The organism is Rhizobium sp. BK181 (assembly GCF_014193305.1).
Classification (GTDB): Bacteria; Pseudomonadota; Alphaproteobacteria; order Rhizobiales; family Rhizobiaceae; genus Rhizobium.
The window spans coordinates 1-56,477 of the sequence record NZ_JACHZA010000013.1 but is presented as its reverse complement, the minus strand read 5'-3'; the positions used below and the strand labels follow the sequence as shown (position 1 = coordinate 56,477).

Below are 56,477 nucleotides of genomic sequence, written 5' to 3'. Positions count from 1 at the left end.
GTGGCGCGTCCGGAGACCATGAGATCGCCTCGGCCAGCGCCAGCCTCACCTTGGGGGACGGGTCGTCAAGCAGGAAAGTCATCGCCATCTCGGCCGCGGCGCGCTCTTCGGCGGCCATCTCGGACTGCAGGTAGGCCCTGCCGAGGGCATTTGCCGCGCGGGCCCTGTCTCCGGCTTTGGCGGTTTCCACCCAACGAAGAAATGCTTCTACGATCACCCGTGTGCCCCATGCCCGAATGCGATTCGATCGCACTCCAATCAGTAGGACTACGGTATGCTCAAAAAGTTTATGATTGGTTCACTATGTTCGTTAAGGTCTGGGCTGTGGCCGGAGCATTTCGAACACGTCGCTGCCTTCGCTGTAGTCCATATAGCCCATGCGCGCGACCGGCCTAGCGAGCGCCATGTCGAGGCGGCCGTCGCGGATGATCGTTTCATCGACGTGTATGCCCAGGACTTGACCAAAGACCACCACGTTCTCGGATTCTTCGCCGGCGAGTGATTTTGGCACGAGGATTTCGGTAACCTTGCATTCCAGTACGGCAAAGGCTTCCGCGACGTAGGGTGCGTCGACAAGCTCGCCCTTCCTTGCCGTCAGGCCGGCCAGCGCAAACTCGTCGACTTCGTACTCCACGGCCGCTGATGAAACATTCATCTTCTCCAGCAAGCTTCGGCTGACAAAGTTGCAGGTGAACTCGCCGGTTTCGGCAGCATTGCGCTGGCTGTGCTTGCGACCGGCAGAGGAGAACATCACAAGCTTTGGGCGGTCGGAAACCGCGTTGAAAAAGGAATACGGCGCGAGGTTGATCGAGCCATCCCTTCCCTTGCTGCCGATCCAGCCGATGGGGCGAGGTGCGACGATCGCCTTGAACGGGTCGTGCGCCAAGCCGTGCCGGTTGGTATCGGTGGTATAGAACATCAGGCCTCTCCGCCGACCCAGGTGACCGTCTCTGTTAGTTCCGGGCGCGGACGCTCGACGGCGGGAAATGTCGTCGATCCCATGTGAATGAAGCCGGCGATCTTTTCGCCGGAGTTTACGCCAAGCAATCCATAGGCACGCTCGTCGTAGGCGAACCACTCGGTCAGCCAGTTGGCGACCCATCCATGGGCGTTCGCGGCGAAGATGATGTTGAGGCAGACTGCGCCGGCAGACATCAGCTGCTCCCACTCCGGAATCTTGATATGCGGCCCGGCCTTGCTGACGACAGCGACGACCACGGGCGCACGGGTGAAACGGGTACGCTCCACCTGAATCATTTCCTCTGAAAGGTCAGGCTTGGCCGCAAGAGCGAGCTTCAGCAGTTCCTGGCCGATCCGGGCACGCTCTTCGCCGCGATAGACGATGAAACGCCAAGGTGCCAGCTTGCCGTGATCGGGCACGCGCGAGGCCAGACGCAAAATCTCCTCTATCTCGGTCTTGTCAGGTCCGGGCTCGGACATCTGGAACGCAGGGATAGAACGGCGCACGCCGAGATAGTCGATCAGCTTGATATCCGATTTCATGCGGGAGAGACTTCCATTTTCATGACAGCATTGGGGATGGGTCTTGAATTTGCCATCGCGTTGGTCTTGAAGTGGCCTCTGTGATTTCAGATGTCAATTGGTTCGCACGACACATGGTTGGCATTTCGCCATTTGCACGCACAAGCCTCGCCTTCGTTTTCGCTGCCCTGCTGCCGTTGAGCGGCCAGGCGCAGGAGGCCTTCCAGACCTTCAAGCAACTCGACACGACGGCAAAGATGCCGAAGCTGAACGCCTTCATTGCTCCGGGCACGGCGCCGCAGGGCTCGAAGCTGCGCGAGGTCGCCCTTGAGGCAAAGCTGACGGCCAATGGTGATGCGGTCCAAGACGGTCTGTCCTGGTACGTGTTCAGCCCCATGGCCGGCTCCGACGGCAAACTCCCCCTGATCGCATCGTCGCAGGGCGGCTCCGCGGACTTCCAGCTCGCGCCGGGAGACTATTTCGTCAACGTCTCCTTCGGCCGCGCCGGCGTCACCCGCAAACTCACGGTTCCCGAAGACGGGACGGTCGGCAAGCAGACGATGGTGCTGGAGGCAGGCGGATTGCTTCTGAACGCGGTGTCGGGCTCCGATGTCCGCATCCGACCGGATCAACTCAGTTTCTCCATCTATTCTGCCGAGGTGCGTGAAGACGGCGAGCGGGGCCTCGTCATGGCCGACGTGCCCCCCAACACCGTGGTTCGCCTGAATGCGGGCACGTACCACATTATTTCAGAATACGGTGAAACGAACGCCTCGATCCGAGCCGACATTCAGGTGGAGGCGGGCAAGCTCACCGAAGCCACGATCCAGCATAAGGCGGCGCAGATCACCTTCAAGCTGGTGTCGGAAGCGGGAGGCGAGGCGATCGCCGATACCGCCTGGTCGATCCTGACGGCCGCCGGCGACAGCGTCGGTGAAAGTGTCAGCGCCTTCCCGACCATGGTGCTTGCCGAAGGTGAATACTCCGCCGTTGCGCGAAACAAGGATAAGATCTACCAGCGCGATTTCAAGGTCGAGGCCGGCAAGAATACTGACATCGAAGTGCTCATGAAGGATGTCCAGCCTGAAGCACCCACCGCAGCCGCAAGAACGGTCCAACTCCAGGCTGACCCGCAGCCGGGACAAGCCTCTTCCGGGCCCCAGCCCCTTCCCTCCTACGACCAGTTGCAGGGCGCAACCGGCGGCGCTGATGCCGACTGATTGATCGGTCGGATGACCGTCAGGTGATCTTTCGCATCTTCGCGGGGCGCCAATACGGCGATCCCGTCACCGATGCCGAAGGGATGGTTGGCAACGATCACGATCGGGTCTTTAGGAATGTCGTTGATCGGCCAGTTGCCGCTGATGTTGAGTTGGACGTCGATGAAATCCAGCATCTTTCCGAACACGCGATCGCTCTTGCCGACGATGTCGGTACGCCAGAGGTTGTACAGCCTGACGTCGCGATCATTCCCGCAGGATAGTTGTTCAAAGCGCAAATCCGCGTCGGGAATATCCCCTCCTCATCAATGCGATGGCTATATCGCGGATACGTGACATACTTCTGACGGCGCCTGTGGGCGCCGTCAGATGCGTATCAACTAGGCCGCCTTCGCCTTTTTGGCTTCGGCCTTGCGACGGATATCCGGCGGTGTTGCTTCGAGCCCCAGGCTTGCGATCGCTTCGTCAAGCGACATCGAGGTTTGCTCCTGGCTGCCGAGGCGACGAATGTTGACCGTGCGCTCTTCCGCTTCCTTCTTGCCGCAGACGATGATGACGGGAACTTTCGTAACGGAATGCTCGCGGATCTTGTAGTTGATCTTCTCGTTACGGAAGTCGGTTTCGACCGCCAGCCCGGCGTCGCGCAGGGCTGCCGCAACTTCGGCGCCGTAGCCATCTGCCTCCGACGTGATCGTTGCGACGACGACCTGTTGCGGCGATACCCACAGCGGCAGGTGTCCTGCGAAATTCTCGATCAGGATGCCGAGAAAGCGTTCCATCGAGCCGCAGATGGCGCGGTGGATCATCACCGGCTGCGTCTTTTCGGAGTTGCTGTCGATGTAGAAGGCGCCGAAGCGTTCCGGTAGGTTGAAATCGACCTGCGTCGTGCCGCATTGCCATTCACGGCCGATGGCGTCCTTCAGTGTATATTCGAACTTCGGACCGTAGAATGCGCCCTCACCCGGCAGGATGCCGGTCTTGATGTTGTTCGACTGCTGCTGGATCGTCTCCAGCACCTCGGTCATCACGCTTTCGGCGCGATCCCAAAGGTCGTCTGAGCCGACGCGCTTTTCCGGGCGCGTTGAAAGCTTGATGGTGATCTCGTCGAAGCCGAAGTCCTTGTAGACCGAGAGGATCAGGTCGTTGATCTTCAGGCACTCGGCCGCCATCTGCTCGTCGGTGCAGAAGATGTGCGCATCGTCCTGCGTGAAGCCGCGCACGCGCATCAACCCGTGGAGCGCGCCTGACGGCTCGTAGCGATGCACGGTGCCGAATTCCGCAAGGCGGATCGGCAGTTCACGGTAGGATTTCAAGCCATGCTTGAAGATCTGCACGTGGCCGGGGCAGTTCATCGGCTTCAGCGCGAAGACACGGTCGTCATCGGTGTCGTCGCCGGCAACCGTGACCTTGAACATGTTGTCGCGGTACCAGCCCCAGTGGCCGGAGGTTTCCCACAGCGACTTGTCGAGCACCTGCGGCGCGTTGACCTCTTGGTAGTCTTCGGCGAGGCGGCGGCGCATATAGGCAACCAGCGTCTGGAACATGCGCCAGCCCTTGCCGTGCCAAAAGACAACGCCCGGACCTTCTTCCTGGAAGTGGAAGAGATCCATTTCGCGGCCGAGGCGACGATGATCGCGCTTTTCGGCTTCCGCAAGCACGTGCAGGTAATTGTCGAGATCAACCTGCTCGGCGAATGCCGTGCCGTAGATGCGGGTCAACATCGGATTGTTACTGTCGCCACGCCAATAGGCGCCGGCGACCTTCATCAGCTTGAACGCCGTGCCGATCTGACCGGTGGACGCCATATGCGGTCCGCGGCAAAGGTCGAACCAGTCGCCCTGGTAATAGATCTTCAGATCCTGGCCGGCGGGAATCGCGTCTACGAGTTCGACCTTGTAGCTTTCGCCCTTGGCTGCGAAAACTTCCTTGGCCTTCTCGCGCGACCAGACTTGCTTGGTGAACGGCGCGTTGCGAGCGATGATTTCCTTCATCTTCTTTTCGATCTTGGGCAGATCGTCCGGCGTGAAGGGCTCGTTCTTGGCGAAGTCGTAGTAGAAACCGTTCTCGATAACAGGACCGATCGTGACCTGCGTGCCGGGCCAGAGTTCCTGTACGGCTTCCGCCATCACGTGGGCTGCGTCATGCCGGATCAATTCCAGCGCGCGGCCGTCGGTGCGGGTGATGATTTCAATTGTGCCTGCCGTCACCGGGTCGGAAAGATCGCGGACCTGACCATCGATGGCGATCGCGACGGCCTTCTTGGCAAGGGACTTGGAAATGGATTCGGCGACATCCTTGCCGGTTGCGCCAGCATCGTAGCTGCGCACGGAACAGTCGGGAAATGTCAGGGAAACGGATTGGGACATTTAGAATTCTCCTTGTCCAGTCCCGCCAACGAATGCGGGTGGTTGCAATGAAGCGCTTCGTCCGTACGAATGCGCCGCCGCCTGATACCGAGATTTGCTGCTTGAGTAAAGAAAAAGCCGGCTTAGCCGATCATTTCAGCCAGGCCACGAACCGTATTCCAGTTTCGCAACGTGCCGACGCCCATGCGCTTGGTCGTCAACGCCGAAAGCAACTTCCATTGGCTCGGCTTGTCGGCAAAATCGATCCAAAGATCGCCGCCAGTGAGCGCCATACGTTGCGTCGGATCGGCATAAGGGCGAAGCGTCGCCATGGCAGCCGCTGGTAGTGGCTTGCGCATCACGCGCACGATCACTTGGCTGCCCTCACCGTCCAGGAACGGATTGGACTTCGCGAGCTTCTGCCAGTCGGTGCCCTTGCGCACGATGATATCGACCGGTTTGCCGAACCGTGCTCTGAAGGCTGCCTCGAGAGTGGCCTCCATATCGACGAGCGCCACGGCTTCGGCCTCGAAGACGATGTTGCCGGTGGAGACCAGGGTCCGCGGATTTCGGTATCCGATGTCCGTTGCCATGTCGCGAAGGTCTGACATCACGACGCGTCTTCCGGGCGCAAGCACGATGCTGTGCAATAGCGCCACGTAAATCATGCCTTCCGGAACTCCCTGCCGTCCTCGGGAAGATCGTCAAGAATATCCTTGAGGGTGACATCGTGGCCGTGACGAAAGGCCCAAAATACGCGTTGCCTCATCCCTCGGCCGCCTTACGGCCAAGCGCGAGATAGCGCCAGGGCGTCCACCAATGGAAGCGCTCGCCGAGCTGCTCGGGAACCGGGTCGAGCCCGCTCGTGCCACCCGGCCCGCAACGGGCGACACGAAACAGCGTCATCCAGCCGCCACTCCACAGTCCATGGCGCGCTACCGCCTCATAGCCGTATTCAGAGCAGGTCGGGATGTGGCGGCATGAATTGCCGATAAAACCGGACAGGGTCAGTTGATAAGCGCGAATGAAACCCATCCCGAGCACCCTGCCTGGGGTCTTGTGAAACGGGCCGGCGTAATTGCGGGAATAGGAACGCGAGGCTGTGCGGGGAGCAGCAGCGCCCCCCTCGTCTTCATCATCGCGATTGATCGAACAGAATTCACACATCGGTGGTGTTGCTCACGCTTCGATGGTTTCAGCGCGCTTGGCCTCAATCTGGCCGATCGCATCGACGACGGCGTCGAAGGTCAGCATCGTCGAGGCATGTCGCGCCTTGTAATCCTTCACCGGGCGGAGATAGCGCATGTCCTCGAACCGGCCTTCCGGCCCCTCGCCGTCCGCCTTCAGCATCGCCAGCATGTCCGCGCGCGCCTTGCGTAGTTCCGTCGTATTGGCGCCGATGACATGGCGGGCCATGATTGAGGAGGACGCTTGGCCGAGTGCGCAGGCTTTGACGTCGTGGGCAAAACCGCTCACGGTATCGCCATCCATCTTCAGCCAAATCTTGACCTTGGAACCGCAAAGCTTGGAGTGCGCCTGGGCGCTGGCGTCGGCATCCGGTAGATTGCCGATCAGCGGAATATTGCCCGCAAATTCGAGAATTTTGCTGTTGTAGATGTCGTCCATCGTGGATTCCGCTCCAGAATTCATGCGGATCGGCGCCTCAAAGCTCATTGTAGCACAAAAGAAAAACACAGCGTGTCGTGCCGGGAGACTTACATACAGATGCCGTTTTCCTATATGTATGTCGGTCGAAGGCCAGAAAAATGCAATGGCCTCGGCTAAGTTTGATTGGGAAACCGTGCCGGAAGGGCCGCAAACCAAGCCCTGAAAGCCCCGGAGCCTGCCAAAGGTGCATGAATTCCCTTGAGTGGAATTGCCAGTGGCTAGTCCGAAAGACGATCCGTAAAGCGGATCAGGAGACTGTTACATATGGACGCCATCATCAAGAATTTTCCGCAGACCCCCGCCGATCTCGATGCCGATCGGCCCAGCCAGAAAGAGGCTGAGGACGCCGTTCGCACGCTCCTGCGTTGGGCAGGTGACGATCCATCGCGTGAAGGTTTGCTCGACACACCGTCGCGTGTGGCCAAAGCCTATCGTGAGCTGTTTGCCGGCTATGATATGGACCCTGAAGACGTGCTTGGCCGCACCTTCGAAGAAGTTGCCGGCTACGACGACATGGTTCTGGTGAAGGACATTCCGTTCTTCTCGCACTGCGAACACCATATGGTGCCCATCATTGGCAAGGCGCATGTCGCCTACATGCCGGACGGCAAGGTGCTCGGCCTTTCGAAGATCGCCCGTGTCGTTGAGATCTACGGCCGTCGCCTGCAAACGCAGGAAACCATGACCGCCCAAATCGCAAAAGCGATCGATGAAACGCTCGCTCCGCGCGGTGTTGCAGTGATGATCGAAGCAGAACATATGTGCATGGCCATGCGCGGTGTGCAAAAGCAGGGCTCCACCACATTGACGACAACATTTACCGGAACGTTTAAAACTGAGCCGGCTGATCAAGCCCGATTCATGTCTATGGTCCGGAGCCGCTGAATACGGCTTCATCTAAGAAAGCCGCGATGATGCCCTTTGCGTTCAATGCACCGTCCGACGATAAATCAGAACTCGAGGACGCCGGCGACTTCACGCCGCGGTTCGATGATCGCGGCCTGATCACCGCGATCGTCACCGACGCCACCGATGGCGAGTTGCTGATGGTGGCGCATATGAATGCGCAGGCCCTCGCCCTGACCATCCAGACCGGCAAAGCGCATTACTTCAGCCGCTCGCGTGGCAAGCTCTGGATCAAGGGCGAGACGTCTGGGAACACCCAGATGGTCAAGGAAATCCGTACGGATTGCGATCAGGATGCCATCTGGCTGAAGGTTGAGGTCGCTGGCCATGACGCGACCTGTCACACTGGCCGGCGGTCGTGTTTCTATAGGACCGTGAACCTCGAAGACGGAAAGCCGATGCTCGAAATCGTCGACGACGAGCTCCAGTTCGACCCGACCGAAGTCTATGGAAAAGAGACATAAAAGCAGGCAATTGCCTCTTATTGGGCCAAAATCTACGCCTATATACGAATTGGAAAGGGACGCGGGACACTAATATAGTTCGTTTTTAATTGTTTGCCGGGAGGGAGACGAGCAATGCTGAATTGGGGTTTGTACCGCCAAAGCTCCGAAGCGGGCGCGTCCAATGCCAGCAGCCCGACCGCGCCAGACATGAATACTCCTCTCGCTCCTGCTCCCGCACCTGCCCCAAAGAGAACAAAGCTTGCCCTTGCATTGGGCGGAGGCGCCGCGCGCGGCTGGGCCCATATAGGTGTCCTGCGCGCCCTCGATGAGGAAGGTATCGAGATCGGCATGGTTGCCGGAACGTCCATCGGTGCCCTGGTTGGCGGCTGCTATCTCGCCGGCAAACTCGATGAGCTGGAAGCGTTCGCCCGTTCGCTGACGATGCGCCGGATTGCCAGCCTGCTTGACCTGACCATCGGCGGCAGCGGCTTGTTCGGCGGCATGAGGCTGACGAAGCGGATGCAGGAGCATCTGGAGGGGCTGAATGTCGAAGATCTGGACCGGCCGTTCGTCGCCGTTGCCGCTGAAGTCAACACCGGCCACGAGGTCTGGATTGCCAATGGTTCGTTGATCACGGCGCTTCGCGCCTCCTATGCACTACCGGGTATTTTCGAGCCAGTTCGCAGCAACCAACGAACGCTCGTCGACGGTGCGTTGGTCAATCCGGTACCCGTTTCGGTATGCCGCGCTTACGAGCAGCCGCTTGTGGTCGCCGTCAACCTGAACTACGATCTCTACGGTCGATCGGCGGTCGTCAGACACAACGCCACGCTCTCGCCGTCCGAGGTCCAGCGGCGCGAAGAGGCGCCTTACGCCAAGCTCGGCATGACCGGCGTAATGGTGCAGGCCTTTAACATCATCCAGGACAGGATTGCGCGGGCCCGCTTGGCGGGCGACCCGCCGGATATATCGATTCAGCCGCGCCTTGGCGATATCGGTCTCTCGGAATTCCATCGCGCCGGCGAAGCCATCGAACGCGGCTACCAGGAAGCCAAGCTGAGGCTTCCCGAATTGAAACGGATGCAGGAACTATTCGCCGGCTCCCTGTAGGGGCCGGCGATGCGTTCAACCGGCAATGTAGGCCTTGATCTGCTCGGATTCCAGTTCGACCTCCGCGATGCGTGTCTTCACGACGTCACCAATCGAGATGATACCGACGAGCTTGCCGTTGGTTTCAACGGGAACGTGACGGAAGCGGCGGCTTGTCATTAGCCCCATCAAGTCGTTCACGGTCGAATCTTCATGGCACCGATAAACCTTTGCGGTCATCAACGATGCAACCGGCTGATCGAGACAGGCTGCTCCCGCCTTAGCGATCGCGTGAACCACGTCGCGCTCGGTAAAAATCCCGGAAATCTTGTTTTCCATCCCGACGATGACGATAGCGCCAATCTTCTTCTTGCTGAGAATCACGGCAGCTTCGGAAACGGTTGTATGCGGACCGGCGGTCACCACATCCCTGCCCTTTGCGTCGAGTATGGCTTTGACTGTATTGGACATTTTGAACCTCCTATGTCGAAAGTGAAGCACTTCTACTGATCACAGGCATCCGCAGCGGTTTACTCCTCCCATCGCGGATCAGTTCGAATGGTGCACTCCAACTCTCAAGATTGCAATATATCCGATGTCTCTGAAATTGTCGGTTTCTCGGGCGGTTCCCGGTCAAAAAGACCGAAGAGAGCGAAGCCAAAAATGAACCCTCCGATGTGAGCGTCCCAGGCGATTGCCTGCGATCCGTCACCGATCAGCGGGACGCCGACCGCAATCAGCAGGTTGCCGACGAACCAAAAGAGAATGAATGCAACGACCGTGCGGCTGCGAAACGCGTCGCGTATCGAAAGACGTGTATTGAGATGCGCTGGCGGGGCGATCCGCCGTTCGGGTGGGAAAGCGAAGCGGCAGGCAGCGCCCATTAGGCCAGACACGACCCCGGACGCGCCGATCAGCAGCGTAGCCGCGCCCCAATTTAGGACGGCATGGAGAGCGGCTGACGCGATCGCCGATAGCACCCAGAAAACAATGAAACGAGACGTACCAATTCGCCGCGCTACCGGTGTGCCGAAGGCCATGAGCCATAGTCCGTTGAAAACGATGTGCTCGATGCTGCCGTGAAGGAGCGAATAGGTGATCGGCGTCCAGAAAAGCTGAGGTCCCTGCTCGGACAACGGCGTGATGTAGCGCAACGGAATGAACCCGAAATTGAAGAACAGCCAGTCGAGACCACCGCCGGACAGAAGAAGTGATTGAACAGCGTAAATCAGCCCCAGGAGCGCAAGCGCTGTGAGCACCGGACCGGGAAGATTGAAGATCGGTGCCGGCGGCGGTGTTGCCGGGGGCTCCATCGCCGCTTGCGGCTCGACCGAGTGCTCGTTCATCTTCGTCCTCGCTTGAATTGCGGCACAGCCTTACAGGACGGCAAGTCAAAAAAAAAGCCGTCCGGCAAAGACCGGACGGCCCTCGAGCGTTCCGAGAATGCCTCGGCGCCCGACAGTCTGTGCTGAACTTCCCGAAGACAGGAAGCGATGGGCAAACACTGCCATGGGACAGCTCCACGCTCAATCGAAACCCTTCTTTAACCTTAACTGCTGCGAGTTGGCATGAATTACGCACCGCGTCCCAGTACAAGGCCATGACGGCCGTATTCTGATTTGAAATGAAACAGCCGGTGCCACAATGCGTATCAAAACAACGATCGACCTATTCGAATATTGGAATCGCATCCGCGGTCGTGACTTGGCGCCACTGCGGTCGCAGGTTGAACCGACGGATTTGCGACAGATTCTTTCAAGTGTGTTCCTGCTCGAAGCCAGCGAAACGGGACGGATCGCATTCCGTCTTGCCGGAACGCGCATCTGCGACCTCTTTGGACGTGATCTCGGAGGGACCGCGTTTTCAGACCTCTGGACGCATGGGAGTGACGATATCGAGCATATTGCTGCTGGCGTTATGGCGCACGCAATCCCCACGCTGATCAACGCCACAGGTTTCACCACGGCCGGCCATAGTGCCTGCTTTGAAATAATCCTGCTGCCACTGCGCTCCGAGGGCGCCGAATGCGATAAGCTGTTGGGCGCGATCGCTCCCGCGGTCGCGGCAACGTGGCTGGAAGTCGTGCCGTTGCAGTTCCTTGCTCTTGATCGCAGCCGATTGATGCACGAGCGGCTCGGCAACGAGGACGAGCGTGATGAAACGGAGTTTGACGATGAGCGTCCGCAGTTCCCGCGTCCGCCATCGATTGCCGATACGATGCGCCGCGTCATGTCGGGCCTATTTGCTGAGCCCGACACACCCGCCGTCTCGATTCGACACAACCGATTGGGTGCATAGGGGACGAACCTGAACAACCTTCTGTTAAGGGATTGCGGGTAAAGATCGGCTGGTAGTATTTCATGAAGAAGCCCTTTGATGCACGCGTTCCAGCAAGTTCAAACTCAACGGACTGCGCCTCGCCTCGAACAAGGTGCCTTTCAACGCGTGCCCATCAATATGCAGGGCCGGCTGATGCTGGCGAACTACGAGGAGTATGAGTGCCTCGTGGTCGACATGTCGCCGGGCGATATGTATGTGACTTGCCAGGGACGTCCCCGTGCTAACGAGCGTGTCGTTGCTTACATCGATCACCTGGGTCGCGTCGAAGGCTATGTGCAGACGGTTGATGGTCGCGGTTTCTCGATGTCGATCCATGCAACCGAACGCAAGCGCGAGAAACTTGCGGCGCAACTCACCTGGCTGGCCAATAAGCACGAACTCGGCCTTCCCGAGGACCGTCGTCACGACCGCCTGACGCCGCGCGAGACCAAAACCGAGATCACCTTGGAAGACGGTGCGCGTTACGAATGCCGAATTATGGACTTGTCGCTCTCGGGCGCCGCAGTCGATCTCGACGTCCGTCCGCCGATCGGCACCCCGCTCCGCCTCGGCAATATGCGTGGCCGCGTTGTCCGCCATTTCGTGGAAGGGGTCGCGATCGAGTTTCTGTCGCTTCAGTCGCGGGAAACGCTTCGCGAATTTCTCTGATCGCCGTCACAGGCGCGTCGTGCATGGGGCTACCGAATTGGGTGGCGCATGACGATTCTCTATCCTGAAATAGAGCCTTACGAGCACGGCTTTCTCGATATGGGCGCCGGGCAGCAACTCTATTGGGAGGCTTGCGGCAATCCGGATGGAGCTCTCGCTCTCTACCTGCACGGCGGCCCTGGCTCCGGTTGCTCGACATCCGCTCGCCGCTATTTTTGATCCTTCGGTCTACCGGATCATCCTCTTCGATCAGCGCAATTGCGGCCGAAGCCTCCCGAATGCCGCCGATATGGCAGATACGTTCGTGACAGCATGGGAACTGTCGAGGGCTTGGCCGGAGAGTCGGCTCGTTATCGCAGAAGATGCCGCGCATTCGGTGTCGTAAGACAGTTTGGCGCGTGCGATCATCGATGCGACTGACGTTTTTCGCGAAACTCCTCAAAAAATAATTTGCTTCCCAACTCGCAACTGGCGGCCAATTTGCCGATTTCCAAGCCGTTTTGGTGGTCTCAGCCGAGACGCGTGCCAGTGCCGCCGCTAATGCGGATGGTAAACAAAGGTTTCCCGAAGTTCGGGATTGGGCTGCCGCGTTAACAACTTGTCCCAATATGCGCCCTTAGACCGCCCGACATCTTTTCGAGAAACCGACAATTTGAATCAAAATTGGCGCGAATGTCCTTCAAACTTTAGCGGCATTTGATCTTGTTTTTAGTCGATTTCTCCGCGTGTTTGAATCAACTAAGCCTTTAATTTAACTGCGTAATTTTGCGCAGGGTAAAAACGTCTGTGTCAAGTTCTCCTCACAACGGGGAGACAATAAATGACGGTAACAACTTTCATCAAAGGCGGTCTGGTCGCTGCTGCGATGCTGATCGCGACGGTGGGTTCGGGACAAGCGAGCTCCCTAAACATGACGGTTGTCGGCAACGCGAGCCCGCCGATCGGCGCCTATCAATTCTGCAAGGAACTGCCCGCCGATTGTGCGAACGCGGCCGGCGATCAAGGCGAGCTCCTTCTGACGGAAGAGCGCTGGAAGACCATTCTCAAGGTAAACTACCAGGTCAATTCGTCGATCTCGCCGTTGACCGACAAGGAAATCTACGGGGTCGAGGAGCGCTGGGCCTATCCTCGTTCGGTTGGTGATTGTGAGGACTATGCGCTGCTGAAGCGCAAGATGTTGATCGATGCCGGCTTCTCGCCTTCCGATTTGCTGATGACCGTCGTCCTGCAGCCAAGTGGCGAAGGCCATGCAGTGCTGACCGTCCGCACGGATCGTGGCGATTTCATCCTCGATAACATGCGAAACAAGGTCATGCTTTGGGCAGACACCGAATACACCTACCTCAAGCGCCAGTCCGCCGACGATCCGGCCCGTTGGGTCAAGCTGCAGGACGGCCGCGCCGTGGCAGTCGGCAGCGTCAAGTAAACGCCACATCGCCGGATTGCCGGCCACACCCCATGCGGCCCCGGTCGTCCCCGCATCCCCGTCCCTGACCGGCGCTGTAGAGCCGCTCCCGCTGTCCCGGGAGCGGTTCTTTTTTGCTGCGTCCAAATGGGCCATTTAATTGTTCGTTAACTGTGGCTGCCGGATCATAGGCAAAATCACCATAGGCACCGACGGCTCCTGTTTTTATCGCGGCGGTCTGACATCCGAAAGCCGCCATGAGCTACCCAGTGCATCGTGCCCACGAGGTCGAGGAATCTCCTCTCCTGTCGACCAGATTCATCGTCCGCGTTACGGTCGCTATTGCCTGCCTTGCAGCATTGACGCTCGTCATCAGTTTCGGGGGGCGCTGGTTCGGCGCCCGTATATCACTCGCCGGCAACACGGACTCAACGGCTCCGATAACTTTGACGATCGGCCGCGATACGCTTCGACTGCCGGAAAACACATTGCGCTTTCCCAGCCAGCGACGCGACGGCCTCTCCGAGCGCGCGGACCTCTACCTCACCTGGCCTGAAATGCAGGGCTACAGCAAGGAGCATCGCGAGCGCTTCGATGATATTGCCCAGTCGTCGGGCCTCATTTTCCTACAGATCGCGCAAAGCACGATGTCCAAGGACATGTCGGGGCGCCTGGAACCGATCTACTCGCACCTGATCGAGGGCGAGAGCGTGCCCTTTGCCAATGGAATGACGCTACATCACTTGCGAGGTGACGCTGGTTACGCGGACGAGGTTCTGTTGACGGCGCCAAGTGCCGATGCCCCCGCCTATGTCGTGCGCTGCGCCTTGCCGTTGACGCCGCAGACGGCCAGCAGCGGCGATTGCCAGCGCGACATCAGAGTCGGTCGCGATTTAACTGTGCTTTATCGGTTCTCGAGCGCGCATCTGCCTGATTGGGACCATATTGATGCCGCTATTCGCCACTTTGTGGAGGCTCGACTTGTGAACGCTTCTGCGACAGGTCGCTAGAATGATCCGATGCGGCGAAACAAACGATTAATCATAAACGGATTGGTAACCCAGGGCGGATAATTTGCCGAAAGAGGGATCGTGCCAGGAGGGTGGGCGATCTCTCTAATATCCGAAATGCAAGCGAAGAGTAGAATAGTGCCAAGGTCAGTCTCCTCCGTATCCCCATCGCGATCCCGCAACTTCCTGATAAGAGCGATCACGGCGCTGTCTCTCGCTGCCGCTGTCGTCATGGCCGACTCGATCGATGCCGATGCGGAGGCTGCCAACTCGAAATATGCTGGCATCGTCGTTGATGCGAAGACTGGCAACGTTCTCTACAGCGAGAACGCGGATCGCCTGCAGTATCCGGCATCCCTCACCAAGATGATGACTCTCTATCTGACCTTCGAGGCGTTGGAGCAGGGTCGCATTCGTCTGGACACTTCTGTTCCCTTCTCCGCACATGCTTCCGCCCAGGCGCCGACAAAACTTGGTGTGCGCCCCGGTGGCACGATTACCGTCGAGCAGGCGATTCTCGGCCTTGTCACGCTTTCGGCCAACGATGCCTCCACGGCTCTCGGCGAGCTGCTAGCCGGTTCGGAAGATCGCTTCGCGCAGGTGATGACCGCCAAGGCGCATGCGCTCGGTATGACGCGCACGACCTACCGCAATGCCAATGGCCTGCCGAATACCGCACAGATGACGACGGCGCGTGACCAAGCTCGGCTCGGTATCGCCCTTCGGCAGCATTTTCCGCAGTACTACGGCTATTTCTCCACGCAGAGCTTTAAGTTTGGCAGCCGCGTCATCCGTAGCCATAACCGCCTTGTCGGCTCCGTCCGCGGCGTCGATGGCATCAAGACTGGCTATACCCGCGCGGCCGGCTTCAATCTGGTGAGTTCCGTTCAAGTCGATGGCAAATCGATCGTTGGCGTTGTTCTCGGCGGCGCTTCGACCCCTGCCCGTGACAACCAGATGCGCAAGTTGATCGCAGCCTATCTGCCGAAGGCCTCCAGCCGTGGCGGTTCCTCGGACCTGATCGCCCGGTCCGCGCCGCAACCCGCAGCGCCTATCGCAGAAACGCGCGTCGCATCGGCTGCGCCAGAAGTCACCCTGCCGCGCACGGCGCCGGCCCCTGATACCCGCTATCAGCCAGCATCTGCGCAGGTCGCTTATGCAGACGTCGCCAAGTCCAAGTCCGACAACCCGCTGCTCCAGCAGGAAATGCCGGCGCCGACGAAGGTCAAGACGCAGGCGATCAAGCAGGCCTCTGCGGCTACGCCGACGCCTGCGCCCGCCTACGTGCCGCCTGAGCAGGGTGATACCTCTGTCGACGAGTTGACGACCGCTTCGACCAAGGAGCCGCAGCTTGCCGGCTGGGCCGTCCAGATCGGTGTGTCTGCCAGCAAGGAAGGCGCCATGGATCTGCTCGACAGCGCCAAGGACAAGGCTGGCAAGGCTCTGCGCTCCGCCAGGCCTATCGCAGTCGCAAATGCAGGAAGTTATCGCGCCCGCTTCGGCGGCTTCGATGACCAGCGCTCTGCAGTAAACGCCTGCAACGCGCTGAAGCGTGCCGGCGTGAAGTGCTGGGCCACGGCCCAATGATCAAAGAACTGCCGCCTGATATTGCAGGCGGCAGTCCAAAGCGTCGTGATCGGTGTGTTTGATCCGACGAAGTTCTGAGACTCGGTTTGTAATGCGTACGAGGATGAGAATGGCGATCAACGAGAATGTTCCGGAGTTTCCGCCACATGGTCGGGTAACCGGCAAGAATCCGCGAGCCGGTTTGCACCCACTGCACGAGGCTGCCTTGCGACTGGCAGAAGTTGGGTTGCAGCGGCAGAAGCCGAAATCGGCAAAGACTAAGGACCTGATCAATCTGTTGCTGTGCCACGGCGCGCGAGCATGGCGTTGCTCGCAGGCGGAAGCCAGTATCCACCTTCACGTCACCTGCCCTGAAGGGCGGTCGCCGGTTACGCTGCGCCTGCGCTGATAGTCAGAGTAGGCCGAGTTCAGAGAGCTCGCGGCGAAGGTCCGCGGGCATTTCGGCAATTCCCTCTCCGAGGCTGTTCAGATCGCGCGGCACATCGTCCTGCGGATAATAGCGCCAGCCTTGGAACGCACGCTTCGGCTGTACCGCCGTTTCGATGACTTCGGGCCCCAGCACAAGATGGCAACGTGAGATTCCCTCGCCATCTGTAAAAGTCTGGATGTCGAGAAGTTTCTGGCGCGCCTGAACTTGCCCCTTTATCACCCAGTAGAGCGAACCGCCGTCGAGCAATTCCTCGACGCGCTTCGGGACCATCCTCGTCGTATGCACGGAATGCGGCTCCAGCCCGGCCGCGATCGCCCTGAGAGAGCGTTCGGCGACCCATTCACGCAGATCGTCGATCGAGTCCGCGCCGACACACAGTTTGATCAGATGCAATGCCATGCCGCCGTTGAAGTCCTTTTATCAGGCAGCGTCAAGCGGCAAGTCGCATGTCCACAAAGTCAACACTCCACGACATTGACAGCAAGGCCGCCGGTGGATGTCTCCTTGTACTTCTCGCTCATGTCGTTGCCCGTCTGCCGCATGGTTTCGATGCACGCGTCGAGCGGAACGAAGTGCTTGCCGTCGCCTTTGATCGCAAGCGAGGCGGCTGTAACCGCCTTGACCGCGCCGAGGGCATTTCGTTCGATACAGGGAACCTGCACGAGGCCCGCGACCGGATCACAGCTCATGCCAAGATGATGCTCCAGCGCTATTTCGGCGGCGTTCTCGATCTGCTCTGGCGTGCCGCCCATGACCGCAGCAAGACCGGCAGCCGCCATGGCGGCCGCAGAGCCTACTTCGCCCTGACAGCCGACCTCGGCGCCGGAGATCGAGGCGTTGTGCTTGATGATCCCACCGACCGCCGCCGCGGTCAGCAGGTAGTCGCGGATGCCGTTCTGGTCCCAATCATCGTGAAAATGCTCGTAGTAGCGGATCGTTGCTGGAATGACGCCGGCAGCACCGTTCGTCGGAGCGGTCACGACGCGGCCGCCGGCAGCATTCTCCTCGTTGACGGCCATGGCGTAGACACTCAACCAATCGTTCGCGAGCAGCGGGTTGATGCGGTTGCTGCGCCATTCCTCCTGCAGCTTGTCGTGGATCGAGCGAGCGCGGCGGCGAACGTTCAGCCCGCCTGGCATGATGCCATCGACCTTGAGGCCGCGTTCGATGCAGGAGCGCATTGCTTCCCAGATCCGATCAAGACCTGCGTCCAGTTCCTCACGGCTGCGTTCCGTTTCCTCATTGGCGCGCTTCATCTGGGCGATCGAGAGGCCGGAACGCGCGGCCATGTCGAGCATCTGCTTGGCCGAAGAGAAAGGATACGGGACCTTCAGCGAATCGGAGGGTGTCTTCTTCTTCGCGCGCATCTGCTCGAGTTCGGTGTCAGTCACGACGAAGCCGCCGCCGACGGAATAATAGATGCGCTTGATCAGCATCCGACCGTCCTTGTCGAAAGCGGAAAGCGACATGCCGTTGGCGTGGCCCGGCAACGGCTGCTTCTTGTCGAAAACCAGGTCGGTTTTCGGCTGAAAGCCATAGCTCGGATGCCCGGGCGGCGAGATGCGGCCGGAGCGCTCCACCTTGCTGATGATGCCGTCCATCTTGTCCGGATCGACGCTGTCAGGCTGCTCGCCCATCAGGCCGAGGATGACCGCCCTGCCCGTCCCGTGTCCGATCCCGGTATGCGCGAGCGAACCGTGCAGGCTGACCTTTATCGACGCGACCTGGGCGCCAGAAGTCGGGCGCGGCCAGTCGTTCGACAGAATGAGATCAAGGAATCGGTTGGCGGCAGTCATCGGACCCATTGTGTGCGAACTGGAGGGCCCGACACCGATCTTGAAGACGTCGAAAACGGAAAGGAACATGACTGCGTCCTGTTAAGTTGCTGCGCAAACCTACGCTACCGGCTCTCACGATCCCTGCGATGGACCGACATGGCATTTCACGCGTGCGACATCTGTAAAACGAAGTGCTGCGACTTGCCAGTCATTGCGACGTGCGCCCGCATCTGTAGAGTGGCGCGGCGACGGGAGCCTGATTCAATATAATGATGACGACAGCGGATTACATTGCACTGGTCTTCTTTGCAGCAATCTGGTTCGGCTATGCGCGCCTGCTGCACAGCTCGAGCTTCTTCGGCAGAACTAGCCTCACCCATGCCATGCGGGAACGCCGGCGCGAGTGGATCTACAATTCGCTGCGGCGCGATTTGAAGATGATCGACACCCAGATCATGGCCGGCCTGCAGAATGGCACCGCATTCTTTGCATCGACGTCGATTTTCGCCATCGGCAGCTGCTTTGCCCTGCTGGGCGCCACGGAAAAGGTTGATGCCGTCTTCGCCGACTTGCCCTACGTCTTTCATAGCGGGCATGCCGTCTTTGAAATGAAGGTCGGCGGCCTGGCAGCGCTTTTCGGCTATGCCTTTTTCAAGTTTGGTTGGTCGTATCGCCTATTTAACTATTGCACGATCCTTTTCGGTTCGATTCCGATGATGCGTGACACCGAACAGGATGTGATTGCCGCCGAGCGGGCGGCGGAACGCGTCATCCGGATGAACATCATTGCAGCAGGCCATTTCAACGAAGGGCTGCGCGCCATCTTCTTATCGATTGGCTACCTCGGCTGGTTCATCAACCCCTATGTCTTCATGCTGACGACAACGATCGTGATTGTCGTGCTGACGAGGCGGCAGTTTTTCTCCGAGGCGCGGCTGGCGATCATGGACGTCCAACCGCCATCAAATCTCCACCTTCCTCCTGTTCGCCGCGCCAAGCCGTCTACCGATGGCAGCGACTCATCTGAGGGACTGTGAATGACCGCTTTGGCAACGGAAACACATGTGAGCGTCAGGCCGCCTCGCATCGGCTTGCTGGATGCAGCGCGCGGTGTCGCGCTGCTGGCAATGGCGACCTACCATTTTACCTGGGATATGGAGTTCATGGGCTACCTCGCCCCAGGTACAGCTGAGACCGGCTGGCTGAAGCTCTATGCCCGCGCCATCGCATCGACCTTCCTGTTCATTGTCGGCGTCAGCCTGGTCCTCGCAAACACGCCGGAGATCCGCTGGCGGTCGTTCTGGAAGCGGCTTGCAATGATCGCCGCCGCAGCGCTTGCGATTTCAGTGGTGACGTGGTTCGTCTTCCCCGGCGAATGGATCTTCTTCGGCATCCTCCATTGCATCGCAGTCCTAAGCCTGCTCGGGCTTGTCTTCCTGCGTCTGCCCTTGCCTGCCACCATCGCCGCGACCGCTGCTGTTGCCGCGGCATGGGTTGTTGATACATGGGTCGCGCCGGATCTGTTGCGCTCGCCGATCTTCAATCCGCGCTACCTCGCCTGGATCGGCTTGGCGGAGATGCCGCAAAGATCGAACGACTTTGTCCCGATCTTCCCCTGGGCGGTGTCCTTCTTGCTTGGCATGACAGCGACTCTGATTGCCATGAGGACGGGGCTGCTCGAGAGGCTTGCCAAGCTTGGCACGGGTTCAAGCCTGCCGGCAAAGGTTGGGCGTCATAGCCTCGCCTTCTACCTTATTCATCAGCCGGTGTTGATCGCGGTCGCCTACGGGCTATCCCTAATTGTTCCGCCTGCTAAGCCGGACCCGGTCGAAACCTACCTGAGGCAATGCAATGCCTCTTGCATGATGCAGGAAGGCGAAGCGCTATGCCGCAGCTTCTGCCAGTGCACCCTTGATGCGCTACAGGCGCAAAACCTCTTCACAGAATTCCAGTCTGGCGCCGTCAAGCCGGATGACGGGCGGATCATGGCGCTTGCCAGCGAGTGCAGCGCCAACACCCAATAATCAGGTGCCGACGCCGATGTCGGCCAGCCGACCGAGGCACGCCTCTTCAATATTGTCGAGTTCGGCGAGGGTATCGTCGATATCCTTGCGCTTCTGGCGCAGATCTTCGCGTTTCTCGTCAACGCGTTTCATCAAGAGCTTCAACTGACCGAGCTCGCCGGGTGGCTCTTTGTAGACCTGGATGATCTCGCGGATTTCCGCGATCGTGAAACCGATGCGCCGGCCACGGAGGATTTCCTGGATCAGACGCCGATCCGCCGGACGGAACAGTCGCGTGCGTCCGCGTCGCTCCGGATGGATCAATCCTTCGTCTTCGTAGAACCGAAGCGTACGTGTCGATACACCAAACTCGCGCGTCAACTCGGTTATGCTATAGTATTTGCTGACCGGCATAGGTTCCCCACCATTGAAGAACCGATAATATTGACTTTTACGTAATAGTCAATTTCTGCAGGCGGATTCGAGCCGGCTAAATTCCGAACCACCATGTCGCGATGCCGAGAAACGCAAAAAAGCCTGTGCAATCGGTGACGGTTGTGACGAAAACAGAGGACGCGATGGCGGGATCTGCGCCGACTTTATCCAATAGCAACGGCAACAGAATTCCGGCAAGCGCCGCCGCAAAGAGATTAATAACCATCGCCGCGCCGATCACGAAGCCTAGCTGGTAGTCGTGGAACCAAGTAGCGGCAATCGCACCCATGATGACGGAGAAGAGCGCGCCGTTGGCGACGCCGACCCCCGCCTCTCTACGAATAATGCGGCCGGCATTGTAGATGTCGATGTCGCCGGTCGCCAAGGCGCGGACGGTGACCGTCATCGTCTGTGTTCCCGCATTGCCACCCATGGACGCAACGATCGGCATCAGCACGGCCAGCGCGATCATCTTCTCGATCGATTCGTCGAACAGTCCAATGACGCTTGCCGACAACAGCGCTGTCCCGAGATTGATCACCAGCCAGAGAAAGCGCGAGCGCACCGTCGAGAAGACATTGTCGGACAGTTCTTCGTCGCCGACGCCACCGAGGCGCTTGATATCTTCGTCTGCCTCCTCGTGGATGACGTCGACGACGTCGTCGATCGTGAGGACGCCGACCAGCCTTTCGTTCTCGTCGACGACAGCGGCAGAGAGAAGGTCGTACTGTTCGAAAAGCTGGGCGGCTTCTTCCTGGTCCATCTCTGCGGGAATCGGATGGTTCGTCTCCCGCATGATGGATTCGATCTTGGTTTGCCGCTTTGTGCGCAGGATCTTGTCCAGATCGACGGCACCCAACAACTTGAATGTCGGGTCGATAACGAAGATCTGCGAGAAGGAGTACGGCAGGTCCTCCTCGTCGCGCATGTAGTCGATCGTCTGGCCGACCGTCCAAAACGGCGGAACAGCGACGAATTCCGTCTGCATGCGGCGCCCAGCCGAGCTTTCGGGGTAGTCAAGTGCGCGCCGCAAGCGCACGCGTTCGGTAAACGGCAGCTGCGCAAGGATCTCTTCCCGGTCCTCGGTGTCGAGGTCCTCGAGAATGTAAACAGCGTCGTCCGAATCGAGTTCACCAATTGCCGCGGCGATCTGCTCGTTCGGCATCTGGTCGACGATCTCGCGACGAATCGTTTCGTCGACCTCCGTCAGCGCCGTCATGTCGAATTCGTCGCCAAGCAGGCGAACGAGCGCAAGTCGTTGGTCGGGCTGCAGCGATTCGAGAAGGTCGCCTATTTCCGATTCGTGCAGGCGCGCGACGTGTTGGCGCAGGAAGATCGTGTCGCGATCGGCGATGGCTGCGCCGACCAGCGCGAGGAAATCGCCACGGACGTTGCCATTTTCATCATAGATGTCGGTTTCGCCGCTATCTGGTCGCGGGCGGACGAGCTCTTCCGCGTCGTTCGTCATGATTTGCCGCCCTCGCATCTCGTTTGAAGTTCAATGACTAAGCGCCGAAGTGTCGAGATTCGTGCTAGCGGAAAGCTAGAGGTCCGTCCAGCCGCAAACGCCTTGCCTAGATGACAATGCGCCTGCGCAACGATAGTTTCCCTGCATCTTGAATGAGGAGCCTTGGCAGTGGCTGTCCGCCCAATATTGCGTTTCCCCGACGTCGGTCTCCGAACCGTTTGCAGGCCTGTCGAGGTTTTCGACCAAAGCCTTCGTGGACTCGCTGATGATCTGCTGGATACGATGCGGGCCGCCCCGGGGGTCGGTATCACCGCTGCCCACATCGGCGTTTTTCTTCGGGTGGTCGTCATCGAGCTCAGCCGCGACGAAGGCATACGCCACTACGTCAATCCTGAAATCAGTTTTGCCTCCGACGAGACGATTCGCCATGTCGAAGGAAGCGTCTCGATGCCTGGTGTGACCGACGAGGTTGTGCGGCCCAAGGCGATCCGCGTTCGCTACCGTGATCTGGCTGGGGGTGAGCAGGAGGAGGATGCGGAGGGATTCCTCGCAGTCTGCATCCAGCACGAGATCGATCAGCTCGACGGCGTCTTCTGGATACAACGCCTGTCGAGACTCAAGCGCGAGCGACTGGTGAAACGGTGGGAGAAGTCGCGTGCGTAATGGTGGTGCAGAAGAATAAACGATCCCTCTTTGGTTGTGCAAACTTTGCTGGATACCCGCCGTGGCTTAGAAAACAGCGTGCTATCACAAAGCTGTCAAATCGGGTCGCGTATCTGTGATTTCATTTGATAAAGCGGCGCTGCCACGTGATTTTTCACTCACATTCTTGCCGCAATTCGAGCGCGAAGTCGTCGTTGCCGAGGGTTTGGTATCGTTGTGATTACAACGAAGAATTGAGGAGATATTCCATGCGCTTCAGATTTGCTGCCGCCACTTCCATTCTCGTCCTCGGCCTTGCAGGTGCGGCCTTCGCTCAAACCCAGTACTCGAACGACTACAGCAATGACAGTGACGGCTTCGCGCCCGTCCAGACCACGGCGAAAAAGCCGGTGCACTACGTCAATCGCAAGGCATCCGAATATTCCGACGACTACACGAATGACAGCGACGGTTTTGCGCCGACCCATATGTCGCCGAACGTTGACAGGACGACGACGGCCAGCATCAAGCCCCTGCCCGACTGCGACTACATGAAGACGAACTCCAAGGTGCATACCGCCGGCGGCGATAGCGGGGCATCACATTCCGATGCCTGCCGCGACATCGGTGATAAATAGCGAGCCGCAGCAAAGGGCCGGTTGGTTATCCGGCCCTTTGCCACTCACTAAAAGGGTGGCCCGTGTCCCCTAGCCGTTGACCGTCTCTCCGAAAACCGATTCGAATGCCTGCCGAAGAAGGATGTCGACATCGGCCATCATGACCGGCAGCCCAAGATCGACGAGGCTCGTTACGCCGTAGGCCGAAATCCCGCACGGGACGATTCCGCTGAAATGATCGAGATCGGGTTCGACGTTCAGTGAGAGCCCGTGAAAGGTTACCCACTTCCGCAGCCGGATGCCCAGCGCTGCGATCTTGTCCTCGGCCATCGTGCCATCGGGCAGATCTGCTTTATCGGGCCTGCGTACCCAGACGCCAACCCGGTCCTCGCGCCGCTCGCCGCGGACGTTCATCGAATCAAGCGTTCGGATGACCACTTCTTCGAGCGCAGCAACAAAGGCGCGCACGTCCTGGCGCCTGCGTTTCAGGTCGAGCATGACGTACGCAACGCGCTGGCCAGGTCCGTGATAGGTATATTCGCCGCCGCGTCCCGTGGAGAAGACAGGGAATCGATCCGGCTGCACCAGGTCTTTGGCGTCCGCGCTGGTCCCGGCTGTATAAAGAGGCGGATGTTCCACGAGCCAGACGAGCTCGTCGCCGCCTTCGGCAATCGCAGCGACCTCGCGTTCCATGTTTTCCACAGCCTCCTGATAAGGCACCAGGCCGTCGGCGATGCGCCATCGGGCCGGCCGGGACCCTTCGCGCGGCATCATGGAGTATTCGAGATCTGTGCGTAACATAGCCATTCCTTGTCGAGGCTGCTCGGAGGCAGCGCTGCGAAGGCCTATATGGCCCCGTTTCGAAGCCGATTCAAATGCTGTGATCTGTTTTGAAAAAATCTGTCATATCGCCCTTGTGTCCCGAAAAACCTTTTGCTACATGCTGCGTCGCCGGCACAAACCGGCACCTACCACGATGCGGTCGTGGCGGAATTGGTAGACGCGCAGCGTTGAGGTCGCTGTGGGGCAACCCGTGGAAGTTCGAGTCTTCTCGACCGCACCATCTCCTCTCAGGAGGATTGTTTTCGTTGATCTGTTCGGTTGGCGACTGGGTCTTTTGTGGCACGGTTTTGTGCTAACTTGTAACTCAAAAAAATCGTTATTTTTACGAATGCGAAGCGATGGTTGGGACCTTCAGCGCTTTATATTGACGGTTTTTTGAATTGCCTGGTGCGCCCTCCCCGGAAGTAAAGTTGACAAGCGAGCGCTCTTTCGGTCCGTGTCGTCTATAATGACACCGGCCTTCTAAACAAAAACAGTTCGGCGACACCACAAGATCGAATCGTCACGCCACGCGATGTGCGGGAAACGCCCTGACCGAGTGCCTTGATTGTTCCAGCCACCTCGTGGCCGACGATCATCGGCTGGCGAACCGCACTGTACTGAACCCACCATGATTGTAGTAATGCAGATCCGAGCCGCAGATGCCGCCCGCCTCAATGGCGACCTCGACCTGTCCAGACCCAAGCGGTTTCAGTGCGCGTTCCTCAACGCGCAAGTCTTTTGCCGCATGAATGACAACTGCTTTCATGATGGTCTTCCTTACAAAACCGTCGGCAGCGCGGCAGCGCGGCAGCAGGGCTGCAATCCCCGTCGCCTGCATGGCGGAATGACGGTTGTGGAAACCGTCTCGTGGCCACAGTCCGCGACCAGGTTGTGACCTGTTGTCATCTGCAGTAGTGCGACCTCCGGCTTCGTCAGCGGGTTTACGGCCGTGAGCTATGACATTCTGCGTGGGGCGATACCGGGAGATGAACGCGGTGGTGGCGCTCGATCATTTCGACCGCCAGTCGGGAACACCCTTACATAAGGGGGTATCAGTCGTAGTGACAGAAGCAACCTCAGTTCCTATATCCGCTACGGCCTGAAAGGAACATTGATCATGACAATCAACGGAAGCCTGCTCGTCGCGGGAACGGAAATGCGCGGCTCGAATGGCGACTTTTACGGGATTGAGGCAGCCACCGGGAGATCCCTCCTCGTCTCGTTCGGAGGCGCGTCGCCCGACGACGTAGAGGCAGCAACGGAGCAAGCGTGGGAAGCCTTCGCATCCTATCGCGAGACCAACCTCGAAAGCAGAGCTGCATTTCTGGAAAAGATCGCCACAGAAATCGAGGCGATCGGCGACGAGCTGATCGTCCGGGCCATGTCGGAGACCGGACTTCCCCGCGGAAGGCTCGAGGGCGAAAGGAACCGCACGACAGGGCAGCTCCGGCTGTTTGCAAAGGAAGTCCGCGCAGGCCGCTTCCAGGAGCTGCGTTTCGATGAAGGTGATCCGTCCCGAAAGCCCGTTCCGAAACCAGATTTGCGCCTCCGCAATGTCCCTATCGGACCAGTTGCAGTCTTCGGCGCGTCTAATTTTCCGCTCGCTTTCTCTGTTGCGGGTGGAGACACAGCTTCGGCGCTCGCGGCTGGTTGCCCTGTGGTCGTCAAGGCGCATTCTGCGCATCCGGGAACGTCTGAACTCGTAGGACGCGCCGTGCAGCGGGCGGTGGCGGTCTGTCGCCTTCATCCCGGGACCTTTTCCCTGCTTTTCGACACGGGTTTCGAGGTAGGTCAGAAACTCGTTGCCGATCACAGAATTCGCGCGGTGGGCTTCACCGGGTCGCGCCGCGGTGGCACGGCGTTGATGGATGTTGCGTCAAAGCGCCGCCAGCCAATTCCAGTCTACGCCGAGATGAGCAGCATCAATCCGGTCATTCTGTTTCCGAATGCACTCGAACGGGACGTCGAAAGCATCGCATCGGCGTTCGTCTCCTCGCTGATCCTCGGTGCCGGACAGTTCTGCACTAACCCCGGCCTCCTGCTGGCCGTAGATGGTGAAGCGCTTGATGCCTTCGTCGCGAGGACGGCTGAACTTCTGCCCGAGGTCGCACCCCAGGCGATGCTGACCCCGTCGATTGCCAGAGCCTTCTGCGAAGGCGTCGAACGCCTCCGCGTGCATCCGGAAGTGCGGGCCATCGCGTCGGGGAAACCCGGCAGCGAATTTGAAGGCACGGCCGCTCTATTCGAGACCACCGCATCCGCGCTTCTGGAACATCATGAGCTTCAAGATGAGGTGTTCGGCGCCGCTGGCCTCGTCGTTCGATGCCGGGACCTTGCGGAACTCGAAGCGGTCATCGACGCACTGGAGGGGCAGCTGACGGTGGCGCTATTCGTCTCCGACGACGACGAGGCCGATGCTCGCCGTCTCGTTCCTAAGCTTGAGATGCTTGCGGGCCGCCTGCTCGTAAACGGTTTCGGAACGGGTGTCGAAGTCTCTCCGGCGATGGTCCATGGCGGTCCCTACCCTGCAACCGCAGACGGTCGATCCACATCCGTCGGAACGCTGGCCATCTACCGTTTCCTGAGGCCCGTATCCTACCAGGACTTTTCAAGCACACTTCTTCCCGAGGTGCTGCGATAGTTGAGGCTAGGGTCGCCGAACACGTTGCGTCGGCGGCCCTCCTTCACACGTCGGGCCGCCCCGGCGTGGCCTATCATACCGAGCCGGGGGACGGGCGCCGTGTCCGGGAAGAAAGATTCGGGTATGCGCCGTTGCTCGACCGGAAAAGACGCCGTTGCGGAATACGACGGCGCAGTTGTGCTGACGCGAATTAGCATCGCCCGACGCAAGAGGACTGCACTGTCCTGAAGTTTGGGGCGATCCCGCCGAGAATATCGGAAGCAGCAATTCGCTTCGGGAGGCGCGCCGCGAGACTGTATTACTGACCCAACCATCGATACTCAGCGATCGACGCCTTGCCGGACTTCTTGTCGTACAGGCAGATCACATTGACGAGTTTCTTCGTCTTCAGGTTCTTCTCTCTAAGCAGGACAGCGACCTTTGCGGTGGCATCATCGAAAACGACTGGGGCAGTCGCCTCTGGAGACACCATACGTGATTGCCCGATGCAGGTGCCATTGGCCTTTGCATAGAGCGCGTTCCACGCCGCGTCGCTTGATGCATGCGCCAGTGGCGCAATGGCAAGCAGTGCAGTCGCTGTGGCAATCGCGATCTTCAGCATCTAAAATTCCTCATGTCATTTCGTATAGGGCCGGACGTCGGCTGGCCGTTGTTCGCCACAAACGATGGCAGCATAAGGGCCGCACCGCCCAATCCGGGTGGCAAAGCAGCTTAAGGCGATACGCCACGACGACTGCTTGCAAGCGCGTTTTAACGTCCAGCTTCTTCATCGCGGTCTTCAGATATGCTGTGACCGTGTGGCTGCTCAAGCTCAGGATAATTGCAATCTCGTCACTACTCTTCCCCGCCGCCGACCAACGCAGACATTCGAGCTCTCTAAGGGATAGCAGTTTGGCTTCACCACTCCCGCGCATGAGATTGTCCAAAGCCGTCATCAGCCCGAAGACCAGATCGGCAACCTCAGCTTGCGAGCAACCGATCCGGAAACCATGAAAAGGTACTGGTGGCCCCACGCGTCGTGTAATGAGATGCCCACGTTGCAGGCGAACCCATCGTCGTAGAAGACACCTGCTATCCTGACGGCGATGCTCTGCATCTCCGCACGGGCGAAGAGCAGGTCCTCCGATGCGACCGGAAGCACACTTCCCTTCAGCCTTGCGACGACCTTGCTCTGGCTGAACATGTCCGTCGATCTGTACCGTTGAAGAAGACCGTCCGTTGTTGCGGTCTGACCCGACTCCTACATCGTAGCTGCGGCGGACGTGGGCGACCACCCCCGCCCGAGTCCAGCAAAGCCCCCGTCAAACTATCGGAGGCCTTCCCGCATTCAGGCTTTCTGACATCAGGAATCCACCTTTCACGCCAGATACCTACATCCGACGCAATCGAAAGCCCCTGGGGTGGACACGAGCTATATCTGACTCGGCATCGAATGGCGGGCCGTCAAGCCAGCTACCCATCCGCTCGCGATTTTCCCGAGCGCATGACCGTCAATAGGCGAGAACGCTTACATCGCACCCTACGCCGTTACCACCCCTCAACAGCCCGAGCGTGCTCTGGCCTAATGCCTTTGCATGTCCCAACCAGTCACGCGCCTTCTTGACGAGGGATGCTCCTGCACTGTCAATAGCGCGGACATCAACAGGCCACGTGAAGATGACGTCCATGGACAACGTTCTGCAGCTTGCGCTCGATCCGATCACCCAGTTCGCGGCGCTTGTCCTCGTCCTGGTGTTCGCGAGAGCCCTCGTCCGCGGGAAGCCGACACAGCGGTTCCTCGTTCACATTGTATTCTTCGTCATCCTCACCATCTTGCTCGTGGGCAACGATGTGGCTCCCTGGACTGCGGGAGTCGTCGATGAAGATCTCACGCACAAGACGTTCATCGGTATCGCCAAGGCAACATGGTGGGCTGGCGGTGCGATGGTTCTGGCCAGCTCAGTGCGCGTCTACCTCATCTTCGAGCGAAAGCCCCGAGAAGGACGCCTGATCCAGGACTTGCTGGTCGCTTTTATCTATCTCGGTGCGGCTCTCTCCATCATAGCCTTCGTGTTTGACCTTCCGGTGCGAACCCTGATCGCTACCTCCGGGGTCTTCGCCATCGTGCTGGGTCTCGCACTACAGAGCACCCTGAACGACGTTTTTTCCGGGATCGCACTGAACCTTGGACGTCCGTATACCGTTGGCGACTGGATCGAGGTCGAAGGAGGCGTCCGCGGTCAGGTGGTCGAAACGAACTGGCGTTCGACGCATCTCCTGAACGACACGAACGACCTGGTGATCGTTCCCAACAGCACACTCGCCAAGGCCACGCTGACGAATCTCACCGGTACTGACTCCGTCCATGGATCCAAGGTGGTCATCAGGGCACTTCCGACACGAACGCCGGCGGCCATCGAGGAGACGATGAAAACGGTGCTCCTCAGCGCGAACTCGATTCTGAAGTTCCCTCCGCCGTCCGTGTCAGTCACAGGTCTCGACGGTTCCGCGGTCGAGGTCGAGTTGTCCTTCAAGGTCGCCAGCCTCGGCCAAACCGGAATTGCCAAGAACGAGATCTTCGACCTGGTTTATCGGCATGCAAAGGCGGCAGGCATCCAGCTCTCGACGGCGGCGAACGTTCTAATGGAAGCAACGTCGTCAGACTCTTCCAAACATCCCGGCACGCCTTGGCGGCTCCTGACATCGATCCCGCTGTTCTCGGCTCTCACGGAAGACGAGATGGAAACGGTCGCAAATAGCATGACGCGTTGCACGTTCAAGAAGGGGGCGGTGATCGCACCGCAGAATGCCTCAATGACGTCTCTGATGATCGTGCGCAGCGGAGTCGTGTCGGTCGAGCTGGACGATGACGATGGCGGGCGCGAGGAGCTGACCCGACTGGCCCCCGGAGATCTATTCGGCGAACGTGGGGTTCTGATGGGGGCGCCGGAGCCCGCCACGATGCGCGCCCTCACCTTCGTCGTCGTCTATGAGATCTCGAAGGACCATCTCGCGAGCGTGATGCACGAACGTCCGGCGCTCGTGGAGGAACTGAGCCAGCTCTTGGCGAAGCGCGTGGAGACCGAGGAGCACCTCAGGGCCGATGGCAGCGCTGGCGCGGAGGCACATCCGATTTCACTGGCGGCCAAGATACGGCACCTGTTCAGGCTTCCTCATTAAGCTACTCGGCCGCTCGAACGTGCGACGTGGGCAAGAGCCTTCCCTGTGCCAGCAGTGCTATCGTCCCTACTGCAATCGCAGGGAGTAGCCCAGCAACCCGTTGGCGAATAGATCCGGGGGACCGGACGTTAGGCTGAGGTACCCCGGCACAAGCCTTTTTGTTGGACTTCGCGAACATTTGAATCCTACCACCTTTTCGCACAGTGCCGACTTCGCGGACTGCACGCGACCGCGAAAATCGACAGGATTAATGCTTTGTGGATATCTTCTACAGGCCACTGCTCGCGGCGGAACGACGTCTTCAAATGGCTTCGACCGGTAGATGATCTGAGGATCCTTGTACTGGTGCTCGTCCTGGCTTCTGGCTCTCTAGTCGGCACCCTCCAGGTTTTCGTCAGCCTCGACTGGCATTTTCAGCGTGCGACAGTCAATTCGTCAAAGACTCCCATTTTTTTCAGCGAGCTCACCAGACCGGTGAGTGCAATTACCCCGACGAAAAGGCCTATAAGCACTATCGCGTAAGAGAGTTCCTGATCGGTTATGGAATCGGCCGCTACCCTGTAAAACTCGGTGGCCAACAGCGCGATCAGCGTCGACGACATGGTCGAGTAGTCCTTGGCGATAACTCGTCTCATATTGAATGCCATTCCCTCGGTGGACGCCGAGAACGCACTCAACTTCAGTCCCCATCTGGGGACATCCCGACAATAAGCGCTGTAGGCCTCCCCGAACTTGTTAGCGAGGAACTCCTCTTCAGCGTAGACGATGCACTGATAGATAAACCCGAACAGCAAACTTCCGACAACAACGACCACCGGATTGCCGTGGAACAGGAAGAGGCCCGCGTAAATGAGCATGTTTCCCACATACAACGGGTTGCGGCAGACGCCGAACATGCCTTCCGTGACCAGATCATTGGCATAGACGCGCTTATTCAGGCCGCCGCGCTTGATGTAGGCATAGCCGATAACGGTTGCGCGCAGCACCAAACCCGCGAGGACGATGAGCAGTGCAATGATGTCCTTCGTTTGCTCGAGTGCCGCGCTACCCAGAACGGTCGTCGGCGGCGGGGCGGCAATAAACAATGCAACGATGATAAGAGGAAACGCCTGGTTTCGGTACTTAAAAAAGAAAGTCCCGAACGCGAGCATGAGAATCTTCATGGTCTTTTGTCTCACTTCACCGCGACGATGCCGCAGAAATTGTACCAACGGAAGAATACTTCCGTGCTCTTGAAGCCCACCTCCTTGAGCAACTGGATGTTCTCCTCAAGGCGGTACGGGATGAGGACGTTTTCCAACGCCTCCCGCTTCTTGGATATTTCGATCGAGGAGTATCCGTTACGCCGTTTGAAATCGTAGTAGTGGTCGATGAACAGCCTGTTGAAGGTCGTGTCCTCGCTGGTCAACTTCTCGATCAGCAGCAGGCATCCGTGTTCGTTGAGACCGTCGTAGATCGTCTTCATGACCCGTTCGCGGAAGAGCGGACGTACGAATTGGAGGGTAAGCAGCATCGTCACGACACTGGCGTTCTCCACAGAGAAGCCTCTGTGGAGGTCGCCAGTGACAAGCTCGATCGATCGGTTTGTTCCTGATTCCTCGATCTTCTCAGCCGCCTTCTTGAGCATGTCCGGAGCATTGTCGATACCGACAAAATCAACGTGGCTGTCGACGAGGTGGTCGAGTGCCAAGAGAGTCGTGGCCGTTGAGCAGCCAATGTCGTAGAGGTTCGACTGGGGCTGGGCAAAATCCCCTGCCAGCTCGCAAACCATCCGCTGCATCTCACCATAGAACGGAACCGAGCGGCTGACCATGTCATCGAAGACGTTCGCGACGGTGGAATTGAATGCGAAGTCCGCAACAGCATTGCGTTCGTCGGCAAAGACCTCGTCACGCGAATTCGTATGCAGCACAAGACGGCTAGACTGGTCGGTCATATCCGCTCCAAATGTATAGCAATGTCAGATGGGCGTGCTTTTCCCCAAACACACCCGGCGCACCGCGATTTGGTCACAATACTCTGACGGCTACCTGAAAGCGGTTGCCCCTTACAAAAGTGGAGGAAGGAGGCGCCTGAAGGCAAGCCTGCAGGCGAAGGACCAGAGGGAACCTGCACACCAACCGAAAGCTACATCGGTGGCAGTGCTGACTATTAAGCTAGGCTGTCCCGCCGTCGATATTGACAACAAGAGAGGGCGATGTGGCGGTGCCGGCAAGTGGTCAACGACAGTAGATCGAGCCGTCTGCCCTATCCGGCCGGGGCCGACGCGGTAGCGCATGCTTCCCGGGCTGAGCCGACCTCACCTGTTGGCAGCGCAGCGAAGGCTAACATTGCTTAGCGACAGCTGTGGGCCGACAGTCCGACAATAAGATCATCCTGAAAAGCCGAGAGGTGCCGATGTGCGATCTGGTTTCGTCTGGCCACGAAGGAGGTCCGACCGCCGTCCCAACTGCGAGAAAGCGATTATGCCAACGCGCTTAGGTCTTGCTCGTTCGCCACAACGCTACTCCACCGGCGTGAGTACCGGTGCGCCCTTGTTCTTGAGAAGCAAGACGATGAACTTTGCAGGCTTGGTCGTGCTTGCATTGCGGCCGACCACGTGAATGTCGGATGGGCCTTCGTACCAGGTCTCTCCCGGCGACAAGGTCACTTGCTTTTCTCCCCTCACCTGCATCACGACTGAACCCTCCAGAACGTAGATGAACGCATGTGCGTCGTGTTTGTGAATCGGATCGGAGCCTCCCGGCGGATACTCGACTGATATCATCAGCGCCTCCTTGCCGGGGTAGTCAGGAAGGTCCTTTTTCACAAGCGATGTGACCGTTGCCGCATCGGCGGCGACCGCCAAAGTGCCAAGAAAACAGACCATGCTTGACACGCAGAGCGATAACAAGACTGACTTCATTGTCGTAACCCTTTGTTTCCCGGGAGCGCCCTTTATCCTACCAGCGCCCGTCGTAGCGTCATGGGATGTTTGTGGACGCATGTGCATCCACAAATCTCGTCGCCGGCTTATTTTCCGACCGCCGCCTGTGGCGTCGTGCGGAAACTGATCCCCATGCGGTTATACGCGTTCATCAGGCCTGTCGCGAGCGTCAGATCGACGAGTTCGCGTTCGTCGAACACCGCACGCGCGGCTTCGTAGGCGCTGTCGGGAACGCCGGTCTCGGCCACGCGTGTTACGGTTTCGGCCCAGGCAAGGGCTGCCCGCTCACGCGCGTCAAAAAGATTCCCGGCTTCCCTCCATGCCTGCACCAGCGCGATCTTCTCGATCGGTTGCTCCTTCTTCAAGAGGTCACGTGTGTGCATGTCGAGGCAAAAGGCGCAGTTGTTGATTTGCGATATACGAAGGAAGACAAGATCGACCAGCTCAGTGGGGAGGCTGCTCTGCGTGGTGGCGTAGCCATAGAGTCCGTTGAGGGCTTTCATCCCGGCCGGGGCGATCTGGTTGTAGTCGAGACGCTTGCTCATTGTTCTTTTCCTTAGATTTTCTGTCGTTGAAAGTGTTGGCGTGTGCCGTCCAGAATTCCAAAAAACCGCGGCGTTTGGTGCAGCTGGTCGGCATAAAACGGCCGCGACAGGGCTGCGCCGGTCAATCCGCTCATGGAATCGGCTCTGTTTCCCGTGCGAGGCAAAGGTCGCCTCGGACCCCGCACGAGAAAGCTTGATGTTAAGGCTCGGCGTAAATCGCTTGACGATCTAGTGCTCAAACGCTGTCAAGAGCTGTACCTACACGTCGCCCAGCAGCGGTCAGTAGTCCCAGTACATGGGCGCCCACCGGAATTTATCGCCGTCTACGGCCACGCGCCCCAGCGACGGGAACGGGAGATGGGTAGCCACCAGCAGTTCACCACTCGCCGACAGTTCCCGGAGGAGACCGATCCGAACCCTGGCAGCCTCTTCCGGGTCGTGCTCGAAGCCGTTGTACCAATCGGGATGATCGAAACCGACCGCGAACACGGCGTCTCCGGCAAACGTCAGCGCGTCGTCTCCAGATGCGATGCGGATTACACAGTGACCCGGAGTATGGCCCCCCGTGCGACGCGCGACGACGCCGGGAGCAACGTCCTGCTTCTCGTCAAACAGGCGCAGATAGCTGCGATACTCGGCCAGGAAGCGTTTCGCCGTTGCCGCAAGCGCGGCGGGGAAGCCGTCGGGCATGTTTGTGCGAGTGAAGTCCGGTGCCTCCCAGAACTTGGCCTCGGCGGCGGCGATGTGGATCCGCAGGTCGGGACGAAGCTTTTCCTTGATCCCCTCGACGAGAAGCCCGCCGATGTGATCCATGTGCAAGTGGGTGAGCACAAGATCAGTCACCGTTGTCAGATCGATATCGGCAGCTTCCAGTCGCTTAAGCAGTTGTCCCGCACGCGGCAGGTTCAAATTCGGATCGAGACCCAACCCCGCGTCGAGGAGAACGATTTGATCGCCGCTGCGCACCACGACCGCATTCAGAGCCCAGTCGAACGCTTCGGGAGGCAAGAACTGGTCCGCCATCCAGCTTGCGCGACTAGCGGGATCCGCATTGTGTCCCAACATTTGGGTGGGAAGCGGCAGCACGCCGTCGCTGACAACCATCACATCGATGTCGCCGATCTTCAGTGCATAGCGAGACGGAACCAGCTCTCCTGTAGCGGGCTTACCGGGATGGAAGTTGATTTCTTCGGAAATTTTCTTTTGTACGTTCATTGCGAACTCCTGTTCTATTTGTTTGCTTGCCACCTCCGTCGCGACGGGGGCACACGGTCACGGACTGGCGCTCAATCCCATTGGATTGTTGCTTGTTTGAGCGCTGCTTGGTGACGGCTTTCGACACTCTTGCACACGCCCTCGCGCGTCGTAATCCAAACAAAGGTTTGGGCTGCTCGTCGGACAGCGCGGCGCGCGCGGAACGGCGGCTGGAGGTTGTGACCAACACCAGTCCTTTTTATCCATTGGGACGAAGTAGCTGACGATATCGAGAGGCGTGAACTATTCGAAGCCGGCGCGCCTCGGGAGGGCGCTGGCTTCCGGCGGCAGATTAGGCCTTGGCCCTAGCGACGTCCTGAGCCGTCTGATAGCTTTCGATCAGAGCGCCATAATTAGGTGCCAACAAGGCATACAACTTGGCGAGATCGGCGGCCTCGGGACGAGCCCACGTGCAGTGAGACCCGGCCACGACAGTGTTCGTCGACGTGGGGATGATGCCAGCCTGCACCAAACGCGCCAGTGTCGTTCTGGATACCAGTTCGCTGGGGTCGCCGGAAGCATCGATTACTGCGTAAACCTTGTATCCGGCCGCAATCGCGCTTAGCGCTGGGAACATTACACAGACGCTGGTCCAGACACCGGCCATGATTAAGGTCTTCCGACCAGTGCTACGGACCGTCTCAACGAATTCCGGGTTGTCCCAAGCGTTCACTTCGCCCTTGCGCGGCACGTATGTAGCATGTGGCGCAAATTCGTGAATTTCGGGGATGAGTGGACCGTTTGGTCCTTTAGGTTCAGATGCAGTCGTAATCACCGGAATTTTCAGAAGCGACGCGAGCTTCGCAAGCGTCGTCGCGTTCGCCCGCAGGTCACGAACGCTTATAACCTTCACGGTCTGAAACAGGCCCACTTGATGGTCAATCAAGAGTATTGCCGTATCGGACGCTTCTCCGCCGCCTGTACGGACTGAGGTCGAAAGATTGGACATGATATCTCCTTTGAGCGAGGGGGATCGCTGAGTTACGAGACAGATATCCGTCGATTGATGACCAGGGTGGTCGTCGGCACGGGCCACCCCTATCGGTCGTCCCTTTAACCATCGTTTGCGTTGACGATATGCAGGCCGCTCCTACTCTGTATCGCTGTCGCAAATGGAGCCGAGACAGTGAAACCAGGCGTCGACAAGACAGGGAAGGACTATCTTTTGATCGAGCTTGGACCGGCAAGCAGCGTTGCTTGCAAGGGCGATGCAGACTTGCGCTCAACATTCGAAGCGCTGGCCTCCGCCGAATAGTGTCGACATCTATCACACGCGATCTCGACATGGATGGTCTCGGTGCAAGCCACCCGTCAATCAGGCTTTCTGCAGGCTCTCGACTTTCCGAACAAGATCGGGCAGCGACCGGCTGTGCATTTTTCGCATGACGTTCATACGGTGAAGCTTCACGGTCATCTCTGAAATGCCAAGCTGAAAAGCGACCTGCTTGTTCATCAGTCCGCTAGCGACCGCTTGCATCACTTCCTGTTCCCGTGGCGTCAACGTTCCTGCGAGTTCCTGCAGCTTTTCGTGATCCGCATCCAATTTGCGTCTCTCGCCGTCTGCTCGAATAGCGCGCTCCACGGCATCTAGCAGGTCCTGATTGACGAACGGCTTCGTTATGAAGTCCGTTGCCCCCGCCTTCATCGCAGTGACGGTGGCAGGTACGTCGGCCCGGCCAGTCAAAAAGATGACAGGCATCTTGCTGCCCATTGAAATGAGTTGGTTTTGCACCTCGAGACCGGTGCTTCCAGGCATATGCAGGTCGATCACCACGCAACCGGGCGCATTGGTGTTGGCCTGCTCCAGAAATTCTGTTCCGCTCGAAAAGGCGGACGCACGCTTCTTGGCGAACGTGAAGAGATCCAACAGCGACTCCCGCATTCGTTCATCGTCGTCGACGACGTAGATGATGGGTTCGACAGATGAGTTCACGGGCGCCTCGCCTCTTGTGGCCCTGTCTGACATTAGACGCGCGATCGGCCTAGCGTGGTTGTCATGCGGAGTTACTTCGTGAGGTGATTTTATCACTGGTTTCTGCCTTGTGATGGTAAACGTTGGTTTGGGTTCAGGGCCGGATTGCTGTGTCAGTCATCAAAGTGAAGGTGAATTTCGCGCCGTGCGGCTCAACAGCCTCAGCCCACAGCCGCCCCCCATGCGACTCGATGATGGAGCGGCAGATCGCCAGTCCCATTCCCATGCCTTCAGCTTTGGTGGTGAAAAATGCCTCAAATATCCGCTCCGGACATTCGATGCCGCGGCCAGTGTCGCCGATTTCGACACGTACGGCGCCGTCCAAGTGACGAGCACGGACCGTCAATATGCGTCTATCGGAAGTACTATCCATCGCCTCGATGGCATTGCGCATGAGATTGACCAAAACCTGCTGGATCTGGACCTTGTCGAACGTGAGAGCCGGCAATCCCTCATCGATCACCACGTCCCATCGGACATGGTGACCGGTCGCCTCGTCGGCCAAGAGGTCGCACGTTTTGCTGATCACCGACCCTAGGTCCGAGACCGTCCGCGCGTCCACGCCCTGTTTGAACAGCGCGCGGATCCGCGTCACCACGTCCACGGCGGAATCTGCACTCTGAATGACGCGCTCCAGCGTCCCCAATGCACGCTCCACGTTCGGCGGCTCAGACGTCAACCACCTTTGGCAGGCGTCCGAACTCGAAACGAGCGCCGCCAACGGTTGCGCCACCTCATGGGCGATCGATGCGGAGAGTTCGGCAAGGGTGGTCGCCTGACTTGCGCGGGCCAGTTCCACTTGAGCGGCGCGCAGCTTTTCCTGTACCTGGACCTCATCATCGACATCGATGACGAGACCGTACCATTCGGAAATAGTTCCACTTTCATCGCGAAGCGGCTCAAACCTGCTGTCGAGCCAGCGAAACGATCCGTCGCTCGAGCGACGACGGTACCGGAAGGCGAAGGTTTGCCCTGTACTAAGACAATGCGCGGCTGTCCTGGAAACCTTTTCCACATCATCGGGATGAATCAGCGCGCGTGCGGTGGCCAGGAAGTCGGAAAAGTTGGCATCGGCGAACCCGAGTGCATCCGAATACCGCTTATTGATGTAGGTCATCTCGCCAGACGGCAGCCAGCTACAGACTTGTATCGGCAGGGCATCGAGCAGTCCGTGGAGATGCCGCTCACTTCGACTGAGCGCATCTTCAGCATTTATCTGGCCGTCTATGTCATGAGAAATCCCATACCATTGGAGGATTCGCCCATCTTGATCCCGGAAAGGTTCCGCGCGCCCCTCCATCCAGCGGTACACGCCGTCTGATCGACGAACCCGGTAACGACTTGAAAAGCTAACTCCGGTGGCAAGGGAGCGCTGCAGTGTTGCTGTGACGCTCTCGATGTCGTCGGGATGGATAACCTGCTCCACATTGAGTTCCAGCGATGCCGTCCCTTCTGTTCGAACGTCGGGGATGGCGAAACCGAGGTAGTCGGTCAGACGCTTGTTGTGGAATATCGGTTGTCCGTCCGGTGCAAGCATCCAGAGCCGGCCCGGAACCATATCGATGAGTTGCGTGAGACTTTGCTCTCGCGCTTTCAGGTCCGACAGGGTCTTTCGCTGTACGTCGATGTCAATCGATGTGCCGTACCATCCAACGATCAGGCCCCCTTTGTTGCGAACCGACCTGGCGGCGCTTCTGGCCCACGCGAAACCAGATTTGCGTCGGATGCGATGTTCGGCGTTGAATGGCTCGCCGGTCCTTATCGAATGAGACCATTTTTCAGCGACCGCATCGTACTCGTCGGGATGAAGCAACTGCTTCCAGGCGATATAGCCATCGTCCAAGGAGCGATTTAGCTCGTCCGGTGTCTTGCCGAGCGTGGCCTGAGCGAACAACGGCAGATAGATCCACCGCCCCTCGGCATCGAACGCCCATCCATTACCGAACAGCTCCTCGACAACGTGCGCCGCCCGAACCGGTCCCAAACCAGCAGCGTCAAGCCGTTCGCCGTCAATGCACATCGGTTGTTCCTCGTCGGTAGACAGGACATCGACATTCCCGCGCACGCCGTAGGTGGGATCGGTGCGAACTTCGCTCCACACGTAATTGCCATCCTGCTGCCTAAGACGGAATCTCATCACCTGAGGGACGCCTGTCCAAAACGCCCGTGCAGCAGCCTGCTCAGCCGTGGCGCGGTCGTCCGGGTGCATAAGACCCAAAAACCCCGCCGAGGCATCAATCGGCTGGCGTCTTTGTGGACGGCGTCCGGTTCCCTTTCTCACGCGGCCGGACTTGGCGTTGGCTGCATAGAAAGCCGCAACGGCTAGGAAAGTAAGCGAAAGGAGTGCACCCCATATCGCGGGGCGGCCCGATCCGTGGCTTTCGATGACAAACATTGAGATGGTCACCGCGACGGCGAGGCTCGCGTTCAAAATTTGAACGGTGCTCGTCCGGTCTTGAAAAAAAGCTAGGCCGATCGGGGCCACCATGGCGAACGGTGTCTGTGTCAACCAACACACCGCCAATCCGGCGGCAATGGCCGCGATTCCTACGTTATCGCGCTTCAAGAAAAGCGCTTTGCTGAGGATCATTGCAACTCCTGAGTCCAAACCATCCCACAATTGAACCGCTTGCTCAGCAGGCACATGGTGGTCGACTCTCGCGACTATCGATCGACGCCACTCCTGCACGGAGGACCGGTTAGGATCCCGCGCAGCGTGGCAAGCATCCAATGCGAACGACGTCGGGATGGATTTTCTCACCATCGGATGCGTAGTTCATATATTACGGATGTTTTATGTCCGTAATGAGGCGATGAGTCGCGGCATGTGCCTGTTGTTGGGAAGGATCTAGATAAGTCAGGATGCTGAGCACCGTACCACCTCGCGGCAATCAGCTTGTGCGTGAAGCGCGGCTCTGGCGAGGATTGCGCTGGGGCCCCTCGAACAGCATACCGATAGAACGCGGCTCCGACTGCGGTTACGGCAATCCTTCGGGCCGCGCGGTGAAGTAGTTGCACTCCAAGAGTATTTTCAAGCTCACACACTCGACTTGACAGTCGCAGGTGCCAGTTGCGCTGGGAACGGCCAGATCGAAACCGCCCCGATCGACAACTCGGGTGAAGAGGTAGGCGTGCTTGAGGTCAAGCATCGGATACTAAGACTTTTCTGTTCAGGTCCGATGGGATCCGAGGGTCACAGTCCGATGGGCTGCCAGACCCGAACCAAAGTTTACTCCTACAATCGCGAAGTCGGGACCGAGCAGGTCTGAACCCCTCGAAAGCCGCGACCGGTGATGCCTCAATTCGGGTGCGGCTTTGCAGCGCCGACCATATTTGCTGTTAAGCTGGTGCTTTTCGCCAGCGCGGAGACTCCCAAGACGACAGCTAATCTCCGACAAACGTGACCGTCTCATCAAGCTGGACGCGACCCGTCCGCGGAAAGCTCACCGAGGGATCCTCGTACCCGATCGACATGCCACAGTAGAGGATGAGCCCTTCCGGGGGTGAAAGAACCTCCGCGACTGTCTCGCGTACCTGCGACCATGCCATCTGCGGGCAACTATGCAATCCTTCAGCGCGCAGCAGCAGCATGACGGTCTGCAGATACATGCCGACGTCGGCCCATTGCGGACGCCCGAGGCCCTGGTCGATGTAGCAGAACAGTGCGGCGGGCGCGCCGAAGCAGTTCCAGTTGGCGATGGCCGCTCGCTGGCGCGCCTCCCAGTCCTCGCGCGCAATGCCCAGTGCGCTGTAGCGCTCACGTCCGAAAGCGGATCGGCGATCCTTGTATGGCGACTTCAAAGTGGCCGGGTACATCTCGTACTGTCGCTCGTCCCACTGGTCGCCGTGGGCCACGCGCTCGACCGCGCACGTCTTGAGTTCGACGAGTGGCGCGCCGGTCAGCACGTAAGTATTCCACGGCTGGATGTTCGATCCGGACGGCGCCCAGGCCGCGGCGGTCAGCACCCGCTCAAGCACCTCCCGTGGGATGGGCTCGTCTTTGAACCCGCGCACCGACCGTCGGCTTGTGACTGCTTCATATACGTCCATGATGATCGCCTCCTTGCGGCTGGCCATTCGCTTCGCGCAACCGCCACGAAGCCTAGTAGCGCGTGCCCAAACCAACCGACAACCCAAACCAAATGTCTAGCAGCAGCAAGTAGCTCGACCGCTTGGTTTCTTGACCGGAAATGAAGGGCTGTTGATGGCCGGGAGCCAGACTATGCGATCGTCTGGCTCGTCACCGGTTGTCGACCCGCTTGTTGAAGGGATATATGCTGACGCTCTTCCAAACTCCTGCTCTCTTGAATGGATCGTCTTCATTAAAATCAACTACTTCTTGCTTGGTGGTCGCGTCGAAGATGAACAGCGAACCGATCATTGTTTCATGGTCGTCGGCAAGGAGGGGACCGGAGACGACTGTTTTCATCGCACCCGTTGACAGGTAGGCCTTGTGGTCATCGTAGTTCGCAAGCCGTTTCGCTTGAGCATTCTCATGATCGAGGCAGTGAACAACATAAAGCACGAACAGCCCTCCCCACTTCTGACAACGCCACCGCCCTCACCGATTGGCTGCCGGTTGCCGGACTTGATGAAACTGCGCTCCCGGGCTGTGGTGACCGCGTCGGCGTCTCAAGGCGCCGACGCGGTTATCGTCAGGCAGCGTCGACGCTGACACGCTCCCGGGACGAGCCAATATAACCGTCGTGCACGTCTTGGGCACGTGCGTACTCCGGCTAGAAGCGCACGTTGGCGTAGTGCGAGTTCTTTTCAGCCTCCTGGGCACGCTTGCCAAGCTCTGCCGTATCGCCAAAGCCCAGTATTTCTCGGGCCAATGCGGTGAGCGGACCGTCTACATGGTACTCCGTCCGCTGCATGGTCAGCAGGTTGATCAGGTAGAGCGGCGTCCTCGCTAGCGTCCACCAGACCGCGGTTGCGCAGGTCTACGGAAGGGCCGCGCGCCGGGATGCATAAAGGGGTGTTCGTGCTGGCAAGCGGTAGGAAGGTTCGATGCCACGGGCGGGAGTCCATCGACGGAAACGGAAATGCGACTTAGATCGACGGCGCCGTTGAGGGACGTCACATAACGATCAGCTTGGGCCGTCGAGCTCATCAAGACAGTCTCCGAACCCTATATAACTCACTGATCGACAGGGGTAGAGCTGGCGGCAGCAAGCATTATTGGAGTGAACGCGGTGCCTCGACCCTGAGCATAAGCCAGCTGAATAATTAGCTCAGCCAGTGGCTCGAGGTACCGAGCACATGCAATACCGCCAGTGTCAATGGCATCGTACCCTATATCGCGAACCAGTGCCGCCACCCGCTGCTTCGAGTCGGCATCGTCTCCCGCCAGGAAAACTTGGGGCGTGATGCTCCCGTACGACGAGTCGGCGGACACGACCTCCGCGAAAATGGCATTAAACGCTTTCACGACCTTTGAGTGTGGCGCAAGCCTCTGGCATGTTTCTCCGGCCGAATCCGTATGGCCGATTGTAAGTTGCATATAGTCGGATGTGAGTGGATTGGTGCAATCGACAATGATTTTGCCGTCAATGGCTCCCAATCGAGCCAGTGTTTCCGGCAAATTGTCAAATGGAACGGCGATAAAAATCACGTCTGCTTCCGAGACGAAGGAAGCCGCATCTCCTCCGCGGACGCCAAGCTGTTCCGCAGCAGCCTGCCCGGTTTTACGATCCCGAGATCCCAGCAAGACTTGATGCGAGGTTCTTGCAAACCGCTTCGCCAAGGCGCTTCCGACATTGCCCGTTCCCACAATCAGAAGTGTCAATGTTGAACCGGACATTTAAGCCTCACAGCTGTCGACGTATAAACTCAAAAATGTTCTCGACGCCATTGCGCGTCAAGCAGATTCTCTCCGAGAGTAATCGATTCCGTACTATGGTGGCTAAGGCCACAGGATCTGGTTTTCGCGATTGGAGACGCCCATGTCGCTTACGCTCCGACAATGGCTCGAGCAGATAGGCTTACCGGAATATGCGGACCGGTTCGAGGAAAACAACATTGACTTCGGAGTGCTTGGATACCTAACCAGTAGCGATCTTCGCGAAATTGGGGTTAAAGCCGTCGGCGACCGGCGACGATTGATTGTTGCCGCGAAGCAGGTCGGTGCCGAACCGTCTCGGGTTGTTCCTATATCGGATCAAAGTGATCATACGGGAACAGCACCCCGCCAGGCCGGAAGAGCGGAACGACGAAACCTAGCAGTGCTCTTCTGCGACCTTGTAGGTTCCACCCATATGTCGGAACAGCTAGACGCCGAAGAGTTGCGCGACATCGTTGCCGGCTACCAATCGACGTCAGTCAGAGTGGTCCGGAAATATGGCGGGACGATAAGCCAGTTTATGGGCGACGGCGTAATGGCCTATTTCGGGTGGCCCAATGCGCGAGAAAACAACTCAGAAAGCGCCGTTCGGGCGGCGCTTGAGCTCAGCAAGGGGGTCAGAGAACTAGGGCTGTCCTCACGCATTGGAATTGCCACCGGCTCAGTGATCGTCGGCGATATTCAAGGTGACAATCTCAGCCTAAAGGATCAGGTCGTGGGCCGAACACCCAATCTTGCTGCTCGCCTGCAATCGGAAGCGGAAGCCGACACCGTTGTTGTTACCAATGAGACCCGTGCTGTGGCTGGCGAGGAGTTCGTCTATAGCGACCTTGGCCTTCGGACAATGAAGGGGATTTCATCGTCGGTAAGAATCTGGCGTGTCGATGGAATTAGGCTGCGTGGAACTGTAGAGCGCATTGCCCACTGGGACACGCCCATTTTCGGCCGCGGGGAACAACTCGATGCTTTGATGCGGCTCTGGGACGATGCAAAGATCGGCGGTCAGCGCTCTGTGCTTGTCCAAGGAGAGCCGGGGATTGGCAAGTCGCGCTTGGTCTCCGAAGTACTGACGCACGCGGAACCAGGCCGAGACTCCGTGCTGATGGAATTTCAGTGTTCACCCTTCCATAGCCACGAGCCACTGTTTCCGGTGCTCGACCAGCTGCGGCGCTCTGTCCTGCCGGAGGGAAATGTCGGCCCGTCTGCCCCGCTTCAGACGCTCGAAAGAGACGCTAGCCAAGAACGTCGTGACGCCGCCCAAGTCCTCGTCGCTCTCCTCTCAGGTGATCCGGACTTTCATTTTGCCGGACTGACGGCCAGGGGACGGAAGGAAAGGACGTTCGGTGCGATCCGGTCGGTGCTCGATACAATTTCCATGTTTCGAACACTCTTGATCGTCGTGGAGGATCTCCACTGGGCAGACCCGAGTACCCTCGAATTTTTTCAGCGGTTCATTGATGATCCTGCAAGGCGAAACACTCTCGCAGTGTTTACGTGTCGCAGTGAAGCCACGGCGCAACTGTCCGAGATGCGATTCGATGAAGTGGTTGACGTCCCGCGTCTCTCGTACGGCCAAGTGAACCAGCTGATTGAGGCCATCACAGGCAGTGCCGATACACCCGAACCGGTTCGGGCCGCCATCGCGGACCGTTCCGACGGCGTTCCTCTTTATGTTGAAGAACTCGTGAAATCCGTGATGGACGGCGATCAACCGCCTCACGCAAGCCAGGGGCGCGATCTCCATGTGACGTCCATTCCGATGACCTTGCACGACTCGCTCATCGCAAGGATAGACCGGCTACCGATGAAGATGGAAATACCACAGACGGCGGCAGCGATTGGTCGTGAATTTTCTTCCCATGTATTGAAGATAGCGCTTGGGTATCGTGGATCTGAAGTCGATAACGCATTGCGCCACTTGATCAGCGCTCAGGTCGTGAAGGCCGACCAAGGAAGGGCTGGCCATTTCGTTTTCAAGCATTCGTTGATGCGCGATGCGATATACGAAAGCATGCTCTCTAAGGCGAGGAAAGCTGTGCATTGCCAGATCGCTGTCGCCTTGGAGAACACCCATTCGGCAGGCAGGTCGCCTCACGTTCTCGCGCATCACTGGGCCTCAGGCGGGAACGATATTAAGGCGTTTGAGTACTACTCGCAGGCAGCCACCCTCGCTAAGGCAAATTTTGCGAATAAGGAGGCCATTTCGTACTTCCGGCAGACGCTCCAACACTTGCGCCTAGCGGAGGACGGTTCGAAGCCGCTCGCGGCCGACCTGAAGATATCGCTGCTTGAACAACTGAGCGAGGTGCTGTTCCTGTCGCACAATATCGACGAAGCGGAATTGGCCCTGCGCGAGGCCATGGAGCTCGCGCCAAACGAGCCCCTTCAAAGGGCCCGGCTGCTCCGAAAGCTGGGGGTAGCTCTCCAACAAGACCGAGATCGGGCGTTGCAAGTACTCGAAGAGGCGGAGCAAGTCCTCAACAAGCTCCCGGATGCTTCGACCGAAGATGCGCTACGCGAGTGGATCGAAGTTCAGCTTTCGAGATGCAACGCCAACTACTGGAGCGGCAACGGCAGCGAGATGAGCAATCTGCTGAACCGAATTTCCCCGAGACTGGATGTCTGCTCAGCCGAACAACTGGCAGAATTCTTCAATCAGTCCGTCCTCCGAGACCTGCGGCTCCAGCGATATCGCACGTCTTTGGCCACCATCAAGCATGCGCGGAACTATGCGAACGCTGCCAAGTTGACCAACAACCTGGCTACCATCTCGTCGTCGTTGTTCATCCTGGGTTTTACATATCTACACAGCAACAAACTCCGGAACGCCGAGCGCACCCTGACCAGCGGAATGCAAGCAGCTCAACGGTCCGGCCATAAGGCGATTGAGCTCCGCTGTCGTGTATATCTAAGCTTGGCGTTTCGATTGCAAGGTGAGATCGACGCCGCTGTTGCATCAGCCAGGGAAGCAATGGAAACGGCTAGGATCGAGGCGATGTCAGAATATGTCGGTCTCGCCAGTGCAAACCTTGCGTGGGGTCACTGGAGAAGAGGTCGACTGGAGGATGCCCGTTTGGAAGCGGAGCGCGCCCTCCGGGAGTTTGACAAGTCCAAAATTGCTTACCCATTTGAATGGACTGCCCTCCTGGTCTTGTTGGCAACTGCCCACGAAGACCGCGATAGGGTGAGAGCACTGTGCTGCCGTCTCTTGCGTGAGACTCAGCAAGAGTTACCAGAACGTGTACGAATAGCGGTAGAGAGACTCTCAGTGAGTTCAGAAGCCGATCAGCCAGCGATAGTTCAGCTGTTGCTTGCGTCGTGCAGAAGGCGAAACCTTCTATGACTTATCGTCTGATGACGCCTGCCTTGAGGCCGCTTCGCTGGTGAAATGCTCGATGATCGCTCGCTTTTGAATCTTCCCAGTCGGCCCCTTTGGGATTTCTGTCCAGATATCGATACATTTTGGGACCTTAAACGCGGCAATTTTATTCCTGCAAAATTCACGCAGTTCGTCTGAAGTAACGGCTTTTCCGGGAACAGTAGTTACGACTGCATGTATGCGCTCGCCGTACCGTTCGTCCGGCAAGCCTATCACGGCAACCTCGCTAACCGCAGGATGCTCAGCCAAAGCGTTTTCGACCTCAGTCGGGAAGACGTCGTAGCCCCCGCTCCTAATTCTGAACTTGGCGCGATCGCTGAGATAAACGTAGCCCGCCTCGTCTCGGCTTGCTAGGTCACCGGTATATATCCACCCATCCTTTATGACCTCAGCGTTCTTCTCCGGCGCGTTCCAGTAGCCTGAGAACTGCGTGTCGCTACGGACTATAAGCTCACCCGTCTCGCCGGGCGGAAGAGAGCGGCCATCTCCATCCACGACTTTGACATCGACGAACGGCAAAGGCTTCCCAGCGGAAGCCAGTATCTCTGGGCGAGTGGTGATGCCAAGCTCGTGATCTGACGGAAACAGCATCATCGACATGCCCATTAGCTCCGTAGTGCCGAACATCTGTAGAAACGGCCTGCTAAAAGCCTTCATGGCTTTCTTGATCGTCTTGGGAGGGAGCGGAGAAGCGCCGTAGCCGAACAATCGCATCGAACTCATGTCAGTGCATTCCAACATACTCGATTCGAGCAGCGAATTCAGCATTGTGGGAACGAGGACGACATTGGTTGTGTGTTCGCGCCCGATCAAAAAAAGCGCCTGTTCCGCCGACCAGGGCCCGACAATCACGGTGGCGGCAGCATGGAACAGGTTGCGGACCATATGCATCAATGGAACGCCGGCCGCAGGCATCGTGTGCAGCCAGCGAGTCGATGGATCAATCCCTTCCAACATGGCGGTGTATAAGATCGACTGAAGGAAGGCCCCATGCGGATAGACAGCTCCTTTGGGAAGCCCTGTCGATCCCGTAGTGTAAGCAATCATCGCAGTCGGATGTGGGGTTTGGACAAGTTCTGGCTGATCACTTTCGGCAGCGATCAGCCTTTCGTATTCACTGGCCGGTGATCCGAACTCGATAATATGCGCCTCGCCTCGGCCTGCCGGCATCGCGAACGCTGCTTTTTCCGCCTGATCAAGATAATCGCGATGAACAAAGATCACTGTAGGGGAGCAATCCGCGACAAGCGCCGCGATTTCCGGCTGAGTGAGACGAGGGTTCAGACCAACCCTTACCGCTCCGATCTTCATGCATGCACCGAATGTCTCCGCGACCTCGATGCAGTCGGCTGACAGTATAGCGACGCGATCACCGGCGGTAGCTCCCAAACGACGCGTAGCGAAGCCTAGTGCATCAGTACGGGAATGGAATTCGTGCCAACTGCGACGCCGGTCCGCTTCAACGAATGCGTCCTTGTGGCCCCAATATAGACCGTTGCGACGGATCAGTTCCCCAAAAGTGAGCACACTTCCTCCCATTTGAAGGCCAGCTTCTCGTTCATTTCACGTGGCGCTATGCCGAAGCAACATGGTCAATCGCTGCAAATGATGAGACATCGAGATTTATATTAGATAGGCGAAATGTAGTACTTGCCAATCGCAGCTGTCGGGCGCAATCTCAGGATACTCAACGTGAAGACGTGCGCAAGCCAAGCATAGTCTAAGATTCCAACCGCTTGTTACAGTGCGTGGAAACGACTACCGAAAGTAGTGCGAGGCGAAGCATCTCGAAATAGACTGCGCGTTGATCTAAGGCAGTAGCCCGTTCAACCCGGTAATCTTTGACGTTTCATCCGATTTTGGAATCCCCTTTGACAATACGAGCGATGCTCAAGATCAGTATCAAGGTTCGCAAGGGAGAGAGGAAGCTATGTCTCAAGATGAAAACAACGAAAGCTTTAACCACGATCTTATAATCGCCCACGATGATGGAACCGTGCTGCTTATTCCACGGGGTGTTTGGGACCGTGACGCCTATCGCATCGACACGGCAACGTTCTGGTCCGATGAAGGTTGGGAGGTTGTTCGCGATCTTCTGCAGTGTGGCGTATTGCTCGCAGCCGTTCCCAACAAACTTCCACCAGGTAAGCCAACGCCTCTTGGCACCTGCTGGCTCGTGAACATAGAAGGCTTGAAACAGTCTACAAAGTTCCATGTTCGGTGACGACGGAAGCTATAGAAGCGCGGTCATGTACTCGCTCCATACGCGAGATACACCCGGCTGAGACCCTGGCCAGGATGGTTCCTTTCTTGCGCGAAATCGGTGTTTCGCGCATAGCCGATATTACTGGTCTCGATTCCATCGGATTGCCTGTTGCTGTCGCCTACAGACCAAGCGCTCGTTCGCTTGCAACGTGTCACGGCAAAGGCGGAACACTGACCGAGGCGAAGACTTCCGCCGTGATGGAGGCACTTGAACGCCACTGCGCCGAGAACCCCAAAATCGATCTGAGATATGCATCTTTCAATGAACTGTTCGATGAAGGCCGAGTGGTTGATTTGGATATCCTGCCCAGAATCTTTGAAGCGCTTCCGTCCAAAAACCGGCGCACGCTGTGGACCAGCGCGACAGGCATGATCAGCGGTGAGAAAATATGGGTCCCATTTGAGACAGTTCATCTGGACTATGCCCTACCGCTTCCGGCAAACCTTGAATGCTTGCTGATTGGGTCGGGAGGACTGGCATCTGGGAACACGATCAAGGAAGCTGCGGTCCATGCGATAGCCGAATTGATCGAGAGGGATGCCCTCACCTTGTGGCGGTCCAGAGGCCCGGGGGTACCGGCAACGGCCGTCGATTTGGAATCGGTCAATGACCCGTGGTGCTTTGACGTGCTGAACACACTCCGCCGGTCTGGCACGAGAACCGATGTGTGGGATATGACGAGTGATCTTGGCGTACCTGCGTTCTTTTGCGAGATACGGTCCGATCATTGCACTTCCCGGAGCGTGGGTCCTGCTGCCGGCAGCGCATGCCATCCGATAAGTGTGATTGCGCTGGGGAAAGCAATTCTAGAGGCAGTCCAAAGCAGATTGACGATGATTTCTGGAACGCGGGATGACCTGACACGTGAAATGTTCCTGCACGGCCCTCCACGGCCCCCATCTAACGAAGCAACAACCCGCGCAGCCAAGGCCTTTGCCGACATTCCAAGTGCTCCGGATTTCGCCAGCATCGACGACGCGCTCGACCACCTCTTGGAAAGAATGAAACTTGCTGGGATCGACGAGCCTCTTATGGTTGATCTATCCCATAGCGGCATTCCTGCTGCAGTGGTGCGTGTTATTGTGCCCGGGCTTGAAGGTTCGTGCGACGCGCCCGGTTATGTAGCGGGAAAACGTGCGAGGCAATTGGTCGCCTTCGGAGGTGGCGATGGCCACCACAACTAACAAAGTACCGGTGTTTGTGGGCCCATCGCTTGGACGTGATCGTCCGGCATATCACGGTGTCGATTTCGACTACCGCCCGCCTGCCGCGCAAGGGGACGTCATAGCGGCTGCCGTCGATGGTCCAAGAGCCATCATTTTGATCGACGGCTATTTCGAGCACGTGCCTGCAGTACACCACAAGGAGATATTGTGGGCGATTGATAATGGAATTGCGGTATATGGGGCTGCTTCAATCGGGGCTCTCCGCGCCGCAGAATTGAGCCGCTTTGGCATGGTCGGCGTAGGGATGATCTTCGAGTGGTTCGAGTCGGGAGAGCTCGAGCGCGACGACGAAGTCGCGTTGGTCCATGGACCGGAGGAACTATACTATGAGCCGCTTTCGGAGCCACTCGTAAACATTCGATCGACCTTGTCATCTGCTGTGTGTTCCGGGGTGGTCGAGAACGACTTTGCCGACTTCTTGATTGATCGCGCCAAGTCGACCTTCTATCCAGAACGTAGCTTCCGGCGACTGTTGGGCGGGCTGGATCGCAAGGCAGATCGCGCCGGCGCAGAGAGGTTGGCAAGCTGGTTGCCGAGTGGACGGTTGGATCAAAAGCGAATCGACGCGATGGCATGCCTCGATCGAGCGACCGCCGATCTTCAGCAGTTGTCTAGTGAGAACCGACGTGCGAGTTCGGAATTCGTCTTTACGGACGCTTTTGCGCAGCTTGTACAATGCACAGCAGCAACAATGCCGCTCGGGAACAGCAGTGCCGATGGCTTGATCCAGTTGTGTTCGCATACGGCCGCGGGGTTAACCGCATCAGCTGCCATAGGCGCGGCTGCTTTGGCGATAGACCGGGCTACCCAGGGTCCAGTCCCTGTTCACTCGCTGAGTGAGGCCGTCAACTGCTTCCTCGAGCAAGTGCCACAAGCAGATATCGGACCTTGGATGAAATCCCGCAATCTCGATATCGAGACTTTGTCCCGCATGCTGGAGGAGCTGGCTCGGGTCGAACGATCCTCTGATGAAGCGGAAAAGTTGATTCACAGACTAGTTCATTCCAGACTTAAAATGAGTTAGCACCTTCCGCTCGTGGGCGAGAGGCTCGCGAACCCCGCATTTCCGTCAGTCACTTGGGTTCGCAATTTTGTTCGGATTGGTGCACCAACCAAACTTTCGATGGTCTCAAGAGCTGTGTTCTTATTTCAGCTTCCGTTGAAAATGATTCATCTACAACGAATTTGGATAGATTCCTGACACGCTTATGATCTGCCGCCCGAGGAGCAGTTTTCCCGATCGTGGGCGGTCGAGCGATTTGGTTTCGTCGCCAGATGCTCCCTTCACCAAGCGGGCAACTTTCGGTATAGCCGCCTGAACCCAAATAGAATCTCACCGATGCGAAATTCCCCGGAACACCAAAATCCTCTGCAGGGCATGGCCCTGATGGCTGGCGCTATGCTCGTGCTGCCGGCGATGGATGCAATTGCCAAATACATGGCGACCTTCGAGTCCATGTCGCCCGGCCAAGTGACGTTCTACCGGTTCTTTTTCCAGCTGGTCTGTACGCTTCCGTTTCTGTTCGTAATCTTCGGTCGCAAGGCGCTGCATGCAAAGCGACCCTGGATGAATCTGTTGCGGGGCATCCTCCATGGCGCAGCCAGTCTGCTTTTCTTCGTTGCCGTGAAATACATGCCGCTTGCGGATGTGTTTGCGATCTATTTCGTCGAGCCCCTGATGCTCACCGCACTCTCGGCAATCTTCCTTGGCGACAGGGTCGGCTGGCGCCGGTGGATGGCGATTGTCGTCGGGTTTGGTGGCGCGATGATCGTCATCCAGCCGAGCTACGAGATCTTTGGCCTCAAGGCGCTCCTACCCGTTTTCTGCGCGTTTCTCTATTCGCTTTACCTCTTCCTGAACCGCGCAATCGGGAACGCCGATTCGCCGCTGACGATGCAGACCATGGCGGGCATTGGCGGCACGGCCTTCATGGCGGCGGCCCTGATGGTGGGCAATGGGCTCGGAGTTGGTGATTTCCAGCTTTCCCTGCCCTCCTCCGCGTTAGCTCTCGCTTTGCTGCTGATCCTTGGGACGATTTCTGGCTATGCCCATATGATCATCGTACGAGCTTTCCGGCTGGCGCCTCTGTCGCTGCTTGCACCCTTCCAATATTTCGAGATCATCTCTGCGACGGTGCTCGGCTATGCGCTGTTCGGCGACTTCCCGAACCTTTCGAAGTGGATCGGCATCGCGATCATCGTCGCATCAGGCCTCTTCATCATCTGGCGGGAGCGCCGAGCAGGCGCCACCGTTAAAAATGTCGTGACCGATTGAGCACGGCGTTAACACTGCTTATTGAGGGATCATCAATTCGCTCGCGGTAGAACGGCCTTCGGCCTCATGATGAGGTTCTGGAGACAAAAATGAGCGAATTCCGTCTCGCTTTTCCGGCCTGTGTGATTGCCGGGAAGCATCGGCTGACGGCCGAAGATATCAGTCTGTTGCGCAAGCACACCTTCCCGGAAGGGATACGTACCTCGGACGACGTGGTCGCGATGCTGGCGCTGAACAATTCCTGCCCAGAGAAATGCCCGGAGTGGAACTGCTTCTTCGTCGAGCAGCTCGCGGATTTCATCGTCAATTACACCTACCCGCAGGGGTCTCTCGACGAGATAAACGTGGCCTGGCTTATGCGCATGGTCTCGACCGACGGCGTGGTCAACTCGGCCCTTGAGCTAGAACTGGTTCTGCACGCAATGGAGATTTCCGCGAATGTGCCGGATGAACTTCGCGCCTTCGCGCTCGATCAGCTGCGTCTCGCACTGACAGAAGGCATTGGCGGCTACAAGCTGTCGCGCACAGTTGACCGCAAAGGCATCACCCGCCAGGACATCGACTATGTGACGCGGGTTCTCCGTGGCTCAGGCGATGCTGGCGTCATCCATGCTCAGCCGCTGACCTGGAGCGTGCTGATGCAAATCGCCGAGGAAACGCTCCCAGCCGGAAATCATCCGCGTTGGGCTGACATCCTTGCGGCGCTCCATCTCGTCGAGTATGCCGGGCCCCCACGGCGAAGCCGCTGGCTGAGGATCGTCGACGATACCTTCGGAAGCGAAACTGCCGTCGCCTGACATCCACTGATATTCTTTCCGCCGATTGTACGTTCCGGGGTTTTATGCGTAAAAACTCCGGAACGCATGTTTTGGGTGGAGTCTTCATGTTCAAGAAAATCCTGATCGCGAATCGCGGCGAGATCGCTTGCCGCGTCATCAAGACCGCGCGCCGCATGGGAATTGCGACAGTTGCGGTTTATTCGGATGCGGATCGGGATGCTCTCCACGTGGAAATGGCGGATGAGGCCGTTCATATCGGTCCCGCCGCAGCTGCCGAAAGCTACCTCGTGGCGGACAAGATCATCGCCGCGTGCAAGCAAACTGGCGCGCAGGCGGTTCATCCCGGCTACGGTTTCCTCTCCGAGCGGGCGTCGTTTTGTGAAGCGCTGGAGAAGGAAGGCATCGTCTTCATCGGTCCGAAGCCGAAAGCGATCATGGCGATGGGCGACAAGATCGAGTCGAAGAAGTTCGCCAACGCCGCCAATGTCTCCACCGTTCCTGGCTATCTCGGCGTGATCGACGATGCGCAGCACGCAGAGAAGATTGCTGCCGAGATCGGCTATCCCGTTATGATCAAGGCATCCGCCGGCGGTGGCGGCAAGGGCATGCGCATCGCTTGGAGCCAAGCGGAAGTGCGCGACGGTTTCGATCGGGCGCGTTCCGAGGCGAAAAGCTCGTTCGGCGACGATCGCGTGTTCATAGAGAAATATGTCGTCGAGCCCCGTCACGTCGAGATTCAGGTGCTTGCGGACGCACATGGCAACGTCGTCTATCTCGGGGAGCGCGAGTGCTCGATCCAACGCCGTAACCAGAAGGTCGTCGAAGAAGCGCCCTCGCCTTTCCTAGATGCTACGACACGTGCGGCGATGGGCGAGCAATCTGTGGCGCTCGCCCGCGCGGTGGACTATCAGAGCGCCGGCACGGTGGAGTTCATCGTCGATCGCGACCGGAACTTCTATTTTCTGGAAATGAACACACGCCTGCAGGTCGAACACCCGGTGACGGAACTGGTCACTGGCATCGACCTGGTCGAGCAAATGATCCGCGTCGCGGCCGGTGAAAGGCTTCCGTTCGCGCAGAGCGACATAAAGCTGAATGGCTGGGCAATTGAGAGCCGGTTGTATGCCGAGGATCCCTATCGCAATTTCCTGCCCTCGATCGGTCGCCTGACGCGATATCGTCCGCCTGCCGAAGGCCGGTCCGGGAACGCTATCGTGCGCAACGATACGGGTGTCTTTGAGGGCGCAGAGATTTCGATGTACTACGACCCGATGATCGCGAAGCTCTGTACCTGGGCGCCGACACGCCTGGAGGCGATCGAAGAGATGGGCGAGGCATTGGATGGCTTCGTTGTCGATGGGATCGAACACAACGTCCCCTTCCTTGCGGCACTGATGAAGCACCCCCGCTGGCGTGAGGGACGTCTGTCGACGGGCTTCATCGCCGAGGAGTATCCGAACGGATTTTCCCCCGCGACGCCGGATGCCGACCAAGAGGGCTTTCTCGCGGCAGTCGCACTTTCGGCGTCCCTGATCGAGTCCAGCCGCAGGGAGCGCTTCGCCGATCGATTGCGCGCCCCATTCGGCGCTAGCCGGGAAGAATGGACAGTGAGGTTGGGCGACAGCTATGTGGATGCACGTCTGGCGGACGGTCTCGTGACAATTCCATTCGACATGGATATCGAGATCGGAGGCAAGGTTTCGAACATTGTCACTGATTGGCGACCTGGCGACGCCGTTTGGCGCGGCAAGATCGCCGGTCAAAGCGTAATTGCGCAGATCCGCCCGGTTCTCAACGGCCTTCGGCTGGACTGGCAAGGCATATCGCTGAAAGCCAAGGTGCTGACGCGGCGTCATGCCGCACTTGAGAAGCTGATGCCGGTCAAGCTTCCGCCGGATACGTCGAAGCTCCTGCTCTGCCCGATGCCCGGACTCGTGGTCTCGATAGCCGTGTTCGAAGGCCAGGAAGTCAAGGCAGGTGAAACGCTGGCTGTCGTCGAGGCCATGAAAATGGAAAACGTGCTGCGCGCGGAACGCGATCTTGTCGTCAGTAAGATAAATGCCAAGCCGGGCGAGAGCCTGGCGGTCGACGCGGTGATCCTCGAGTTTGCCTGACACGGTCGCCGCGGCAGTTAACTTTTGTTAACCGCCGGCTGCCTATGGTGAGCCCCCTGGCAGGATGCCGGGCGGAGGTAGCGAATGACGGCGCTCCAATCGGCAATCCTTTTGCTGATCATAAATTTTGGCCTTCTCTGGCTTTTGATGCGCGCTCCGCTTGGGCGCAGAACAATCCGCCTCAGCCGGCTCTATCAATGTGCTCCCGATACATTGTGGAAGGCGATGAATCCCGCCGGTCCTGATGCTTCCTGGCACCATTCGGTGATCAGCAGTCGCGCGCTTGTTGATCGCGGCGGCGTTGTGGAGCAGATCTATCGGCATCTCGACAAGAACGGCGCCCCGTCGCGCAGGCTCATCGTCCTCGAGCCATTGCCGCGCGTTGCGACGAATGCGCATGGGTTCCAGTCGCGCATCATCGACGACAGCACGGTGGATCCCGCGTTCTGGAATTACTACCGGGAGCGCCGCATCATTCGGCCGACACCCGAGGGCGCGCTGCTGGAAATCGAGCAGACCGACCGTTATCGCGGATTGGCCTTTCTCCTGTTTCGCTATTTTGTTCTCCGCCGTGAAATAAAGGCGTTGGACGGATGGTTGAAAACGGGTGAGTCTTTGCCGCAGGGCTATTTCGAATTGCCCTTGGTGCAAGGTGGACTTGCGGTTCTGTCGACGTTGCTGCTGTGGCCGTTCTTCGGGCTCAATGCCGGTGGTCTGATGCTCTCGACCTTCCTGACGTTGGTGATTGCGTTGCATGAGCTTGGGCACATGGCGGCCTACCGTATGTTCGGCCACGCATCCGTGAGGATGATCTTTGTGCCCTTTCTGGGCGGCGTCGCCATCGGCGGCAGGCCGTACCGGTCGCTATTCGAAGTGGCGACCTGCGCGCTGATGGGCGCAGGCATGTCAGCGTTTCTGGTGCCGATTCTTGCGGTTGCCACGCAGCTTTCCGAAGCGGGATTGCTGCCTTTCGCATCGCGCGCGCCCCTGCTCGTCTTCATTCTGATCCTCGGTGCCTTCAATCTGCTGAATCTGCTGCCGATGCATCGTTTCGACGGAGGTCAGGTTCTCCGGCAAATCTTCCGTGCGAGAACGTCGCAGATCGCCGCCAGTTTCGTCGTGACAGTGTGCATCCTCGGGATCGGGTTCGAGATCGGTCTGCCTGCGAAAATGCTGACGGTCGGTCTGCTCGTCTTTACGCTGGTCAGCCTCGTCAGTGGCGGCTCTGTCAAGCCGCGCCAGATGCTCGAAGAGATGAAGGATGGCGAGCGTATGCTGGTTGCTTTCGGTCTTTACGCGGCGATTGCCGTTCATGGCTATGCCATTATTTTCGCAACCGAAAAGCTCTTCTGACGCAAGCTGTGCAGTGGCTGACGCAATCAGTCCATTCGAAGCTGAAACGTCCATTCAAGGACAGTTTTTCCTTGAGCCTGCCGCGCCGCGCATGCAAAGGTCCGTGCAATCAAATCAGCAGGAGACACTCGACATGGACGTTCGCGCCGCCGTTGCCGTTGAGGCTGGCAAGCCTTTGGAAGTGATGACCGTGCAGCTGCAGGGACCGCGGGCTGGCGAAGTGCTGGTCGAGGTGAAGGCGACCGGCATCTGCCACACCGACGACTTCACCCTGTCGGGCGCCGATCCGGAAGGCCTGTTTCCGGCGATCCTCGGCCATGAGGGTGCCGGCATCGTCGTCGATGTCGGCCCGGGGGTGACCTCGGTCAAGAAGGGTGACCACGTCATTCCGCTCTATACGCC

General features: G+C 58.4%; 55 protein-coding genes, 1 tRNA gene and 2 pseudogenes (1 of these 58 running past the window's edge). 27 read left to right on the top strand and 31 right to left on the bottom strand.

The window, feature by feature from the left end; genetic code table 11:
- The 3 genes from FHT77_RS23320 to FHT77_RS23310 form a co-directional block, all read right to left on the bottom strand.
- On the bottom strand, window positions 1-217 hold the beginning of the coding sequence (locus tag FHT77_RS23320) for a DUF2336 domain-containing protein (protein ID WP_183757216.1). It extends 920 nt beyond the left edge of the window; the window shows 217 of its 1,137 coding nt (coding positions 1-217); its start codon is at window positions 215-217; the stop codon falls past the left edge of the window.
- 93 nt (window positions 218-310) lie between these two features.
- Complete coding sequence (locus FHT77_RS23315; protein ID WP_183757215.1) at window positions 311-919, bottom strand: flavin reductase family protein; 609 nt, start codon at window positions 917-919, stop codon at window positions 311-313.
- Window positions 919-1,503, bottom strand: coding sequence for a nitroreductase (locus tag FHT77_RS23310; protein ID WP_183757213.1), 585 nt, complete (start codon window positions 1,501-1,503; stop codon window positions 919-921). The genes FHT77_RS23315 and FHT77_RS23310 overlap by 1 nt, the downstream gene beginning before the upstream one ends.
- Before the next feature lie 113 nt (window positions 1,504-1,616).
- On the opposite strand from FHT77_RS23310, the gene FHT77_RS23305 reads away from it, so the two are divergent.
- Window positions 1,617-2,702 (top strand): hypothetical protein, encoded by a 1,086-nt coding sequence (locus tag FHT77_RS23305; RefSeq protein WP_183757212.1) that lies wholly within the window; start codon window positions 1,617-1,619, stop codon window positions 2,700-2,702.
- On the opposite strand, the gene FHT77_RS23300 is transcribed toward FHT77_RS23305, so the two are convergent.
- The 5 genes from FHT77_RS23300 to FHT77_RS23280 all read right to left on the bottom strand — a co-directional run bounded on the left by FHT77_RS23300 (window position 2,657) and on the right by FHT77_RS23280 (window position 6,673).
- Entirely contained in the window at window positions 2,657-2,980 is a 324-nt protein-coding gene (locus FHT77_RS23300; RefSeq protein ID WP_409527470.1) for a hypothetical protein, read from the bottom strand. The genes FHT77_RS23305 and FHT77_RS23300 overlap by 46 nt on opposite strands.
- A gap of 102 nt (window positions 2,981-3,082) precedes the next feature.
- Window positions 3,083-5,068: a threonine--tRNA ligase gene (gene thrS, locus FHT77_RS23295; protein WP_183757210.1), complete on the bottom strand. Its 1,986-nt coding sequence runs from the start codon at window positions 5,066-5,068 to the stop codon at window positions 3,083-3,085.
- Window positions 5,069-5,190: 122 nt separating this feature from the next.
- Window positions 5,191-5,715 carry a DUF1697 domain-containing protein gene (locus FHT77_RS23290; RefSeq protein ID WP_183757209.1) on the bottom strand — a complete coding sequence of 175 codons (525 nt, stop codon included), beginning with the start codon at window positions 5,713-5,715 and terminating at the stop codon, window positions 5,191-5,193.
- Window positions 5,716-5,812: 97 nt separating this feature from the next.
- The gene (gene yidD, locus FHT77_RS23285) at window positions 5,813-6,214 is read right to left on the bottom strand and encodes a membrane protein insertion efficiency factor YidD (RefSeq protein ID WP_183757208.1); all 402 of its coding nucleotides are present in this window, start codon (window positions 6,212-6,214) and stop codon (window positions 5,813-5,815) included.
- 12 nt (window positions 6,215-6,226) lie between these two features.
- On the bottom strand, window positions 6,227-6,673 hold the full coding sequence (locus FHT77_RS23280; RefSeq protein WP_183757207.1) for an iron-sulfur cluster assembly scaffold protein: 447 nt from the start codon (window positions 6,671-6,673) through the stop codon (window positions 6,227-6,229).
- 306 nt (window positions 6,674-6,979) lie between these two features.
- On the opposite strand from FHT77_RS23280, the gene folE reads away from it, so the two are divergent.
- The 3 genes from folE (at window position 6,980) to FHT77_RS23265 (ending at window position 9,177) form a co-directional block, all read left to right on the top strand.
- Entirely contained in the window at window positions 6,980-7,600 is a 621-nt protein-coding gene (gene folE, locus FHT77_RS23275; protein WP_183757206.1) for a GTP cyclohydrolase I FolE, read from the top strand.
- A 26-nt stretch (window positions 7,601-7,626) separates the two neighbouring features.
- The gene (hisI, locus tag FHT77_RS23270) at window positions 7,627-8,085 is read left to right on the top strand and encodes a phosphoribosyl-AMP cyclohydrolase (RefSeq protein WP_183757205.1); all 459 of its coding nucleotides are present in this window, start codon (window positions 7,627-7,629) and stop codon (window positions 8,083-8,085) included.
- Between the two features lie 114 nt (window positions 8,086-8,199).
- Complete coding sequence (locus FHT77_RS23265) at window positions 8,200-9,177, top strand: patatin-like phospholipase family protein (RefSeq protein WP_183757204.1); 978 nt, start codon at window positions 8,200-8,202, stop codon at window positions 9,175-9,177.
- A 15-nt stretch (window positions 9,178-9,192) separates the two neighbouring features.
- On the opposite strand, the gene FHT77_RS23260 is transcribed toward FHT77_RS23265, so the two are convergent.
- Entirely contained in the window at window positions 9,193-9,627 is a 435-nt protein-coding gene (locus FHT77_RS23260) for a CBS domain-containing protein (RefSeq protein WP_183757203.1), read from the bottom strand.
- A gap of 104 nt (window positions 9,628-9,731) precedes the next feature.
- Window positions 9,732-10,502 (bottom strand): rhomboid family intramembrane serine protease, encoded by a 771-nt coding sequence (locus FHT77_RS23255; RefSeq protein ID WP_183757202.1) that lies wholly within the window; start codon window positions 10,500-10,502, stop codon window positions 9,732-9,734.
- Between the two features lie 298 nt (window positions 10,503-10,800).
- Here FHT77_RS23255 and FHT77_RS23250 point away from each other — a divergent pair, with 298 nt between their 5' ends.
- From FHT77_RS23250 to FHT77_RS23220, 7 genes and pseudogenes are all read left to right on the top strand, one after another.
- Window positions 10,801-11,454 carry a PAS domain-containing protein gene (locus tag FHT77_RS23250; protein ID WP_183757201.1) on the top strand — a complete coding sequence of 218 codons (654 nt, stop codon included), beginning with the start codon at window positions 10,801-10,803 and terminating at the stop codon, window positions 11,452-11,454.
- Between the two features lie 78 nt (window positions 11,455-11,532).
- Window positions 11,533-12,144 (top strand): PilZ domain-containing protein, encoded by a 612-nt coding sequence (locus FHT77_RS23245; protein WP_114712739.1) that lies wholly within the window; start codon window positions 11,533-11,535, stop codon window positions 12,142-12,144.
- A 48-nt stretch (window positions 12,145-12,192) separates the two neighbouring features.
- A pseudogene (locus FHT77_RS23240) lies at window positions 12,193-12,466 on the top strand (prolyl aminopeptidase); the annotation flags it as partial.
- 498 nt (window positions 12,467-12,964) lie between these two features.
- Complete coding sequence (locus FHT77_RS23235) at window positions 12,965-13,570, top strand: transglutaminase-like cysteine peptidase (protein WP_183757200.1); 606 nt, start codon at window positions 12,965-12,967, stop codon at window positions 13,568-13,570.
- Window positions 13,571-13,806: 236 nt separating this feature from the next.
- A complete protein-coding gene (locus FHT77_RS23230) occupies window positions 13,807-14,559 on the top strand; it encodes a hypothetical protein (RefSeq protein WP_183757199.1) in 753 nt (250 codons plus the stop codon).
- A gap of 117 nt (window positions 14,560-14,676) precedes the next feature.
- Window positions 14,677-16,146, top strand: a complete 1,470-nt coding sequence (locus FHT77_RS23225) for a serine hydrolase (protein WP_183757198.1) — start codon at window positions 14,677-14,679, stop codon at window positions 16,144-16,146.
- A 109-nt stretch (window positions 16,147-16,255) separates the two neighbouring features.
- On the top strand, window positions 16,256-16,534 hold the full coding sequence (locus FHT77_RS23220) for a hypothetical protein (RefSeq protein WP_016554038.1): 279 nt from the start codon (window positions 16,256-16,258) through the stop codon (window positions 16,532-16,534).
- 3 nt (window positions 16,535-16,537) lie between these two features.
- Here FHT77_RS23220 and FHT77_RS23215 read toward each other — a convergent pair whose 3' ends face one another.
- On the bottom strand, window positions 16,538-16,975 hold the full coding sequence (locus FHT77_RS23215; RefSeq protein ID WP_016554039.1) for a DUF1489 family protein: 438 nt from the start codon (window positions 16,973-16,975) through the stop codon (window positions 16,538-16,540).
- 59 nt (window positions 16,976-17,034) lie between these two features.
- Entirely contained in the window at window positions 17,035-18,441 is a 1,407-nt protein-coding gene (locus tag FHT77_RS23210) for an L-serine ammonia-lyase (protein ID WP_183757197.1), read from the bottom strand.
- Between the two features lie 185 nt (window positions 18,442-18,626).
- Here FHT77_RS23210 and FHT77_RS23205 point away from each other — a divergent pair, with 185 nt between their 5' ends.
- Both FHT77_RS23205 and FHT77_RS23200 read left to right on the top strand, forming a co-directional pair.
- Entirely contained in the window at window positions 18,627-19,391 is a 765-nt protein-coding gene (locus FHT77_RS23205) for a DUF599 domain-containing protein (RefSeq protein ID WP_183757290.1), read from the top strand.
- Window positions 19,392-20,378 carry a heparan-alpha-glucosaminide N-acetyltransferase gene (locus tag FHT77_RS23200; RefSeq protein WP_183757196.1) on the top strand — a complete coding sequence of 329 codons (987 nt, stop codon included), beginning with the start codon at window positions 19,392-19,394 and terminating at the stop codon, window positions 20,376-20,378.
- Here FHT77_RS23200 and FHT77_RS23195 read toward each other — a convergent pair whose 3' ends face one another.
- Together FHT77_RS23195 and mgtE are read right to left on the bottom strand one after the other, a co-directional pair.
- Window positions 20,379-20,771: a MerR family transcriptional regulator gene (locus tag FHT77_RS23195; protein WP_016554043.1), complete on the bottom strand. Its 393-nt coding sequence runs from the start codon at window positions 20,769-20,771 to the stop codon at window positions 20,379-20,381.
- Between the two features lie 76 nt (window positions 20,772-20,847).
- The gene (mgtE, locus tag FHT77_RS23190; protein ID WP_210281006.1) at window positions 20,848-22,260 is read right to left on the bottom strand and encodes a magnesium transporter; all 1,413 of its coding nucleotides are present in this window, start codon (window positions 22,258-22,260) and stop codon (window positions 20,848-20,850) included.
- Between the two features lie 168 nt (window positions 22,261-22,428).
- Here mgtE and FHT77_RS23185 point away from each other — a divergent pair, with 168 nt between their 5' ends.
- Both FHT77_RS23185 and FHT77_RS23180 read left to right on the top strand, forming a co-directional pair.
- Window positions 22,429-22,923: a peptide deformylase gene (locus FHT77_RS23185; protein ID WP_183757195.1), complete on the top strand. Its 495-nt coding sequence runs from the start codon at window positions 22,429-22,431 to the stop codon at window positions 22,921-22,923.
- Between the two features lie 248 nt (window positions 22,924-23,171).
- Window positions 23,172-23,540, top strand: coding sequence for a hypothetical protein (locus FHT77_RS23180; protein ID WP_183757194.1), 369 nt, complete (start codon window positions 23,172-23,174; stop codon window positions 23,538-23,540).
- Window positions 23,541-23,609: 69 nt separating this feature from the next.
- Here FHT77_RS23180 and lipB read toward each other — a convergent pair whose 3' ends face one another.
- On the bottom strand, window positions 23,610-24,326 hold the full coding sequence (lipB, locus tag FHT77_RS23175) for a lipoyl(octanoyl) transferase LipB (protein WP_183757193.1): 717 nt from the start codon (window positions 24,324-24,326) through the stop codon (window positions 23,610-23,612).
- Window positions 24,327-24,497: 171 nt separating this feature from the next.
- On the opposite strand from lipB, the gene FHT77_RS23170 reads away from it, so the two are divergent.
- Window positions 24,498-24,582: transfer RNA gene (locus tag FHT77_RS23170), tRNA-Leu, on the top strand.
- Window positions 24,583-24,868: 286 nt separating this feature from the next.
- Here the strand turns inward: FHT77_RS23170 and FHT77_RS23165 are convergent.
- Window positions 24,869-25,110 (bottom strand): annotated as a pseudogene (locus tag FHT77_RS23165) (alcohol dehydrogenase catalytic domain-containing protein); the annotation flags it as partial.
- Window positions 25,111-25,461: 351 nt separating this feature from the next.
- Here FHT77_RS23165 and FHT77_RS23160 point away from each other — a divergent pair.
- Window positions 25,462-26,985: an aldehyde dehydrogenase (NADP(+)) gene (locus FHT77_RS23160; protein WP_183757192.1), complete on the top strand. Its 1,524-nt coding sequence runs from the start codon at window positions 25,462-25,464 to the stop codon at window positions 26,983-26,985.
- Window positions 26,986-27,283: 298 nt separating this feature from the next.
- Here the strand turns inward: FHT77_RS23160 and FHT77_RS23155 are convergent, their stop codons facing one another.
- The 3 genes from FHT77_RS23155 to FHT77_RS23145 are packed head-to-tail and all read right to left on the bottom strand — an operon-like array spanning window position 27,284 to window position 28,168.
- Window positions 27,284-27,586: a hypothetical protein gene (locus FHT77_RS23155; RefSeq protein WP_183757191.1), complete on the bottom strand. Its 303-nt coding sequence runs from the start codon at window positions 27,584-27,586 to the stop codon at window positions 27,284-27,286.
- 10 nt (window positions 27,587-27,596) lie between these two features.
- Window positions 27,597-27,899: a response regulator transcription factor gene (locus FHT77_RS23150; RefSeq protein ID WP_246720129.1), complete on the bottom strand. Its 303-nt coding sequence runs from the start codon at window positions 27,897-27,899 to the stop codon at window positions 27,597-27,599.
- Between the two features lie 20 nt (window positions 27,900-27,919).
- Complete coding sequence (locus FHT77_RS23145) at window positions 27,920-28,168, bottom strand: hypothetical protein (protein WP_183757189.1); 249 nt, start codon at window positions 28,166-28,168, stop codon at window positions 27,920-27,922.
- A gap of 482 nt (window positions 28,169-28,650) precedes the next feature.
- On the opposite strand from FHT77_RS23145, the gene FHT77_RS23140 reads away from it, so the two are divergent.
- Window positions 28,651-30,144 (top strand): mechanosensitive ion channel family protein, encoded by a 1,494-nt coding sequence (locus FHT77_RS23140; RefSeq protein WP_183757188.1) that lies wholly within the window; start codon window positions 28,651-28,653, stop codon window positions 30,142-30,144.
- 413 nt (window positions 30,145-30,557) lie between these two features.
- Here FHT77_RS23140 and FHT77_RS23135 read toward each other — a convergent pair whose 3' ends face one another.
- The 11 genes from FHT77_RS23135 to FHT77_RS23085 form a co-directional block, all read right to left on the bottom strand.
- Window positions 30,558-31,307 (bottom strand): methyltransferase family protein, encoded by a 750-nt coding sequence (locus FHT77_RS23135; RefSeq protein WP_183757187.1) that lies wholly within the window; start codon window positions 31,305-31,307, stop codon window positions 30,558-30,560.
- Window positions 31,308-31,318: 11 nt separating this feature from the next.
- A complete protein-coding gene (gene cmoA, locus FHT77_RS23130; protein WP_183757186.1) occupies window positions 31,319-32,080 on the bottom strand; it encodes a carboxy-S-adenosyl-L-methionine synthase CmoA in 762 nt (253 codons plus the stop codon).
- Between the two features lie 567 nt (window positions 32,081-32,647).
- Window positions 32,648-33,049, bottom strand: coding sequence for a cupin domain-containing protein (locus FHT77_RS23125; protein WP_183757185.1), 402 nt, complete (start codon window positions 33,047-33,049; stop codon window positions 32,648-32,650).
- Between the two features lie 107 nt (window positions 33,050-33,156).
- Window positions 33,157-33,615 (bottom strand): carboxymuconolactone decarboxylase family protein, encoded by a 459-nt coding sequence (locus FHT77_RS23120; protein WP_183757184.1) that lies wholly within the window; start codon window positions 33,613-33,615, stop codon window positions 33,157-33,159.
- Window positions 33,616-33,894: 279 nt separating this feature from the next.
- Entirely contained in the window at window positions 33,895-34,830 is a 936-nt protein-coding gene (locus tag FHT77_RS23115; protein ID WP_183757183.1) for an MBL fold metallo-hydrolase, read from the bottom strand.
- Window positions 34,831-35,161: 331 nt separating this feature from the next.
- The gene (locus tag FHT77_RS23110; protein ID WP_183757182.1) at window positions 35,162-35,818 is read right to left on the bottom strand and encodes an isochorismatase family protein; all 657 of its coding nucleotides are present in this window, start codon (window positions 35,816-35,818) and stop codon (window positions 35,162-35,164) included.
- 366 nt (window positions 35,819-36,184) lie between these two features.
- Window positions 36,185-36,835: a response regulator transcription factor gene (locus tag FHT77_RS23105; protein ID WP_183757181.1), complete on the bottom strand. Its 651-nt coding sequence runs from the start codon at window positions 36,833-36,835 to the stop codon at window positions 36,185-36,187.
- A 100-nt stretch (window positions 36,836-36,935) separates the two neighbouring features.
- Window positions 36,936-39,431 carry a PAS domain-containing protein gene (locus tag FHT77_RS23100; protein WP_183757180.1) on the bottom strand — a complete coding sequence of 832 codons (2,496 nt, stop codon included), beginning with the start codon at window positions 39,429-39,431 and terminating at the stop codon, window positions 36,936-36,938.
- A 794-nt stretch (window positions 39,432-40,225) separates the two neighbouring features.
- Window positions 40,226-40,891, bottom strand: a complete 666-nt coding sequence (locus FHT77_RS23095) for a nitroreductase (protein ID WP_183757179.1) — start codon at window positions 40,889-40,891, stop codon at window positions 40,226-40,228.
- Between the two features lie 190 nt (window positions 40,892-41,081).
- Window positions 41,082-41,366 carry a YciI family protein gene (locus tag FHT77_RS23090; RefSeq protein WP_183757178.1) on the bottom strand — a complete coding sequence of 95 codons (285 nt, stop codon included), beginning with the start codon at window positions 41,364-41,366 and terminating at the stop codon, window positions 41,082-41,084.
- 615 nt (window positions 41,367-41,981) lie between these two features.
- Window positions 41,982-42,644 carry an NADPH-dependent F420 reductase gene (locus FHT77_RS23085; protein WP_183757177.1) on the bottom strand — a complete coding sequence of 221 codons (663 nt, stop codon included), beginning with the start codon at window positions 42,642-42,644 and terminating at the stop codon, window positions 41,982-41,984.
- Between the two features lie 142 nt (window positions 42,645-42,786).
- Here FHT77_RS23085 and FHT77_RS23080 point away from each other — a divergent pair, with 142 nt between their 5' ends.
- Window positions 42,787-46,026, top strand: coding sequence for an AAA family ATPase (locus tag FHT77_RS23080; protein WP_183757176.1), 3,240 nt, complete (start codon window positions 42,787-42,789; stop codon window positions 46,024-46,026).
- Here the strand turns inward: FHT77_RS23080 and FHT77_RS23075 are convergent.
- Complete coding sequence (locus FHT77_RS23075; protein ID WP_183757175.1) at window positions 46,021-47,589, bottom strand: class I adenylate-forming enzyme family protein; 1,569 nt, start codon at window positions 47,587-47,589, stop codon at window positions 46,021-46,023. The genes FHT77_RS23080 and FHT77_RS23075 overlap by 6 nt on opposite strands.
- Before the next feature lie 403 nt (window positions 47,590-47,992).
- On the opposite strand from FHT77_RS23075, the gene FHT77_RS23070 reads away from it, so the two are divergent.
- From FHT77_RS23070 to FHT77_RS23035, 8 genes are all read left to right on the top strand, one after another.
- The gene (locus tag FHT77_RS23070) at window positions 47,993-48,286 is read left to right on the top strand and encodes a hypothetical protein (RefSeq protein ID WP_183757174.1); all 294 of its coding nucleotides are present in this window, start codon (window positions 47,993-47,995) and stop codon (window positions 48,284-48,286) included.
- The gene (locus FHT77_RS23065; protein ID WP_312859770.1) at window positions 48,283-49,512 is read left to right on the top strand and encodes a YcaO-like family protein; all 1,230 of its coding nucleotides are present in this window, start codon (window positions 48,283-48,285) and stop codon (window positions 49,510-49,512) included. Before FHT77_RS23070 ends, FHT77_RS23065 begins: the two co-directional genes overlap by 4 nt.
- Window positions 49,496-50,578, top strand: coding sequence for a TfuA-like protein (locus tag FHT77_RS23060; RefSeq protein ID WP_183757172.1), 1,083 nt, complete (start codon window positions 49,496-49,498; stop codon window positions 50,576-50,578). The genes FHT77_RS23065 and FHT77_RS23060 overlap by 17 nt, the downstream gene beginning before the upstream one ends.
- A 315-nt stretch (window positions 50,579-50,893) precedes the next feature.
- Window positions 50,894-51,829: a DMT family transporter gene (locus FHT77_RS23055; RefSeq protein ID WP_183757171.1), complete on the top strand. Its 936-nt coding sequence runs from the start codon at window positions 50,894-50,896 to the stop codon at window positions 51,827-51,829.
- Between the two features lie 89 nt (window positions 51,830-51,918).
- Entirely contained in the window at window positions 51,919-52,626 is a 708-nt protein-coding gene (locus FHT77_RS23050) for a hypothetical protein (RefSeq protein ID WP_183757170.1), read from the top strand.
- An 86-nt stretch (window positions 52,627-52,712) separates the two neighbouring features.
- Window positions 52,713-54,722, top strand: a complete 2,010-nt coding sequence (locus FHT77_RS23045) for an acetyl/propionyl/methylcrotonyl-CoA carboxylase subunit alpha (protein ID WP_183757169.1) — start codon at window positions 52,713-52,715, stop codon at window positions 54,720-54,722.
- A gap of 84 nt (window positions 54,723-54,806) precedes the next feature.
- Entirely contained in the window at window positions 54,807-56,075 is a 1,269-nt protein-coding gene (locus FHT77_RS23040; RefSeq protein ID WP_183757168.1) for a hypothetical protein, read from the top strand.
- Between the two features lie 133 nt (window positions 56,076-56,208).
- A partial coding sequence (locus tag FHT77_RS23035) for an alcohol dehydrogenase catalytic domain-containing protein (protein ID WP_183757167.1) occupies window positions 56,209-56,477 on the top strand: 269 nt, incomplete at its 3' end.

Bases quoted from the DNA above. Each gene is read 5' to 3' on its own strand.
- FHT77_RS23315 (WP_183757215.1), bottom strand. From the start codon at position 919: ATGTTCTATACCACCGATACCAACCGGCACGGCTTGGCGCACGACCCG.
- FHT77_RS23310 (WP_183757213.1), bottom strand. From the start codon at position 1,503: ATGAAATCGGATATCAAGCTGATCGACTATCTCGGCGTGCGCCGTTCT.
- FHT77_RS23305 (WP_183757212.1), top strand. From the start codon at position 1,617: ATGGTTGGCATTTCGCCATTTGCACGCACAAGCCTCGCCTTCGTTTTC.
- thrS (WP_183757210.1), bottom strand. From the start codon at position 5,068: ATGTCCCAATCCGTTTCCCTGACATTTCCCGACTGTTCCGTGCGCAGC.
- FHT77_RS23290 (WP_183757209.1), bottom strand. From the start codon at position 5,715: ATGATTTACGTGGCGCTATTGCACAGCATCGTGCTTGCGCCCGGAAGA.
- yidD (WP_183757208.1), bottom strand. From the start codon at position 6,214: ATGTGTGAATTCTGTTCGATCAATCGCGATGATGAAGACGAGGGGGGC.
- FHT77_RS23280 (WP_183757207.1), bottom strand. From the start codon at position 6,673: ATGGACGACATCTACAACAGCAAAATTCTCGAATTTGCGGGCAATATT.
- folE (WP_183757206.1), top strand. From the start codon at position 6,980: ATGGACGCCATCATCAAGAATTTTCCGCAGACCCCCGCCGATCTCGAT.
- hisI (WP_183757205.1), top strand. From the start codon at position 7,627: ATGATGCCCTTTGCGTTCAATGCACCGTCCGACGATAAATCAGAACTC.
- FHT77_RS23265 (WP_183757204.1), top strand. From the start codon at position 8,200: ATGCTGAATTGGGGTTTGTACCGCCAAAGCTCCGAAGCGGGCGCGTCC.
- FHT77_RS23260 (WP_183757203.1), bottom strand. From the start codon at position 9,627: ATGTCCAATACAGTCAAAGCCATACTCGACGCAAAGGGCAGGGATGTG.
- FHT77_RS23255 (WP_183757202.1), bottom strand. From the start codon at position 10,502: ATGAACGAGCACTCGGTCGAGCCGCAAGCGGCGATGGAGCCCCCGGCA.
- FHT77_RS23250 (WP_183757201.1), top strand. From the start codon at position 10,801: ATGCGTATCAAAACAACGATCGACCTATTCGAATATTGGAATCGCATC.
- FHT77_RS23245 (WP_114712739.1), top strand. From the start codon at position 11,533: ATGCACGCGTTCCAGCAAGTTCAAACTCAACGGACTGCGCCTCGCCTC.
- FHT77_RS23235 (WP_183757200.1), top strand. From the start codon at position 12,965: ATGACGGTAACAACTTTCATCAAAGGCGGTCTGGTCGCTGCTGCGATG.
- FHT77_RS23230 (WP_183757199.1), top strand. From the start codon at position 13,807: ATGAGCTACCCAGTGCATCGTGCCCACGAGGTCGAGGAATCTCCTCTC.
- FHT77_RS23225 (WP_183757198.1), top strand. From the start codon at position 14,677: ATGCAAGCGAAGAGTAGAATAGTGCCAAGGTCAGTCTCCTCCGTATCC.
- FHT77_RS23220 (WP_016554038.1), top strand. From the start codon at position 16,256: ATGGCGATCAACGAGAATGTTCCGGAGTTTCCGCCACATGGTCGGGTA.
- FHT77_RS23215 (WP_016554039.1), bottom strand. From the start codon at position 16,975: ATGGCATTGCATCTGATCAAACTGTGTGTCGGCGCGGACTCGATCGAC.
- FHT77_RS23210 (WP_183757197.1), bottom strand. From the start codon at position 18,441: ATGTTCCTTTCCGTTTTCGACGTCTTCAAGATCGGTGTCGGGCCCTCC.
- FHT77_RS23205 (WP_183757290.1), top strand. From the start codon at position 18,627: ATGACGACAGCGGATTACATTGCACTGGTCTTCTTTGCAGCAATCTGG.
- FHT77_RS23200 (WP_183757196.1), top strand. From the start codon at position 19,392: ATGACCGCTTTGGCAACGGAAACACATGTGAGCGTCAGGCCGCCTCGC.
- FHT77_RS23195 (WP_016554043.1), bottom strand. From the start codon at position 20,771: ATGCCGGTCAGCAAATACTATAGCATAACCGAGTTGACGCGCGAGTTT.
- mgtE (WP_210281006.1), bottom strand. From the start codon at position 22,260: ATGACGAACGACGCGGAAGAGCTCGTCCGCCCGCGACCAGATAGCGGC.
- FHT77_RS23180 (WP_183757194.1), top strand. From the start codon at position 23,172: ATGCGCTTCAGATTTGCTGCCGCCACTTCCATTCTCGTCCTCGGCCTT.
- lipB (WP_183757193.1), bottom strand. From the start codon at position 24,326: ATGGCTATGTTACGCACAGATCTCGAATACTCCATGATGCCGCGCGAA.
- FHT77_RS23160 (WP_183757192.1), top strand. From the start codon at position 25,462: ATGACAATCAACGGAAGCCTGCTCGTCGCGGGAACGGAAATGCGCGGC.
- FHT77_RS23155 (WP_183757191.1), bottom strand. From the start codon at position 27,586: ATGCTGAAGATCGCGATTGCCACAGCGACTGCACTGCTTGCCATTGCG.
- FHT77_RS23150 (WP_246720129.1), bottom strand. From the start codon at position 27,899: ATGCGCGGGAGTGGTGAAGCCAAACTGCTATCCCTTAGAGAGCTCGAA.
- FHT77_RS23145 (WP_183757189.1), bottom strand. From the start codon at position 28,168: ATGTTCAGCCAGAGCAAGGTCGTCGCAAGGCTGAAGGGAAGTGTGCTT.
- FHT77_RS23140 (WP_183757188.1), top strand. From the start codon at position 28,651: ATGGACAACGTTCTGCAGCTTGCGCTCGATCCGATCACCCAGTTCGCG.
- FHT77_RS23135 (WP_183757187.1), bottom strand. From the start codon at position 31,307: ATGAAGATTCTCATGCTCGCGTTCGGGACTTTCTTTTTTAAGTACCGA.
- cmoA (WP_183757186.1), bottom strand. From the start codon at position 32,080: ATGACCGACCAGTCTAGCCGTCTTGTGCTGCATACGAATTCGCGTGAC.
- FHT77_RS23125 (WP_183757185.1), bottom strand. From the start codon at position 33,049: ATGAAGTCAGTCTTGTTATCGCTCTGCGTGTCAAGCATGGTCTGTTTT.
- FHT77_RS23120 (WP_183757184.1), bottom strand. From the start codon at position 33,615: ATGAGCAAGCGTCTCGACTACAACCAGATCGCCCCGGCCGGGATGAAA.
- FHT77_RS23115 (WP_183757183.1), bottom strand. From the start codon at position 34,830: ATGAACGTACAAAAGAAAATTTCCGAAGAAATCAACTTCCATCCCGGT.
- FHT77_RS23110 (WP_183757182.1), bottom strand. From the start codon at position 35,818: ATGTCCAATCTTTCGACCTCAGTCCGTACAGGCGGCGGAGAAGCGTCC.
- FHT77_RS23105 (WP_183757181.1), bottom strand. From the start codon at position 36,835: ATGTCAGACAGGGCCACAAGAGGCGAGGCGCCCGTGAACTCATCTGTC.
- FHT77_RS23100 (WP_183757180.1), bottom strand. From the start codon at position 39,431: ATGATCCTCAGCAAAGCGCTTTTCTTGAAGCGCGATAACGTAGGAATC.
- FHT77_RS23095 (WP_183757179.1), bottom strand. From the start codon at position 40,891: ATGGACGTATATGAAGCAGTCACAAGCCGACGGTCGGTGCGCGGGTTC.
- FHT77_RS23085 (WP_183757177.1), bottom strand. From the start codon at position 42,644: ATGTCCGGTTCAACATTGACACTTCTGATTGTGGGAACGGGCAATGTC.
- FHT77_RS23080 (WP_183757176.1), top strand. From the start codon at position 42,787: ATGTCGCTTACGCTCCGACAATGGCTCGAGCAGATAGGCTTACCGGAA.
- FHT77_RS23070 (WP_183757174.1), top strand. From the start codon at position 47,993: ATGTCTCAAGATGAAAACAACGAAAGCTTTAACCACGATCTTATAATC.
- FHT77_RS23060 (WP_183757172.1), top strand. From the start codon at position 49,496: ATGGCCACCACAACTAACAAAGTACCGGTGTTTGTGGGCCCATCGCTT.
- FHT77_RS23055 (WP_183757171.1), top strand. From the start codon at position 50,894: ATGCGAAATTCCCCGGAACACCAAAATCCTCTGCAGGGCATGGCCCTG.
- FHT77_RS23050 (WP_183757170.1), top strand. From the start codon at position 51,919: ATGAGCGAATTCCGTCTCGCTTTTCCGGCCTGTGTGATTGCCGGGAAG.
- FHT77_RS23045 (WP_183757169.1), top strand. From the start codon at position 52,713: ATGTTCAAGAAAATCCTGATCGCGAATCGCGGCGAGATCGCTTGCCGC.
- FHT77_RS23040 (WP_183757168.1), top strand. From the start codon at position 54,807: ATGACGGCGCTCCAATCGGCAATCCTTTTGCTGATCATAAATTTTGGC.